The following is a 55,094-nucleotide window of genomic DNA, read 5'->3' as shown; positions in this document are numbered from 1 at the left end:
GAGCCCGGTCTTCGCGCCGACGCGGCGCGCGCCCGCCGCCGTACGGGCCTCGGTCAGGCGGCGCTGCACCGCGTACGCGGCGTCCACGTCGTCCGCGCCCAGCAGGTCCCGTACGGGCGCGCAGGGGGTGCGGGTCCCGGCGGCGGCGGTGAGCCGCGCGGCGGCCTCTCCGATCCGCTCGGTCGACTCGCGGTCAGGGGTGAGGAGTTCGGTCACAGTTGCACGCACACATTCGTCGGCTCGGTGTAGAAGTGCAGGGAGGAGGCGCCGCCCTCGCGGCCGATGCCGGAGAGGCCCGTGCCGCCGAAGGGGGAGCGCAGGTCGCGCAGGAACCAGGTGTTGACCCAGGCCATGCCCACGTCCATGGCCTGCGCCACGCGGTGGCCGCGCCGCAGGTCGGTGGTCCAGACGGAGGCGGCGAGTCCGTAGTCGGTGTCGTTGGCGAGGGCGATCGCCTCGTCCTCGGTGTCGAAGGGGATCAGCGCGGCGACGGGGCCGAAGATCTCCTCGCGTACGGGCCGGTCGGCGTTGGTCAGGCCCGTCCACAGCGTCGGCTCGATCCAGGAGCCGCCGTCCAGCTCCGCGCCCAGCTCGGGGATGCCGCCGCCGGTGAGGACCTTCGCCCCGGCCTGCTCGGCGAGCGCGAAGTAGCCGCGCACCTTGTCGCGGTGGGCCTGCGAGATGAGCGGGCCCGTGGTCGTCGCCTCGTCCAGCGGGCGGCCCAGCCGGAGCGAACGGGCGCGCTCGGCCAGCCCGTCAGCGACATCGGCGAAGACCGAGCGGTGCACGTAGACGCGCTCGGTGCACAGGCACACCTGGCCGGTGTTGGCGAACACCGAGCGGGTCAGCCCGTCGAGCGTCTCGTCGAGGTCGGCGTCGCCGAAGACGAGCGCGGCGTTCTTGCCGCCGAGTTCGAAGGAGACGGGGCGCACGCGCGGCGCGACCGTCCTCATGACGTGGGAGCCGGTGGCCGAGGAGCCGGTGAAGGTGACGCCGTCGATGCCGGGGTGCGAGGTCACGTACGCGCCGGCGGAGTCGGCGCCGAAGCCGTGCACGACGTTGTACGCGCCCGCCGGGAGCCCGGCGTCGCGCAGCACCTCGGCGAGGAGCGTCGCGGTGCCCGGCGTCTCCTCGCTGGGCTTGACGACCACGGCGTTGCCGCAGGCCAGGGCCGGGGCGACCTTCCAGGTGAGGAGGAGCAGCGGAAGGTTCCAGGGGACGATGACGGCGACGACGCCGAGCGGCTTGCGGACCGCGTAGTTGAGCGCCTGGCGGCCGCCCGCGAGGTCGGTGAGGAACGATTCCTGGCCCGCCGCGGCGACGACGTCGGCGAACGTACGGAAGTTCGCGAGGGCGCGGGCCACATCGAGTTCGCGGGCCTGGGTGACGGGCTTGCCGGTGTCGGCGATCTCGGCGGCGACGAACTCCTCGAAGCGCTCCTCGATCAGGTCGGCCGCGCGGCGCAGCACCGCCGTCCGCTCCCGGACGGGGGTGCGGGCCCAGGTGCCGAGGGCGGAGCGGGCCCCTGTCACGGCGCGGTCCACGAGGGCCTCGTCGGCCTCGTGGACGCGGGCGACGACCAGGCCGGTGGCCGGATCAGTCTTCTCGAAGCTGCGGACGCTGTGGTTCTCGTCGGGCTCGACGTACTGCCCGTCGACGAAGTTGCGGATCCACCGCGCTGTGTCTGCCGTCATGGCTCCCACTCTGGGAGTCGCGGCCATGCCGAACAAATCAAGATTTCGCGCGCCGGTATAGCCGTACGGTTATGTCTCGCGCAAGAGGCCGCGCTATAACAAGACGGCTATACCTCATCCCCGATTCGGCATTTGTGTGTCATGTCTCACGGGGTGAGGATCCAGCGGTAACGCGAGGTGCACCGTCGGGCCCGCGTTCGCTCCCCTGAGAGGTCACCCCATGAGCAACCCAGAGAAGACCGAGAGACCCGCCCCCGGAAGGACGGCGGTCGCCACGCTCGCCGGTACCACCCTGGAGTGGTACGACTTCTTCCTCTACGGCACCGCCGCCGCGCTCATCTTCGACAAGCAGTTCTTCCCCTCCCTGAGTCCGGCCGCCGGAACCCTCGCCGCGTTCAGCACGCTGGCCGTCGGCTTCGTCGCCCGGCCCCTCGGCGGGCTCGTCTTCGGACACTTCGGCGACCGCATCGGACGCAAGGCCACCCTCGTGGTCTCGCTCCTCCTCATGGGCATCGGCTCGACCCTCATCGGCCTCATCCCGAACTACGACTCCATCGGCTTCTGGGCCCCCGTCCTCCTCGTCGCCCTGCGCGTCGTCCAGGGCATCGGCCTCGGCGGCGAGGGCGCGGGCGCCACGCTGATGTCCATGGAGCACGCGCCCGAGGGCAAACGGAACCTCTACGCCGGCTTCCCGCAGATGGGCACGCCCGCCGGACTCGTCCTCGCCAACCTCGTCTTCCTGGGCACCAACAAGCTCGTCGGCGACAGCGCGTTCACCGCGTGGGGCTGGCGCATCCCCTTCGTGCTGAGCTTCGTGCTCGTCGCCGTCGGCCTGGTCATCCGGCTCCGCGTCACCGAGTCCCCCTCGTTCCACAAGGTCCTGGAGAAGGACGAGGTGGTCCGCTTCCCGCTCGCCGAGTCCCTCAAGGTCGGCTTCCCCCGCCTCTCCCTGACGCTGCTCGCCGTCGTCGCGAACTCCGCCGTCGCCTACGTCTTCATGGTGTTCACGCTCTCGTACGGCTCCAAGGACCTCGACTACGACAAGCAGTTCCTGATCCTCAGCGTCACCGGCGCCGCCGTCCTCTGGTTCGCCACCATCCCCGTGTGGACGCGCGTCGCCGACCGGCACGGGCGGCGCACGATGTTCATCGGCGGTTCCCTGGCGATCCTCGCCTGGTGTGCCGCGTTCTTCCCGCTGCTCGACACCGGCAGCACCGGGCTCGCCGTCCTCGCGCTCGCCGGGATGGGGCTCATCATCCCCGTCACCCACTGCGTGCAGGGCAGCATCATCGCCGACACCTTCCCCGCCCACGTGCGCTACTCGGGTTCCTCGCTGATCCTGCAAGCGGGGGCGATCCTCGGCGGCGGGCTCGCGCCCATGATCTCCACCGCGCTGCTGAACTCCGGCGGCTCCTCGGCGGGGGTCACCTGGTATCTGGTGGCGATCTGCGCCGTCAGCCTCGTCGGCGCCGTGGCGCTCTTCCGCCTCGTCCCCGACGGCGCACCGGCCGGTGCACCGGGCGCCACGGACGCGGCGGCACCGCTGCCCGAGATCGGAGGTGAGGCATGGACGGCCCCGCGCTGATCCGTACGGGCCCGATCCGCTACGCGACGGCGGAACGCTTCGCGCGGCCCCGCCCGGTCGCACCGGACGACCCCCGCCCGTCGAGCGGCCAGATCTGCCCGCAGCCGCCCTCCCGGCTGGACGCGGTCATGGGTCCGCCCCGCGACCGCCCGCCGCAGGGCGAGGACTGCCTCAACCTGACCGTCACCACCCCGGCGCGCGACGCGGGCGCCCGGCCCGTCCTCGTCTGGTTCCACGGCGGCGGCTTCAGCAGCGGCGGCGGCGTCCTCGACTGGTACGACGGCGGGCCGCTCGCCGCCCAGGGCGACGTGGTCGTCGTCGCCGTCAACTACCGCCTCGGCGCGCTCGGCTATCTCTTCCTCGACGGCGTCAGCGAGGGCAACCTCGGCCTCTACGACCAGCTCGAAGCCCTCCGCTGGGTCCGCGACCACATCGCCGCGTACGGCGGCGACCCCGGCAACGTCACCGTCTTCGGCCAGTCCGCCGGTGCCCTGTCGGCGCGCATGCTCATGGAGATGCCCGAGGCCCGCGGCCTCTTCCGGCGCGCGATCCTGCAGAGCGCGCCCCTGTCGATCGCGGCGCGCTCCCGCGCGGAGGCGCAGGCGCTGGGCCGGATCTTCGCCGACGTCCTCGGCACCGACCCGCGCACCGCGCCCACCGGTGATCTCCTCGCCGCGCAGCGCGAGACCGCCGCCGCGCACGGCCGCCGCTCCGGCAGCACCCTGGAGCCCCCGTTCACGCCCGTCGCGGGCGCCGACCCCGTACGCGTCCCGGGCCTCACCTTCGACGTCAACGTCCGCGGCCTGGACGTCATGTACGGGTGGAACGCCGACGACATGACCGCGTTCCCCGGTGAGCGCGGCGAGCCCGACGAGCTGACCCGGCGGACGTACGAGGCGCCGCTGTGCCGCCTCGGGGACCGGCTGGCGCGCGCGGGCGCCCGCGTCCACGCGTACCGCCTCGACTGGCGTCCGGCGGGCTCCCCGTTCGGCGCCACCCACTGCGTCGAACTGCCCCTGCTCCTCGGCGGGCGCGAGGCGTGGCGGGGCGCCCCGATGCTCGGCGACGTCCCCTGGGAGGAGGTCGAGGCGCTCGGCACGGCCGTGCGCGCCGCCTGGATCTCCTTCGCGCGTACGGGCGTTCCGGGGCCGATGCCGGCCGAGCTGAGCTGCGTCGGCCGGGGCGGCGGCGCCGGAGGAACCGCAGAAGCGGTCAGCCCGGGGCGAGGGCGCGGTACGACGCGCTCGTGACCAGCAGTTCGTCGTGCGAGCCCGCGTGCGTCACCCGCCCGGCGTCCAGCACCACGATCAGGTCGGCCTCCCGCACCGTGGAGATCCGGTGGGCGATCACCAGCAGCGCGCAGCGCCGCGCCGTCTCCCTGATCACGGCCCGCAGCGCGGCCTCGTTCTCCGCGTCGAGATGCGCCGTCGGCTCGTCGAGCAGGAGGAGTTCGGGGCGCGCGAGGAGCGCGCGGGCGATCGCGACGCGCTGGCGCTCGCCGCCGGAGAGCGCCGCGCCCTGCTCCCCGGTGTGGGTCTCCAGCCCGCGCGGCAGCCGGGAGACCACCTCGCCGAGCTGTGCCAGCTCGACCGCGCGGCGCAGCTCCCGCTCGTCCGCCTCGGGCGCCGCGTACAGCAGGTTCTCCCGCAAGGTGCCGTGCAGCACGGGGGAGTGCTGCTCCACGAAGCCGATACGGGCACGGTGCGCGTCCCGCGCCAGGCCGCGCACGTCCTGACCGCCGAAGAGCACGGCGCCGCTGTCCGGGTCGTAGAAGCGCTCGGCGAGGGCGAACACGGTGGACTTCCCCGCGCCCGACCGCCCCACCAGCGCCACCTGCCCGCGCCTCGGCACCGCGAACGAGACGCCGCGCAGCACCGGCTCGTCCGCGCGGTACCCGAAGTGCACGTTCCGGAACTCCAGCAGCGGGGCCGCGCCGTTCACCGACGCCCGGGAGGAGGCACCCGGGGCCGCGCCGTCCCCCTTCCCCTTCTCCTCTCCCTCGCCCGGCAGGTCCAGCACCTCCCTGATGCGCCGCAGCGCGCCCGCGCCCTGCTGCATGCTGCTGAACGCCTGGAAGACGACACCGATCGGTTCCACCAGGTAGAGCATGTAGAGCAGGAACGCGGCCAGGTCCGCCACCGAGCCGCCGGACGCGGCACGCGCCCCGCCGATCAGCAGGACCGCGAGGAACGAGCCGTGGACGGAGAGTTCGACCGCCGGGGCCACCACCGCGTCCAGCTTCCCGACCCGCACCCCCGAGGTGTACGCCGCCCGCGCCTGCCCTCCGATACGAGCCGTCTCCCGGCCCTCGGCCCGGCTCGCCCGTACCGTGCGCAGCGCCACCAGCGCGCGCTCCAGGTCCGCCGTCATGGCGCCGGTGGCGCTCTGGGCCCGGAGCGAGGCGCCCTCGATCCGGCGCAGCACCGTCGCCAGCAGACTCCCGCCGAGCACGACCATGACGAGCACGGCGAGGAAGAGCACCCAGTCCAGCCACAGCATCAGCGCGGCCACCCCGAGCACCCCCAGGCTCCCGGTCACGGCCCCCGTGAACCCCTCAGCGACGAGCAGCCGCAGCGCCGTCGTGTCCGTTCCCGTGCGGGAGATCAGGTCGCCTGTGCGGTGCCGGTCCAGGGTGCGCAGCGGCAGCCGCAGCAGCCGGTCGACGAGCGCGAGCCGTACGCCCAGCACCACGCTCTCCCCGGTGCGCACCATCACGTAGCGGCCCGCCGCCTGGACCGCGGCCTGCGCGAGGAAGAGCGCCACCAGCACCAGGACAGCGCCGCCGAACGGCGAGCCGTCCCCGGCCGCCTGGATGACGTCCTTCACGACCAGCGGCTGCGCCAGCGCGAGCACCAGGGCGAGCAGCGTGAGCCCGATCGCGGCGCTGACGCCGCGCCGGTGCCCGCGCAGGGTGCGCAGCACCTCGCGCGGGCCGTTCCACCCGTCCGTACCGCTCACGGCACCGTGAAGAACGGACGGAAGTAGTCGGGCGGCACGTCCTCGCCCACCGGTACGCCCTCGGCCTCGACCCAGGCGTGCGCCCCGAACGGCGGCAGCCGCCGGGCCCCCACGCACCACACCGGCCACTGGCCGCGCACCCGGCACAGCAGAGCCGTGGCCAGGGACCGGGGCAGACAGCCCTCGGGCCCCGTGCTGGCGAGGCTCACGGCCGTCACCGCGTCCCGCGCCGCCGCGGCGTCCCGGTACGAGGCGGGCCGTGCCCCGCGCCGTACGCGCTCCAGCACGGCGCGGATCCGGCGGGGCGGCAGATGGGCGAGCGCCCGCGCCGCGCCCACCGCGAGGCGCACCAGCAGGCGGCGCGGGAGGGGCACCGAGCGCGGACTGTGCCCGAGGGCCTGCGGAAGGCTCATCCCGGCCGCCCCCCGCCCTCGCTCTCGACGAGGCCCGACGAGCCGAGCTGCTCGACCAGGGCCAGGACGTCGGCGCGGGCGCTCTCGGAGTCCACCGCGTACTCGCCGGTGAGCCGCCGCACGGCCAGCTCCTGCGTGCCGCCGTCCTCCAGCAGGGTGCGCAGGACGAGCGCGCCGGTGCCGTTGAGGTTCCAGTACATGCCGCTGTTCTCGTCCAGCAGGGCGATCCCGGTGTCCGTGTCCGCGCGGGACACGCCGTCGCGCAGTCTCAGCATGGGGGCCTCACTTCGGAGTGTTCGGAGCGTTCGGGGTGTTCAGGGTCGAGGTCGTCGGGGACGTGGCGGCGGCGAGAGGCGCGGCCGTGCCCCGGCGGGTCCCGGGCGAGGCCGCCGCCTCGCGCGCCCGGAGCCACACCTCGCACGCCACCGCCTGGTACAGGGCGCCGTGCAGATCGCCGTCGGCGTAGCCATGGCCGTCCTGGAGCGGGCGCGCGCACAGCGCGCGCAGCGTGGCGGCGTCGACCAGGCCGAGCCGGGCCAGCCGGGAGTCCTCCCACAGCGACAGGAGCGCTGCCCGGTTCTCCCGGAGCGCCGAGTCCAGGTCGCAGGTGCCGGTCGACTTGGTCTGCCGGTCCAGGCTCACCTTCGGGACGACGCCCCGCATCCCCTCCAGCAGCAGCGGCTTGTACCGCCAGGGCGTGCGCTTCTCCTCCGCGCGCACCGCGAGCGCGGCCTCCAGCACGAGATCGTCGTGGAACGGCGCCGCCAGCGCCGTCCCGGCGCGCAGCGCGAGCTGCCCCATCGGACGGAGCGGGCGCGCCGCGTACCGGATGCCCTCCAGGTCGTCGTGGATCCCCCGGTGCGCGGCGAGGAGCCGGGCGCCGGGCGCGGCGTCACGGATGCGCGCGCGGACCGCGTCGACGGCGGGGCCGGTGGCCCAGGGCGGCATCCGGGGCACGGTCCCCCAGTCCAGCGAGGGCGTGTCCGGGGGCGGCGGGGGAGCGGTGAGCAGGTCGGCGGCGGCGCGCAACCATACGGGGTACGGGCGGGCGTCGCCGAGCTGGCGCAGCACCCGGCCCCGGGGCCAGCGGTAGGCGGCGGCGAAGCCGCGCAGCAGCGGCAGGGCCACCGTGGGCCTGCGGCGCAGCAGCAGCCGCAGATGGCTGGTGCCGGCCGTGAGGATCTCGTCGCCGCCGAAGCCCCCGAGGTGCAGTGCCGAGCCGGACGCGGCGCCCCGGCGGGCCAGTTCGGACCAGCGCGCGTGATCGGCGATCACCCCGCAGGGCTCGTCGAACGGGTCGTCCAGCTCCGGCAGTCCCTGGTAGATCGCCGGCATCTCGTCGGCGGGCACGGTGCGGTGCTCGATGCCGGGTACGGCCGCCGCCGTACGGCGGGCCCACGTCACGTCGTCGTCGAGCGGATCGGGGCTGGCGGCGGTGAACGCCAGCACCCTGACGCCGGTGCCGGGCGCCCCCGTGCCGTTCGCCGCGAGGCAGCACAGGGCGGTCGAGTCCAGCCCGCTGAGGTCCCCGCTGACCAGGTCACGGCCCCGCGTCCGGGCCTCCACCCCGGCGGCCAGGGCCTCGCGCAGGGCCCGCGCGCCCTCGGCCAGCGGCACCCGGGGCGCGGGGGGCGTCCAGCGCCGCTCCTGCCGGGACGTACCGTCCGGCCCGAGGACCACGCGGTGGTCGGGCGGCACCGCGGCGACGCCGGACCAGAGCGGACGGTCGGTCAGGGGGTGCAGCGCTGGCGGGTCGAGGAGGTGGAACGCGAGCTGCGTCCCGTCGAGTTCGGGCCCGCAGTCGGCGAGGCAGGCCAGCACGTCGGCCCGGTCGGCGGCGACGGTGACACCGCCGAGCCGCGCGGTGAAGACCCTCCGGAGCCCGCTGAGCGCGCCCTGCGCGCGGACCTCCCCGGCGGCGGAGACCAGCAGATGGAAGCTGCCCGGCGCCCGCTCCACGCGGCGCGCCGCCTCGGCGGCCGTGCCGGAGGCGGCTGTACGTTCGAGTTCCCCGTCGGTCACCGCGTGCTGTCCCGCCACCGCGATCCGGGTGTCCCGGGCCGCGCCCAGGGCCAGTGTCTCCGCGTCGCCGGGGGAGGTGCTCCAGCGGCCCAGGAGCCAGGTCCGTCCCGAGGGGTGCTGCACCGTGTGCGTCGAGTGATCCCGCAGCCGCGCCTCCACGGGGGTGGCCGCGGCGCAGTCGGGGAGTGCCACCCACCAGCACGGGACGCTGCCGAGCCAGCGCGGGCCTTCCCGTCCGTCCCCTTCGCCGACGCGGTGGCGGGCGCTGTCGCCCGCCACCGGCCGGTCTTCCTGCTGTCCGGTCAACTCATTCCCCGTTCCGGTCGGGGGTCAGCGGAGCAAGCTGTGCTGACCGAGGAAGTCGGGGGGCCCGGTCCGCTTGATGAGCTTTCCGGTGACCTTGCGGAAGGTCCCGACCGCCATCAGCGTCGGACGCTCGTACGTGCGCATATCGATACACCTCCTCTCTCCTCACCGCGGTACGCGGTGGAAGGGGTCCGTGCGTGCGGGCGTTTCCCGTCGCGAAACCCGCGGGAGATCCGACAGTCCAGAGATGGGCCCGTCCGATACGGGTCTGCATCACCCGTGAGGTCGTTCACCTTCGCAGGAGCACAATCTCACGGCTCACTGGAGCAACTTCAGGTTAAGCCCGCCGCCCGAGGCGCCGCATCTCAGCCGCGTCTCAGCCGCGTCGGCGGCCGCCGAGCAGTTCCGTGAAGCGGTCCAGGTCGATGTTGCCGCCGCTGATGACGACGCCCACGCGGGCGCCGCGCAGCTCACCCGACGCCGCGTGCGCGCGTGCGGCGGCGAAGCCGAGGCAGCCCGTCGGCTCGACGACGGTCTTCATCCGCGAGGCGAACAGCCGCATGCACGCGACGAGTTCGTCGTCGCTCGCGGTGAGGATGTCCGTGACGCGGTCGCGGATGATGCCGAACGGGTGCTCGCCCACGTGCTGGGTCTGGGCCCCGTCGGCGATGGTGCGCGGCGTGTCGATGTGCACGATCCGCCCCTCGCGCAGCGAGCGCCGCGCGTCGTCGCCCGCCTCGGGCTCGACCCCGTACACCGCGCAGTCCGGCGACAGCGCGCCCGCCGACAGCAGCGAGCCCGACAGCAGGCCGCCGCCGCCCAGCGGCACGTAGAGCGCGTCGAGCGGGCCTACGTCCTCGAACAGCTCCTTCGCGGCCGTGCCCTGACCCGCCATCACGTCCGGGTGGTCGTACGGCGGGATCAGCGTGAGCCCCCGCTCGGCCGCGAGTGCCTGCCCGATCTCCTCGCGGTCCTGCGCGTAACGGTCGTACGTGACGACCTCCGCGCCGTACCCCTTCGTCGCCGCGACCTTCGAGGCGGGGGCGTCCAGCGGCATCACGATCGTCGCGGGGATGCCGAGGATGCGGGCGGAGAGCGCGACGGCCTGGGCGTGATTGCCGGAGGAGTAGGCGACGACGCCCGCGCGGCGCTGCTCCGCGTCGAAGCGCGAGAGCGCGTGGAACGCCCCGCGGAACTTGAACGCGCCCATCCGCTGCGTGTTCTCGGCCTTGAAGAAGAACGAGGCGCCCAGCTCCTCGTCGGTCATCCGCGAGGTGAGGACGGGGGTGCGGTGCGCATGCGGCGCGATCCGCTCGTGGGCCCGTACGACGTCGTCGAACGTGGGGAGGGCGTCCTGGCCCCGACTCCGGTCACTTCGCATCCGCGTACACCGTCGCTCTCGACACTCCGAGGTGGTCCGCGATGGTCTCGGCCGACCTGCGCACCTCCATGAAACCCTGCGTCTTCAACTGCCGTACCAGCGTGCGCCGCTGCTCGGTGCGCAGCGCGCGCGGCGTGGTCGCGTGCCGCGCCGCGAACGCGTCGATCCGGGCGCGGATGCCCTCCGCGTTCGCCGGGTCCAGCGACTCGCCGGGCGCTTCGGCGCCGTCGTGGCGGCCGAACTGCTCCAGGACCTTGCCGATGCCGTCGAAGACGGTCATGTCGACATTGAGGCAGAGGGCCGCCGCGTACCGCCCGTCCTCGTCCTTGATGCCGACCGAGGTGCTCTTGGCGCGGCGGCCGTCCGCGAACCGGTTCGGATAGTTCGCCACGACCTGCGGATAGGCGTCGTCCGCGAGACGCGCCAGGCCCAGTTCGGTGGCGGGGTCGCCGACGGAGCGGCCCGACAGATTGTTCTCGATCGCGACGATGGCGTGCTCCGGGTCGCGCAGATCGTGCACCACGACCTCGCAGAACGGCGCGAAGGTCGCCGCGAGCCCCTGGGCCACCTGCTGGAGCTGGTCCATCAGATGCTGCTGGTTCGACATGCAGACATTTTATAAAGCCCTGGACGAACTGTCCAAGTCTCAGTCCCGGGCGTGCCGCGCGACCGTCCACGCGAAGCCGCGCTCCGCGTCGAACGCGTCCTGCCCGCCCCTGAACAGCAGCCCCGCTGAGGCGAACGCCGGGTCGTCCGCCGTGTGCGGCAGATACGGGACGGCGACGCAGCGCATCCCGGCCCGGCGCGCCGCCTCGGCGCCGGGCGGCGCGTCCTCGACCACCACGCAGTCGGCGGGCGCGGCGCCCAGCCTGCGCGCGGCCTCCAGGAACACGTCCGGTTCCGGCTTGCCGTGCGGCACCTCCTCGGCGGAGACGAGGGTCGTCAGCAGCGCGTCCAGGCCCGTCGTCGCGAGCACGGCGGCGATGGCGGCGCGGGAGGAGCCCGAGGCGACCGCCAGCGGGTGCCCGGCGGCGTGCAGCAGCTCGACGTACTTGCGCATCTCGGGGAAGACCTCGGTGTGCGCGGCGGCCAGCTCCAGATAGAGCCGGTTCTTCTCCGCGAGCAACTGCTCGACCGGGGCTTCGATGCCGTGCTCGGCGCGGAGCGTCTCCAGCGTCTCGCGGGTGCCGATCCCGATGAACCGGCCGTGCTCCTCCCAGGTGAAGCCGGGCACGCCGTGCGCGGCGAGCAGTCGCCGCCCCGCCTCGTAGTAGTTGGGCTCGCTGTCCACGAGGGTGCCGTCCAGGTCGAAGATCACGGGGGTGCTCATGCGCCCCAGGATGCCAACAGGGCACCGAAGGGGGCGCGCGGGTCCGATCGCCGGACGTCCGGGCGACCAGGTAGCCTGGGAGAGCGAAGGCGCTGCGGAGACCCCGCGGCGCTTCTTTCATGCCACGACACCTGAGGGGCGGGAAGGTTTGCGGGAAGGATTGCTGAAGAGGGCGTTCATCGCACCGGATCCGGGGCGCGTCAGGGCTCGCGTCTCGGCACGCGCGGTGCTCGGCATCGGGCTGGCCGTCGCGGCCGCCGGGGCCTGCGGGCTTCCGCTGGAAGCCATGATCACCGGCGGGCTCGTGGCGCTGCTCGCGCTCTTCAACGTCGCCGATCCGACGCGGCGCGGCCAGGCGGTCACCACGGCGCTGTACCCGTTCGTCGGCTTCCCCGTCCTCGCGCTCGCCGCGCTGCTGCACGGCGCGCCGCCCGCCCGCGACGCCGCGTTCCTCGCCGTCGTCTTCTTCGGCGTCCACGCCCGCCGCTGGGGCCCGCGCGGCAACGCGCTCGGCATCTTCGCCTTCATGATGTTCTTCGCCGCGCAGTTCCTGCACACGGGCCCGCGCGAGCTGCCGCTCACGCTCGCCGCCGGAATGCTCGCGCTGGCCGTGGCCGCGCTCACGCGCTTCGTCCTGTGGCCGATCGAGCGCCGTACGCCCCCGCCCGCACAGCCCGCGCCGCTCGGCGGGCGCGGCCTGGGCAGGCCCAGCACCCGGCAGGCGTTCCAGGCGCTCACCGCCTGTGCGCTCGCGCTCGTCGCGGGACAGGCGCTCTCGCTCGACCGCTGGTACTGGGCGGTGGGCGCCGCCTGGTGGATCTTCGTGGCCACGGCCTCGCGCGGCGAGACCCTGGTGCGCGGCTTCCGCCGCGTCCTCGGCACCGTCACCGGGCTGGGCGCCGGGTTCCTGATCGCCGTGCCGGCCGACGGCGCCGTGCTGCCGACCGCGCTGGTCGTCGCCGTCTGCGTCTTCGGGACCTTCTACACCGCGCCCCTGTCGTACTCCTGGATGATGTTCTGGGTCACGCTCATGGTCGGCATGCTCTACGGGCTGCTCGGCGTGCTGCACCCGGGGCTGCTCGCGCTGCGGCTGGAGGAGACCGCCGTCGGCGCGCTGGCCTCCGCCGTCGCCGTCGCGCTCGTCCTCCCCATCACCACGCACGCGGCCACCGACGCGTGGATCCGGCGGGCCGTGGGTTCCGTGCACGCCGCCGCGCGCGACGCCGCGCGGCGGCTGGCCGGCGACGAGGCGGCCGACCCCTCGCCGCACATCGCCGAGCTGGAACTGCTCCTCGGGCGCGTACGGATGGCCGTCGCGCCGCTGGTCCACCCGCTGAGCCCGCTGCGTGCCCGCAAGGCGCGCGCCCGGCAGGCGCTCGCGCTGCTCGACGACTGCGCGCGCCAGGCGCGCGGCCTGGCCGAGGTCGCCGCCGACCCCGACGCCTCGCACGACGCCCGGCTCACCGCCGCCTGCGAGCGCGTCGAGGCCGCGGTCCACGGGCTCGTACGGGGCCGCGCCGACGGCCGCACCGAGGGCCGGGCGGCCCGGGCGGCCCGGGCGCGTACGGCGTCCGCGCCCGGGGCGGAGAACCGTGCGGGCGCCCCTGTCCCGGCCGGGGCCGAGCCGCACCACCCGGCGGCCGAGCGCGCGCTGGCCCACCTGCACGGCCTCGAAGCGGCGCTGGAGGAGCTGGCGCTCCCGCTGCACAGCTCGCCGCGCGCGCCGCTGAGCACCGCGGCCTGAGGGGCTTCGCGGCGCGCGGCCTGAGGCTTCGCGCCGCTTCGTTGAACTTGGAAGGAAACTTTCCTAACCATTCACGTCCCCGTCTATTGACGCGGTCATGGCGAGTCGCCAGGATTCCCGGCGACAGGCCAACCCTCCTGAAGGAGACGGACGTGTCTTCCACCCCCACCTGGAGAAAACGCCGCTACGCCCTGCCCGCCGCCGGAGCCGGCGCCGCCGCGCTCGTCGCGGGGCTGCTCGTCTGGTCGCCCGCGGACAGCGCCGACGCCGGTCAGAGCCCCGCGGGCAAGGACGCCGCCGCGTTCACCGCCGTCGCGGCCGGTGACATCGCCGAGCAGTGCACCGAGAGCGACAGCGGCTGCGAGCACGTGCGCACCGCGGAGCTGACCGAGAAGCTCGACCCCGCGTTCGTACTGACGATGGGGGACAACCAGTACGACGACGCGCGCACCGAGGACTTCGAGAAGTACTACGCGAAGACCTGGGGCCGCTTCAAGGAGAAGACCCGCCCCACCGCGGGCAACCACGAGACCTACGACCCCGAGGGCCCCCTCACCGGCTACAAGAACTACTTCGGGGACATCGCCTACCCCAAGGGCAAGCCCTACTACAGCTTCGACCAGGGCAACTGGCACTTCGTCGCCCTCGACTCCAACGACGTCAGCGACGAGCAGCTCTCCTGGCTCAAGGACGACCTGGCCGCGACTGACAAGAAGTGCGTCGCCGCCGTCTACCACCACCCGCTCTTCTCCTCCGGCGAGCACGGAAACGAGCCGGTCAGCAAGCCGGTCTGGGACATCCTCTACGAGAACGGCGCCGAGCTGGTCCTCAACGGGCACGACCACCACTACGAGCGCTTCGCGCCCCAGACCCCGGACGCCGAGGCCGACAAGGACAAGGGCATCGTCGAGGTCGTCGGCGGCGTCGGCGGCGCCAACCCGTACGACATCCAGGACGAGCAGCCCAACAGCGAGAAGCGGATCAGCGGCTCCTTCGGCGTCCTCAAGTTCGACTTCGGGGACAGCTCCTTCTCCTGGGATTTCGTGAACGCGGACGGCGGCACCGAGGACAGCAGCCCCGAGTACCAGTGCCACTGACCCGTACCCGGAGAGCTGCCCAGGAGCCCTGATGTACCTCGCCTCCAGCCGGGAGACGGGGGCACCGGCGGCCGACGGCACGGCCACGCGCGGCGGCACCCTCCAGGGTGCGCCCGGCGCGCGCGGCCGCGTCGCCGGTCCCGTCCTCGCCCTCGGCGCGGTCAGCCTCGTCACCGACATCTCCTCGGAGATGGTCACGGCGGTGCTGCCGCTCTACTTCGTCGTCGGACTGGGCCTCAACCCCCTCCAGTTCGGCGTCCTCGACGGCCTCTACAACGGCGTCACCGCCCTCGTCCGCCTTGTCGGGGGCCACGCGGCCGACCGCCGCCGCTGCCACAAGCTCGTCGCCGGATCCGGCTACGCGCTCTCCGCGCTCTCCCGGATCGGGCTGCTCCTCGCCGGCAGCTCCACGGGCGGGATCGGCGCCGCCCTCGCCGCCGACCGCGTCGGCAAGGGCGTCCGCACCGCGCCCCGCGACGCGCTGATCTCGCTGAGCAGCCCGCCCGACTCCCTCGGCAGGGCCTTCGGCGTCCACCGCGCGATGGACACGACCGGCGCGCTGCTCGGCCCCCTCGCCGCGTTCGCGCTGCTGTGGGCGACAGCCGACGCGTACGACGCCGTCTTCGTCGTCAGCTTCTGCGTCGGGCTGCTCGGCGTGCTGATGCTGCTCGCGCTCGTCCCCGGACGCGACAGCCCCGCACTGCGCCCAGCCCTGCGCCCCGACGCCGCGAACGCGCAGCCGCCACCGCTCCGCGCCGTGCTCGGGCTGCTCGGCGACCGCCGCTTCCAGCGCGTCCTGCTCGCCGCCTCGCTGCTCGGCGCCGTCAGCATCGGCGACGCCTTCGTCTATCTGCTGCTCCAGCGGCGGCTGGAGTTCGCCACGAGCTGGTTCCCGCTGCTGCCGCTCGGGACGGCGGCCGTCTTCCTGCTGCTGGCCGTCCCGTTCGGCAGGCTCGCCGACCGTACGGGCCGCAGGCTGCCGTTCCTGTGGGGCCACGGCGCGCTGCTCGCCGTCTACCTGCTGCTGCTCGGGCCCGTCGGGGGCTGGCCCCTGCTGTGCGCGGCACTGCTGCTGCACGGCGTGTTCTACGCGGCGACCGACGGCGTCCTGATGGCGCTCGCCGCCCCCGTGCTGCCCGCCCGCCAACAGGCCGGGGGCATGGCCCTGCTGCAGACCGGCCAGGCGCTGGGGCGGCTGCTGGCCGCCGTGGCCTTCGGCGCGGCCTGGACCCTGTGGGGCTCGCGCCCCGCGCTCGCGCTGGCGTCCGCGGCGCTGGCCGCCGGACTCGCCCTGGGCGCGCTGCTGCTGCGCGGCCAGGACGGCGGGTCCGCCGGCACCGAGGCCCGTACGGCGGCTCGTACGGAGGAGGAGACATGTCCGGAGGACTGAACGGGCTCAGCCTGCGTGCCCGTGTCGCCGCGCTCGGCGCCGCGGCCGTGGTACTCGCCGCCGTCGCCGTCGGCTACACGGTCCGCGCCGCCGACGGGCGCGCCGAAGCGACCACCGTCTCCTCCGCGTTCGGGCTCGGGGCCGAGGAGCCGCGCCTGCTCTTCCGCAGCACGCGCGACGGCTCCGGCAAGGGGCGCGTGGCCTGGATCCCCGAGCGCGGCGGCGCCCCGCGCACCACCGGCGGACCTGCGTGCGACCGCTTCCACGCCGCGGCGGGCACCGGACTGTGCGTCCAGCGGCGTCCGGGCCTGCCCCTGCGCTCGTACGCGATCGTCCTCGACCGGAAAATGGAGGAGAAGCGACGGATTCCGCTCGACGGCATCCCCAACCGTGCCCGCGTCTCGGCCTCCGGACGGATGCTCTCCTGGACGAACTTCGCCTCCGGCGACTCCTACAACGAGTCGTCCTTCTCGACGCGCACCGGCATCCTCGACACCCGGACGGGCTACCTCGTCAAGAACATCGAGAACATCCCCCTCACCGTCGACGGCCGCCGCTACCACTCACCGGACGTCAACTTCTGGGGCGTCACCTTCGCCGCCGACGACAACCGCTTCTACGCCACCGTCTCGACCAAGGGCAAGACGTACCTGGTCGAGGGGGACAGGAAGAAGTGGACCGCGCGTGCCCTGCGCGAGAACGCCGAGTGCCCGTCCCTCTCGCCGGACGGCCGCCACCTCGCGTTCAAGAAGAAGGTCTCCGGCGGCGGCAGCGCGCCCTGGCGGCTGCACGTGCTCGATCTGCGCACCATGCGCGAACGCCCGCTAGCCGAGCGGCGCGGCGTCGACGACCAGGCGCTCTGGCTGGGGAAGTCGGAGGTGGCGTACGCGCTGCGCGGCTCCGGGGGCGGCTCGGACATCTGGAGCGTACGGGCCGACGGCAAGGGCGAGCCCCGCCTGCGGGTACGGGACGGCTCCTCGCCCGCGCTGCTGCGCTGAGCCCGTCGGTGCGCGGGGCATGAGGAGAGGTCCAGACCTCCTGTTACCGTCAGGACCCCTGACGGCACATCCCCGACGGCACGGCGAAAGGACGGCGCGGTGAGCGGCACGGACGGCGAGCAGCGGGCGTTTCTCGGCTCCTTCACCTCGGCGGGAGGCCACGGCATCACCGCCGTGCGCGTCGACACGGAGACCGGCGCGCTCTCCGCGCCACGGCACACGGACGCGGTGCCCGACCCCTCGTACCTCACGCTCGCGCCCGGCGGCGCGTACCTCTACGCGGTCAGCGAGACCGAGCCCGGCGCCGCGGCGGCGCTCGCGACGCGCGGCACGGAAGCGCCGGGACCGCCCGAACCGCTCGGCGCCCCGGTGCCCGTGGACGGCGACGGACCCACCCATCTCGCCCTCGCCGCCGGGCGGCTCTTCACCGCGAACTACGTCTCCGGCACGGTCAGCGCCCTCCGCGTCCGCGCCGACGGCGCCCTCGACGCGGGCCCGTACACCCACGCCCACAAGGGCTCGGGCCCCAACGCCGAACGCCAGGAGGGCCCGCACGCCCACGCCGTCGTCCCCGACCCGTCCGGACAGTGGCTGCTCTCCGTGGACCTGGGCACCGACTCGGTGTGGACCTACGACCTGCGGGACACCGAGGCGGGCCCGCGCCCGCACGGCGAGACGGCCCTGCGCCCCGGAAGCGGCCCGCGCCACCTGGCGTTCCGCCCCGGCGTCCCGCACCGTGCGTACGTCATCAACGAGCTGGACTCGACGGTCACCACGTGCCGCTGGGACGCGGACGCGGGCGTCCTCGAACCGCGCGGCGAGACCCGCACGCTCCCGCTGGAGGCGGCCGGGGAGGGCAACTTCCCGTCCGCGCTGGCCCTTTCCCCCGACGGCCGCTTCGCCTGGGCGGCCAACCGGGGCGACGACAGCGTCGCCGTGCTCGCGCTGGAGGACGGCGAAGGGCTGCCGGAGTTCGTCACCACCGTGCCCTGCGGCGGCCACTGGCCGCGCGACCTGGCCGTCCACCCCTCGGGCCGCTGGCTCTACGCGGCCAACGAGCGCTCGGGCGACGTCACCTGGTTCACCGTCGATCCCGAGACGGGCGTACCGCGCGCCACGGGCAGGCTCGACGCCCCGGCGGTCAGCAACGTGGTCTTCGGCTGAGCATTCCGGGCCCGGACGCGGGCGCCCCCTCGCACCCCGGGGAACAAGAACCCGAAAGGGGGAGTGCGAGGGGGCGGTGACACCTGCGCGGCGAGGCCCGGTACCGGGGGGTCAGCGCGCGGGCATGCCCTGGGGCGCCTGCTGCTGGGCGATACCGATCTTGGCCGCGTACGTCGACGCCACCAGCTTGCCCACCGCCGGGTAGGCGCCGAGCGGCTCGGCCGTCGAGCAGCCCGCCTCCTTGGCCGCCGCCTCCAGCAGGCCCTCCGGGATCTCGGGACCGATCAGGCACGGCGCCACCGCGAGCTGCTGCGAGCCCGAGCCGTGGAGCTGCTCGGCGGTACGCGCGACCGCGCCCTCCTCGTCGAGTCCTGCGGCGAGCACCGGGACGGCCAGCCGCGCGGCCAGCAGCATGCCGGTGATCCCGGCCGCCTGCACCGCGTCCTCGCCGCCCACGGTGGCGAGCACGATGCCGTCGGCGGCGGTCGCGACGGTGAACAGCCGCGCCCGGTCGGCGCGCGCGAGACCCGCCTCGGAGAGCTTGACGTGCACGCCCTCGGCCAGCAGCGGGTGCGGGCCGAGCACGTCGGTCAGCTCGGCGCCGGTGGCGCTGTTGAGCACCTCCTGCCGTATGCGGCGCATCAGCGCGGGGTTCGGCCCGGCGAGGAGCGGCACCACGACGGCGGGCAGGGAGTCGTCCTCGGCCGCCTCGGCGGGGGCCTCCCCGTCCGGCGTGACGTCCGGCGCGACGGGACCGCGGCGCCGTGCGGCGCGGTCGGCGACCGCCTGGGTGAGCGCCGACCCCAGCGACGGGAACTCCTCGTCGTCGCCGTCCGCGAAACCGATGCGCGCGTCCAGGCCGGGCAGCTCCGAGCGGGCGATGCTCAGAGTCTCCTCGGCCAGGCCGCGGGTGGCACTGGACGGCGTACCGGGAACCGCCAGCACCAGCGCGGGCGCGTTCTCGGGGGCAACGACGGGCTCCGGTCGGCGGTGCCGTCCGGGCTGGCGTGGACGCGGCATTCGTACGGGCAGACCATTGTCCGGCCCTGTGGGGGAGCTCATGCGCCCGCATGCTAATGCCTTGATGGGCTTGGCTGTTCGGCCGGGGGAGACCAGGCGCATATGTCCTGATTCGCACCGGCCGAAGTGTGACCGATTTTGGCTGATTCTGTTAAACGGCGTTCACGAGGTGCAGCAGCCTCGGTTCGGACGGCAGTACGAGATCGTCCGAGGCCAGACGTGCCGCGATCACCACGGCGCCGTCCAGCGGGTCGCCCGCGGGCTCCACGACGGGCACGTCCGGCAGCCGCGCCGCCAGCGCCTCACGCACGGGCCCCGTCAACGGCTCCCCCAGCCGGAACAGCCCACCGGTCAGCGCGAGTCCCGGCACCGTCCCCTCCAGGCGCCCGCCGGGCGCGGGACAGACCGCCGCGGCGCTCCGCGCGATCTCCCGCGCCGCCTCGCGCAGGATGCCCTCCGCCACCGGGTCCTCGGCCGCGGAGAGGGCCACCTCGGGCGCGAAGGAGGCGAGCACGGCGGGACGGTCCGTGCGCGGATAGAGCTGCCCGGGCAGGCCGCCGAGCGCGCCGCCGAACGCCTCCTCCGCGCACTTGCGCAGCACCTCCGAGCCGCCCTCGCGGCCGTCGAACGCGCGCATCGCGGCCTCCAGTCCCGCCCGGCCGATCCAGGCCCCGCCGCCGCAGTCGCCCAGCAGATGCCCCCAGCCGTCGGCGCGGTCCCAGGAGCGCAGGTCGGTGCCCATCGCGATCAGCCCGGTGCCCGCCACCACGACGGCCCCGGGCCGTTCGCCCAGGGCGCCCGCGTACGCCGTCACGCCGTCGGCGGCCAGCGCGAGCCGCCGTACGCCGAATGTCCCGCGCAGGAACGACGGCAGACCCGCCCGCAGGTCGTCGCCGAGCGAGGCCATCCCCGTCGCGCCCACGCAGACCGCCCCGAGGCCTCCGCCGGCCCCGGCCCGGTCCAGTAGCTCCCGGACGGCGGGCTCCAGCAGCTCCGCCATGTGCGCCGCGTCGATCCCCGACGGGCCCGTACGCACCGGCTCCGCGGACGTGACGACGCCCGCCCGCCCGGCGGGCCCGGGGCCGCCCGCGCGCGCGAGCGCCACCCGGAGCCCGGAGCCGCCCGAATCGACCCCGAGCACCCAGCGCGCGTCGCGCCCGGCGCTCACGGAAGGCGCCAGTCCACGGGCTCGGCGCCCTGCCGCGCCAGCAGCTCGTTCGTACGGCTGAAGGGGCGCGAGCCGAAGAAGCCCCGGTCCGCCGACATGGGGGAGGGGTGCGAGGACTCCACCGAGGGCAGCTCGCCCAGCAGCGGGCGCAGATTGCGCGCGTCCCGCCCCCACAGGATCGAGACCAGCGGCTTGCCGCGCGCCGCGAGCGCCCGGATCGCCTGCTCGGTGACCTCTTCCCAGCCCTTGCCCCGGTGCGCCGCGGGCTTGCGGGGCGCGGTGGTCAGCGCCCTGTTGAGCAGCAGCACGCCCTGGCGCGTCCAGGGCGTCAGATCCCCGTTGGAGGGACGGGGGAGACCCAGGTCGTTGTGCATCTCCCGGTAGATGTTCTCCAGGCTGCCCGGCAGCGGGCGCACCTCGGGCGCCACGGAGAAGGACAGCCCCACGGCATGGCCGGGCGTCGGATAGGGGTCCTGCCCCACGATGAGGACGCGCACCTCATCGAAGGGCTGCTGGAACGCCCGCAGCACGTTCGCCCCCGAGGGCAGATACGTTCTGCCCTCGGCGATCTCCGCGCGGAGGAAGTCGCCCATCGCGGCGACGCGTTCAGCGACCGGCTCCAGTGCCTTGGCCCAGCCCGGTTCGACGATTTCGTTCAACGGTCGTGCAGCCACGAGCCGTCACTCTACTGGCTCAACCGGGCTCGCGCGGTCAGTCGATCACCGCCGCCCGCACGCAGAGCACATCGGGCAGATGCGAGGCCAACTGCCGCCACGACTCGCCCTCGTCGGCGCTGGCGAACACCTCCCCGTTCCGATTCCCGAAATAGATGCCCGCGGGGTCCGCGTCGTCCGTCCACAGGGCGTCGCGGAGCACCGGGCCGTAGTGCGCCTCCTGCGGCAGGCCGGTCTCCAGCGGCTGCCACGTCCGGCCCGCGTCCTCCGTCCGGTGCACCCGGCAGTGCCGGCCCGCGGGCACCCGGTCCGCGTCCGCGTTGAGCGGGAAGAGATACGCGACGCCGCCGCGCCGGGGGTGGGCCGCGACGGGGAAGCCGAAGTCCGAGGGCAGGCTGTCGCCGATCGAGGTCCAGCTCGCCGCGTTGTCGTCGCTGCGGAAGACGCCCCAGTGGTTCTGGAGATAGAACCGGTCGGGGTCCTCCGCGTCCCGCGCGACCTTGTGCACGCACTGGCCGTACTCCGGATACTGCTGGCCCTCCGGGAGGAAGACCGCGGAGACGCCCCGGTTGGCCGGGTCCCAGCTCTTGCCGCCGTCCGCCGTGCGGTACACGCCGCCCGTCGAGACCGCGACCGTCACCACCCGGGCGTCGCGCGGGTCCACCAGCACCGTGTGCAGCCCGAGCCCGCCGCCGCCCGGTGCCCACTCCGCGCGGGTGGGGTGCTCCCACAGGGAGCGGACCAGCTCGAAGGACTCCCCGCCGTCCTCCGACCGGAAGAGACCGCCGGGCTCCGTGCCCGCGTACACCACACCGGGCTCGGACTCGCCGCCCGGCTGCAACTGCCAGACGCGCTCCAGCGAGGTGCCCGTGTCCTCGGGATACCTGACCGGCGCCTTCGTGGGCTCGGTCCAGGTCTCGCCCAGATCGTCCGAGTGGAAGACCGAGGGGCCCCAGTGGGCGCTGTCCCCGCCCGCCAGGATCCTGGGAGCGCCCGTGCCGCGCCGGTCGATCCCGATCGCGTAGATGGCCTGTGCGTTGAAGTGCGGGCCCGTGAACTCCCAGCCCCCTTCGTGCCGCCGCTCCACCGGCCGCCGCGCGAGGAACAGGCCCTTTCTCGTGCCTACAGCGAGCAGTACGTCCGCCATGCAGATCACCGTCTCAAGACGTCGTTGTCCGAAGTACCGCTCAGTCTGCACCCCGCCACTGACAGTCGCCCCCGCGACGCGCGTCACCGCAGCTCAGACCCCTTGTCGGCGGACACCTCGCGGAGGCCGTGACGCCGCGTGGACGCCCCCGGGCGGCTCAGTCCGGCAGGTCCGCGGCCGTGAGCAGGCCGTCCCAGTCCGGGATCTTGACCGTCGGCCGCTCCAGCCGCCGCCCGAGGTCGGCCTCGGCCGCCTCGATGCCGAGCCAGCCGCCCCACTCCACCGGGCGCAGTCCGGCGGCGCGCAGCACGTCGAGCGGGTCGTCCGCCAGCGGTCCCCGGGCGCCCAGCAGCGCGTCCGCGTCCTCCAGCAGCGAGCCCACCGTCTCCTTCGCGCACGGCCTGTTGGTGCCGATCACTCCCGTGGGCCCGCGCTTGATCCACCCCGCGACGTACTCCCCGGGCGAGCGTGCGCCGTCCCGCAGGACCCGGCCCGCCGTGTGCGGCACCGTGCCCGAGCGGGCGTCGAACGGGAGCCCCTCCAGGGGCACTCCGTGGTATCCGACCGAGCGCAGCACGAGCTGCGCCTCGATCTCCTCGTACGTGCCCGTGCCGGTCACGCCGCCCTCGCCGTCGGGTGCCGTCCGCTCGAAGCGCACGCCGCGCACGGCGCCCGCGCCGTCGTCCAGGATCTCCACGGGGCGCAGGTAGAAGCGGAGCGTGAGCGCGCGGGTCCGCGCCGCGCGACCGGCCCCGCCCGCCGCCTGTGTCTCCGCCTGGGCCGCCGCCTGCGCCTCCGCCCACCCCCGCAGCACGGTCACGTTGCGCCGTACCGCCGAGGGCAGCCCGTCCGGGTCGCGGTAGCCGGGGTCGAGGCTCAGCTCGTCCTCCCGTACGCGCGTCTCCGCGTCCGGCAGCGTGCCCAGCTCCCGCAGCTCCTTGGTGGTGAACTTCGCCTGCGAGGGCCCCCGCCGCCCCACCATCGTCACGCCGGTGACGGTGGAGCGGGCCAGGCTCTCCAGCGCGGGCTGCGGCATGTCCGTCGGGCGCAGCTCTTCGGCGCCGCGCGCCAGCACCCGCGCGACGTCCACCGCGACGTTGCCGACTCCGATCACGACGGCCGCGCGCACGCCGAGCGTGAAGCCGTCGGCCGCCGCGTCCGGATGCGCGCTGTACCAGGACACGAAGTCCGTCGCCGAGTGGCTGCCGCGCAGGTCCTCGCCGGGGATCCCGAGCCGTCGGTCGGTGGCGGCGCCCACGCAGTAGACCACCGCGTGGTACGCCCGCAGGAGCGCGTCGGGCGGCACTCCGCCCGCGCCCACCTCCACGTTCCCCAGGAAGCGGATCCGGGGGTGCTCCAGCACCGAACGCAGGGTGTTCTGCAGAGACTTGATCTTCTCGTGGTCCGGCGCCACGCCGTACCGCACCAGGCCGTAGGGACAGGGCAGCCGGTCCAGGACGTCCACGTCCACGGCCGGGCCGGTCCCGTCGCGGACCAGGCCCTGCGCCGCGTACACACCGCTCGGTCCGGCGCCGACCACGGCCACGCGGAGGCGGTCCTGCTGATGTCGGTGGGCTGGCACGGAGGCGCTCCTTCCCGCCGGGAGTTCCAGGATCGCACCGGAGCGCGGGCGCCGGGAGGGTGGCGCCCGCACGAACTCCTCGCGCCTCACGGGCCCCTGGGCGCCCCTCCGGCCGGAGCCCGCGCCGTACGGACGGGGAGGCGGGCTCGTACGCGTGGCAACACGGCGTTCCGCGCGGCCCGCTATCGGGGTGCGTTGTTCCCCCACCGGTGTGTGTCACGCGGAGCGGCGCGGAAGCGGCGGTACGGTGCCGCCGTGTCGGAAAGTTCCCTTTACTCCTCGAACTACCTGAATCCTCCGAATGGATCTGTATCGGTGTGGCCCCTGTGGGAACTCCAGGGATACGGCACGGCCACCCCCGACCCCGACTGGGCGGGCCGCCCCGGCGGCGCGCCCGACCTCCTGCCCCCGTGGTTCAACGTCCGGCTGACCTTCTCCGACGGCTCCCGGATCGACATCCTGGCCGCCGTCGCCGACGGCCAGGTCACCATCGAGGACATGCGCGCCGAGCCCGCCCTGCCCCTGCACGGCTTCGCGACCCTCGCGGGCTGGATCTCCGAGCCGCTGGAGGACGCCTGCCGTGTGGTGCTCGACCAGCACGCAGCGGGCGGCACCGGATACGGGGGCACCGATCCGCGCTCGTTCCGCCACCGCCCGGAGCCCGGGCCCGAGGAGCCCGCCAAGCGCCGGGCCCGCCCCGCCTGGCCTCGGGGCACGGCGGGGCGCCGCGTCGCCGCCGAGGCGTACCTCGCGGCCCAGGAGGAGGGCCAGGACCCGGTGCTCGCGGTGATGTGCGCGACGGGCATGAGCCGCCGCAAGTCCCTGAGGATCATCGCCAGCGCCCGCGACGAGGGCTACCTCGCGCCCCGCCACGCGCGCCGCTGACGCGCCCGTGAGCCCGGCCGGACGCGCGCCGGCCCGCCGCTACCGCCCGGCCGGGCGGCCGCTCAGATGGAGCGGCGCGAGCGACCGCGTCCCGTCCGGGGGCGGGGCGTCGCCGGGCGGGGCGCCCAGTTCCCACGCGAGCCCGTAGCGGGCGAACAGCTCGGCGCGCAGCCGCTCCAGCGGCATCGGGATGCCCGGCAGCAGCACGGCGACGACGGCGCCCATCAGCAGGGCACGCAGCAGGGGGTAGTCGGTGTCCGGGTCGGGCGAGCCGTAGCGCGTGACGGCGCCGCGCAGCAGGGCGGCGAGCCGCTGCTGCTCGTCGCACTGCACGAACCCCTCCTGCTGGAGGATTCCGGCCATGTGGGCGCGCATCAGCACGGGGTGGTCGCGGGCCAGGCCCAGGATCGCGTCGATGGCGCGGGCCAGCGTCTCCTGCCCGCCGAGCTGCCCCTCCGGCACGGGGCCGCCGCGCTCCAGGCCCTCGGCGAGCGTCAGATGCATCAGCCGGTGGACGGCCGACTGGAACAACTGCCGCTTGCCCGGGAAGTAGTACGAGATCAGGCCGCGCGCGGAGCCCGCGCGGTCGGCGATATCACCCAGCGTCGTCGCGTCGTAGCCGCGTTCGGCCACCAGCTCGACGGTCGCCTGGAGGAGCCGTTCGCGCGAGCGTCGGCGCAACTCTTCATTGACCGATGCGCTCCGGGGGGACATGCTGTAACTCCTGCGTTGACTGGCTGGCAGCCAATATACTCAGCACCGGCTTCGGGCGGGCCTCACCGTGTGAGTGCGTGCGTCCGGCAAGACGGCCGATATCGGGGCGACGCGGGGGATCGTCCCGGTATCGGCGCAGTACGGAGACGGCTCAGGCTATCCCACCTGTTCGAGCCCGCCCGAGCACCGGACGGAGCCCGTCGGGCCGCTCGGCGAGGGGCAGGTGGGCCACCTGGAGGAAGCCGCAGCCCAGCGCCACCGCGCCCCCGTCGGCCCGCGCGTCGTCGCCGACCATCAGCACCTCCTCCGGCGCCAGCCCCAGCTTCTCGCAGCCGAGAGCGAAGAGCCGGGGATCGGGCTTCTGCACGCCGTGCTCGTACGAGAGCACGTACGCACCGACCAGCGGGTCCAGCCCGTGGGCGCGGAAGACCGGGCGCAGGTCCCAGCCGATGTTGCTCACCACGGCCACAGGGACACCCCGCTCCGCGAGCGCGCCCAGCACCTCGGCCGTGTCCGGATACGGCCGCCAGGCCTCGGGCGTCGTGTGCCGCTCGTACAGCGCCTCGTGGAGGCCGGGGCGGGGGAGCGGAACCTGGCGGGCGAGCCCGGTGTAGGCCGCGCGGTGCTCCTCGGCGCTGCGGTCGCGGTGCGCCCACAGCTCGCGCAGCTCGCCGGGGACGGAGCGGGGCGACGGCCCGCCCGGGAGCGCGCCCGCCTCCTCCAGCCGCCGCACGGTCGCGGCGAGCTCCTCCGGCGGCAGCGCGACGCCCGCCTCGTCGAGCACCGCGCCCAGCCAGCTCTCGGCCGGCTCGATGCGCAGCAGGGTGCCCGAGAAGTCGAACAGGACCCCGGCGTACGTCCCCGCGCCGTCCGGCGCACCGGTCCCGTCTGCCGCAACGTTCATGATCAAAGTATTCCACGCCCGAACTGCGCCCTCGCCACCGGGTGTTCGGCAGCCGGATCCGGCCACCGCGCCGTCCCCCTCCGCCCGTGCGGGCGCTACGTTGTGGGACGACAGCGGCACGGCCGCCGCGGGAGCGACACAGGGCAGGGGAGCGCATGAGCGACGAGCTGGGACCGCCGGGAATCGACACCTCCGTGCCGCACTCGGCACGGATCTGGAACTACCTGCTGGGCGGCAAGGACAACTACGCCGTCGACCGCGCCGCGGGCGACAACGTGCTGGCCGTCTTCCCCGGCATGGTCGACATCACCCGGCACTCGCGGGTCTTCATCGGCCGTGTGGTCCGCCACCTCGCCGAGCGCGAGGGCATACGGCAGTTCCTCGACATCGGCACCGGACTGCCCACCCACGACAACACCCACGAGATCGCCCAGCGCGTCTCCCCGGACTGCCGCGTCGTCTACGTCGACAACGACCCGCTCGTCCTCGCGCACGCCCACGCCCTGCTCACCAGCACGCCCGAGGGCGCGACCGCGTACATCGACGCCGACGTCCGCGACCCCGGCCGGATCCTGCGCGAGGCGGCCAGAACGCTCGACCTGGACAGGCCCGTCGGGCTGATGCTCATGGGCATCCTCGGCCTGGTCGCCGACGACGACGAGTGCCACGCGATCATCCGCACGCTGATGGACGCCCTCCCGCCGGGCAGCTTCCTCGGGCTCAACGACGGCTCGGACACCGACCCCGCGTACGTGAAGGCCATCGAGGGCTTCAACGCGAAGTCGGGCGCCGTGCCGTACACGCCGCGCGGCCCCGAGCGGATCGCGCGCTTCTTCGACGGCTACGAGCTGCTGGAGCCCGGCGTCGTGTCCTGCCCCCGCTGGCGGCCCGAGGCGCTGCTCGACGAGCCGGACGAGGTGGCCGTCTTCGGGGGCCTGGCCCGCAAGTCGTAGTGCGCGGACCCGGCGGCGAGGGCGGCCAGGGGCAGCGCGAGGCCCAGGAGGCCGCCCACGAGGGTGTCGGTCAGCCAGTGCACGCCCGTCCAGACGCGGGTGAAGGCGACACCGGCGACCGACACCGCCGCGACGGCGAGCGCGGCCCGCCAGGGGGCGCCCCGCACGCCGTACCCGTGCGCCAGCCACAGCAGCAGGACGCAGGTCGCGGCGGCCGTCATGACGTGGCCGGACGGCATCGCGGCGTACTCCGCCGAGTCCACGGGGCGTTCCCACACCGGGCGGTCGCGGCCGACCGCGGCCTTGAGGCCCTGCTGCACGGCCGTCGTGACGGCGGCCGTGGCGGCGATCCAGAGCGCGACGATCCGGTCGCCGCGCCACAGCAGCCACAGGACCACCAGCGCGAGCAGCAGGCGCATGGTCCAGGGGTCCCACACCCAGTCCGTCAGGATCCTGTTCACGTGCGTCCAGAACGGATGGTCCAGCGCCGCGCGGTGCAGCCCCCTGGCCACACTCCGGTCGAGCGAGATCAGGGGCCTCCAGTCCGCCGTGACGAGGAACAGGAGGACGACGGCGAGGGCCCCGAGGGCCGTCGCGGCCCGGAGCGGGGGAGAGCCGGGCGGGGGCAGACGGTGCATGCCCCGATCATCACCCGGAGCGGGGGCCGGGGCACAGACCCGGGCCGGACGCGGCGCTTCCGGCCGGTCGGCCGGTGCGGTGCGGCCACACCTCAGTGCAGCACGGAGGGCCCTCAGTGCAGCGCGGACAGCCCGGGGCCGAAGGCCACCAGCAGGGGAACGAGCGGCACCAGCGCGGCGATCGCCGTCAGCCGCAGCCTGCGGCCCACGGTGAAGCGCGGACCCGGCGAGAGCAGCCGGTGCACGCGCTGCGGCACCTGCGCCAGCGGGGTCGGGCAGGGGCCGAACACGCCCCGGTCCTCGTTGAGTTCGACCAGCGCGAGGGCGATCGTCAGCCGCCCGTAGCGCCGCGAGGCGACGTCGTCGGCGGCCAGTTCGACCAGCCGGTGCACCTGGTCGTGGAAGGCCGCGAAGACCGGGATCCGGGGGAAGCCGCCCGCGAGGGCCCCCGAGCAGTGCAGCAGCCAGTCGTGCCGGGCCCGCGCGTGGCCCTGCTCGTGCTCCAGGACCGCGTCGAGCTGACGGCCCTTGAGCCGCCGCAGCGCGGCCGTCGTGATGACGAGCTGCGGCGCGGCGCCCGGCAGCCACCAGGCGTCCGGCTTCTCGCCCTCCAGCACCACCAGCCGGTCGCCGGACGAGGGCTCCTCGCCGGGCAGCCGGGGCGCGCGCTCGCGCAGGTCGGCGCGGCGCCTGCGGCGTCGCGCCCGCGCGTCGCGCACCTCGCGCAGCAGCATCGCGCCCGTCCACGCGCCACCGCACGCGAGCAGCAGGGCCAGCGCGGCGGCCCAGGAGGAGTCGGCGCCGAGCCCGTACGCCTCGACGACGCCGCGCGGGGCCGGGGCGAAGACGTGGTTGCGCACCACCTGGAAGGCCGCGGCGCCGGAGAGCGCCATCGCGAGGAGGCAGCAGAGCAGCACGGCACCGACCACGCACTGCCAGACCCAGAGCGCGAGCACGGGCTCCCGGTCGGGCCACGAACTGCGGGTCAGTACGCGTGGTGCCAGACCCGCGGCCAGCAGGGCAAGCAGCATCAGCGCGAGCGGCACCATCATGGCCACAGCCTAGAAGTCCACGGGGACGGCGCGGTACGCCCCTTGACACAGAAGTGACGCGGCTCACTGCCGTGCCGCCCGCGCCGGGGCCCTACAGGGTCAGCAGCATCGCGAACATCCCCGTGCCCATGGCCAGCCGGACGCCCGCCACCACTCCGGGCTGCCGCAGCACCCCGGCCCCGGCCCCGCCGCCCTCGCCCGGCGCGCCGCCGCCCCCGGGCATGAGGCGGGCGCCGGAACGCAGGACGTAGAACGCGAAGTACACGAGCAGCGCCCCCGTCAGCAGCGGGAGCCCCGCCGCCGCGCTGCTGTGCACGCCCCCGTGTACGCCCCCGTGCGCGTGTCCGGGGGCGGCGGCCATCGCCGCCGCCATGTAGACCATCGCCAACGCGCCCACGGCGTGGTGCAGATGGGCGGCGTGCGCCCCCTCGTGGCCGCGGTGCGCGCGGAGCAGACGCAGCTCCCACGCCGCCACCGCGCCGAAGACCGTCACGTACAGCCCCGTGGGAACGGGGGAGGACGGGGACCAGAACGGGGAGTCGGGCAGCGCCATCACCGTCATGCCGAGGCACATCAGGGCCTCGCTGACGGCCTCTTCCCGCCGCGTGCCGGTCGTGCCCCTCGCCCGCAGCGCGCAGCAGGCGCCCGTCGCCGCGCAGAGCGCCACGAGCAGCCAGCCGACCGTGGCAGGGCCGTGCATCGCCCACCTCCCCGCTCGTCCCACGGGAAGGGTGCCCCCGGGTACCCCGGGCACGCGCGCATACGGGAGCGCACGGGAGCGGCGGGGGAGCACCGCGCCGCCGGGCGGTGGCTCAGATTCCGGGCCGGTAGCGCAGGGGGTGGTCGTCGGGAACCTGTACGACGCAGATGCGCACCCCGTCCGGGTCCGCGATCCACATCTCGACCAGCCCCCAGGGCTCCTTGACCGGAGGGCGCAGCACCGTGACCCCGGCCGCCGCCAGTTCCTCGTGCGCCGCCGCGGCGTCGGCGACCTGGAACCAGAGCTGGAGCCCCGGGGCCGGGGGCCGCTCGGAGCGGCCCGAGACCTCCAGGAAGCCGCCGCCCAGGAAGTAGACGGTCCCCCGCTCGGGCCCCGTGCCGAACTCGCGGGCGATCTGGAGACCGAGCGCCTCCCCGTAGAAGGCGCGGGTCCGCTCGGGGTCGGTGGGCCGCAGCAGTGTCCGGCTGCTCAGTACGTGCACCATCCTCCGGACTGTAGTGCCGGACACCGGCGCTAGGCTCGGTGAGCATGACCGACACCACGCGGGAGCACCCGCACGACAGGCACGACAGCACCCGCCTCACCTTCAGGACAGCCGTGGAGAGCGACATCCCCGCGCTGACGGCCCTGGTCGAGTCGGCCTACCGGGGCGATTCGAGCCGCGCGGGCTGGACCACCGAGGCCGACCTGCTGGAGGGGCAGCGGACCGACCCCGAGGGGGTGGCCGCCGTGGTCAAGGACCCCAAGAGCCTCATGCTCGTGGTCGAGCGCGACGGCGGCACGGTCGCCTGCTGCCAGCTCGAACACAAGGGCGCGCACGCGTACTTCGGCATGTTCGCCGTCAAGCCCGGTCTCCAGGGCGGCGGCCTGGGGCGCGCGGTGCTGGAGGAGGCCGAGCGGACGGCGCGCGAGCAGTGGGGCGCGACCGAGATGCAGATGCAGGTCATCAAGCAGCGCGAGGACCTGATCGCCTGGTACGTGCGCCGCGGCTACACCCGTACGGGACAGCTCAGCCCCTTCCCGTACGGCGACGAGCGCTTCGGCATCCCGCAGCGCGCCGACCTGGCCTTCGAACTGCTGGTCAAGCCGCTGAGCTGACCGCCCGGCGGATGCCCGGCATGTCGGTCACGACTCCGTCGAGGTTCAGCTCGCGCACGCGGGCGAGGTCCTCGTCGGTGTTGACCGTCCAGGTGATGACCTTGATCCCGGCCTTGTGGCAGCGGGCGACGATGTCCTCGTCGATGTGGCACAGCTCCAGCGAGACCATGCCCGCGCCCAGCTCCTGAGCGCGCTCCGGCGCCGTCGGCGAGGACTTGCCCGCGACGAGCACCAGCGGGAGGCCGGGCAGCAGCGAGCGGGTCTCGCGCAGCGCCTCGACGTGGAAGGAGATCACGGTGACGCGGTCGTGGAGGCCGCGCTTCTCGATCACCCCGGCGAGGACGCGCGCCGCCGCGCGGTCCTTGATCTCGGCCTGGAGCGGCTTGGACACCGCGTCCACGACCTCCTCGAAGACGGGGATCCGCTCGCCCTCGCCCGCGTCCAGCTCGCGCAGCTCGGCGAGGGTGAACTCGCCGATCGGACCGGTGCCGTCGGTCGTCCGCGCGACGTCGGCGTCGTGCATCACCACCAGCTCGCCGTCCTTGCTGAGGTGCAGGTCGAGCTCGATGACGTCGAGCCCTTCGCGTTCGGCGCGGACGAAGGAGCGGAGGGTGTTCTCGGGCTCGACGCCCATGACCCCGCGGTGTCCGACGGTGAGCAGTGGCACGGTGCGCTCTCGCTTTCCTGCGGTGACGGTCCTGAGGCACCGCAAGGGTAGCGGCGCCGGGCGCGGCCCCCGTACGCCCGGCTGCCGCGCCCGCATGCCCGGGCGAGCGAGCACGGGCCGTCCGCATCCGCGGCGGCTGCGGATGCGGACGGCGCGGGCCCGGGGGACGGTGGGGCCATGGCCGCGATCATCGTGTACCCGACCGACGACGAGGGCGGACGCCGCGTACGCCTGGACGGAACGGACCTCGGCCGTGCCTTCGGCCTGTACGAGGTGATGGACCTGCTCGAACGGGCCGGGCTCGGCGCCGCCGCCGGGGCCTTCGAGGACACCGACGTCTTCGAGTGGCGCGGCGGCGGCCCCTACTCCTGGGGCACGGCTCCCGGCGGCGAGTCCTGACCGCGGTCCCGGGCGGGCTCAGCGGAACGCGTCGGCGTTACGGGCGGCCCAGTCGGCGAACGGGCGCGGGGCGCGGCCCAGGACCCGCTGGACGTCCGGGCTGACGCGCTGCTCGGCCGGGCGGGGGGCGCCGAGGATGTCCAGGGTGTCGTCGGCCAGCTCGGCCGGCATGCTCCGGGCCATGGCGTCCCTGGCCTCGTCGCGGGTCAGCTCGTGGAAGTCCACCGGCGAGCCCAGCGCGGCGGCGAGGGCCTCCGTCTGCCCGCGCGGGGTGATCACCTCCGGGCCGGTCAGCTCGTACGCGACGCCGGTGTGGCCGTCCTCCAGCAGGCAGGCCGCCGCGACCTCGGCGATGTCCGCCGGGTCGATGACGGGCACCCCCGTGTCGCCGAACGGCGCGGCGACGGTCCGCCGCGCGCGGACGGACTCGGCCCACCACAGGGCGTTGGAGGCGAAGCCGCCCGGCCGCAGGACGGCCCACTCCGGCGCGGTCTCCCGCACCGTGTCCTCCAGCGCGCGCATCGCGACCCGCGTCGTACCGAAGGGCCTGGTCACCACGCCCAGCGTGGAGAGCAGGACGATCCGGCGGACCCCGCCGTCCACGGCCTCGCGGACGAGGGCGGCGGGGTCGGCCCCGGCCGCGTGCAGGTCCCCGGAGAGCAGCAGGAACAGCGCATCGGCCCCGTCCAGGGCGGGCTTGAGGCCCGTCGGTCCGGCCAGGTCGGCCACCACGTGGCGGACGCCGTCCGGCACCGCCGCCGTGTGCCGTGACACCGTCGTCACCCGCTCGCCCGCCTCGGTCAGCGCCCGTGTCAGCGGGTGTCCGATGTTCCCGGTGGCCCCGGTCACCACGATCATGGTCAGCTCCTTGTCGCTCGTCCTGTGGAGGCACTCACGCTAGGAGCGGAGCTAACTCTTGGTAAGGACATACCTTGAGGTAAGCTCCTGCCATGACGGAAGGCGTGCAGCGCAGGAGGACCCAGCCGGGGGAGCGGTATGACGTGTTTCACACCGACTGCCCCGCGCGCGACGTGGTCGACCATGTGACCAGCCGGTGGGGCATCTGGGTGCTGATCTCCCTGCGGGGCGGCGACCTCCGGTTCTACGAGCTGCGCGAGAGCATCCGGGGCGTCAGCGAGAAGATGCTCGCCCAGACCCTGCGCGCGCTCGTCCAGGACGGCCTGGTCCACCGCGAGGTCGAGCCGACTACGCCGCCTCAGGTCACCTACGGGCTCACCGAGTTCGGCCGGGACCTCGGCGAACCGCTGGAGGACCTCTTCGACCGGATCACGCGGCGGCTGACCTAGGCGTTTCCGGCGGCTCATGGCCGCCCTCCGCTGTGGCCACCGGGCAGGCCGGAGAGCGCCCCGCGAAAGCCGCGACGGCGGGGGCAATCATGATCCGCCGGGCACGCCCGGGTTCCCGCCGTGCATCCCTTGCCTTCTTCATCCCTGACTACTAGTCATATTTCGAATAGGCATAGTCGGGATCGGGAGGACGGCAGGCATGAAGTTTTCGCTCATCTTCGAGGCCCAGCTCGCGGACCCCACCGTCGCGCGCGAGCACCAGCTCTTCCACGACAGCGTCGAACAGGCCGTGCTCGCCGAGCGGATGGGCTTCGACCGGATCTGGGCCGTCGAGCACCACGCGCTCAAGTGGTACGCGCACATGAGCGCGCCGGAGATCTTCCTGACCTGGGTCGCGGCCAGGACCAGCACCATCCGCGTCGGGCACGGCGTCGTGTGCATGCCCTTCAACTTCAACCACCCGGCGCGTGTCGCCGAGCGCGCCGCCACCCTCGATCTGCTCTCCGGCGGCCGGCTCGACCTCGGCGCCGGGCGCGGCGGCACGCTCCAGGAGACCTCGCTGTGCGGGGTGGACAAGGAGCGCACCACGCAGGAGGTCGAGGAGGCGCTGCGGATCATCGGTGCCGCCTGGCAGAAGGACGAGCTGGAGCACCACGGCACGCTGCTCGACATCGGCCCGCACCCGATCCTGCCGCGCCCCGCGCAGGCCCCGCACCCGCCGCTCTTCCTGGCGTGCAGCCGCGCCGAGACCCTCGCCCAGGCCGCCGAACTCGGCGTCGGCGCCCTGGTGATGGGCTTCGCCGGGCCCGGCTCCGTCCAGGAGATGCGCGCGGCCTACGACGCCGCCCGCGCGGCACGCGACGGCTCCCGTCTCGTCTCCACGGAGGTCAACGACCACTTCTCCGTGCTCTGCCCGACCATCGTCCTCGACGACGCCGAGCGCGCCCGCGCCGTCGGCATCCGGGGCCAGCGCTTCTTCGCGCAGGCCATCAGCCACTGGTACGGGGGCGGCGGCGTGCCCGACGAGGCCGTGGTGGAGGGCGCGGACGGGGAGGCCGAGGCGGCCGAGCTGCGCCGGGCCGCCGAGCAGGTCGTCGCCACGCTCCACGAGCAGGACATCCCCGTACGCCCCAGCTCCACCGCCACCTTCCACGCCGACCACGCCTACGGCGGTGCCGGGGACGCGATCGCCTACGTGGAGCGGCTCCGCGAGGCCGGGGCCGACGAGGTCATGTGCCTGGTCCAGATGGGCACCGTCCCCCAGGAAGCGTGCCTGGAGACCATCCGGCAGTGGGGCGAGAAGGTGATCCCGCACTTCCGCGCGGGCGCGGCGGACGCCCGGTGAGCGCCGACCGGCTCGCGCCCGCCGCGCGCCCGCTCGTACGCGCCCTGAGCGAGGCCTTCCCCGACGTCGGCGGCACGGTCACCGACGCCGCCGAGGCGCGCCGGATCCTGGACGCCGCGCCCGCCCGTCCGGGGCCGCCGCCTCCGGTGCGCGAGACGCTCGACCGGACGATCCCCGGCCCCGAGGGCGCCCCGCCGCTCCCCGTGCGGATCTACCGCCCGTACGGGGACGCGGGGCCGCGCCCCACCGTCGTCTACCTCCACGGCGGCGGCTGGGTCCTGTGCGGCCTCGACAGCCACGACCGCACGGTCCGCACCCTGTGCCGTACGTCCGGTGCCGTCGTCGTCTCCGTCGCCCACCGGCTCGCGCCCGAGGCGCGCTTCCCCGAGCCCGTGCGCGACGCGTACGCGGCCGTGTGCTGGGCCGCCGCGCGCCTCGGCGCCCTGGGCGGGGCGCCCGGCGCGCTGGTCGTCGCGGGCGACAGCTCGGGCGGGGGACTGGCCGCTGCCGCCGCGCTCATGGCCCGCGACCTCGGCGGCCCCCGGATCGCGCTCCAGGCGCTGGTCTACCCGGTGACCGACTCCCGCGCGGTGACCGATTCGTACCGCCGCAACGCGGAGGGCTACTACCTCACGCGGCGGGCCATGCGCTGGTTCGCCGAGCAGTACTTCGGCCCGGACGGCGACCGCGATCACCCGTACGCGGCGCCCGTACGGGCCGATCTTTCGGGGATGCCGCCCGCCCATGTCGTCACGGCGGGGTGCGACCCCCTGTGCGACGAGGGCCGGACGTACGCGGAACGGCTGAGGCGGGCCGGAGGCCGTGCGACGGAGGGGCACTACCCGGCGATGTTCCACGGCTTCCTGGGCTTCGGCGACCTGCTCCCGGATGCCGCGGAGGCCATGGGGGGTCTGGGCAGAGCTATCGTGGAGACAGTGCCTGACAGGAAGATCGGCGGTGGTGACCCCGGTCTCACCGCATAATCTCCTGTCACTTCCCCTTGAGCGGGGGTGCCCTGCACGGATACGGTTTCTTGACGCCAGTTTCTTCTGTGGAGGGGTCATCATGACGGAAATTCTTTCGCCATCGACTGCCGGTGGCGGCGTTCTGCCGTCCGAGCGCGTGGTCGACCACCCCGCCTGGACCGTGCTCAAGGACGCCGTCGAGGCCGTGCGCCCATGGCAGTCCAAGGACGGTTCGATCGACTTCGAGGCCGAGGAGGCGCCCGCGCGCGAGGCCGTGCGCGAGCGGATCGGGACGATCACGGACGCCGTCGAGGAGCTGGCGCCGCTGCTGCCGCACGACGAGGCGTACCACCGCGCGCTCGTCGCCGACCTGCGCCGGTGGGCGGACGAGGGCTTCGGCGTGCCCGACTTCCTGGACTCCCTGCTGGCCTTCCACCCCGCGCAGAACCGCGAGGACGGCCTCCAGCACCTCGTCGTCTTCCCGATGTACACCCAGAACGGCAATCCGGACCGGAACCTGGAGGCCCTCGTCCTGCGCATGGTCTGGCCCGACTGGCTGGCCGAGCTGGAGCGCACCCGTTACGACAACCCGCTGTTCTGCGGCATCACCTTCGAGGACTTCACCGGCGGGTACGACACGCACTCCGCAGTGCTCTTCCCCGAGACGATCGCCGTGCGCGAGGCCCCCGAGCGCTTCACCTGGGGCGGCATCTTCTGCGACCGCGAGGCGGCCCGCTTCCGCCGCGTCGTCGAGGCCGCCTGCGACGTCACCAAGCTCGAACTGCCGGACGAGGCGCGCGAGATGCTCGCCGACCAGGAGCGCTGCCAGCAGACCTTCGTGCTCTGGGACATGGTCCACGACCGCACCCACAGCCACGGCGACCTGCCCTTCGACCCCTTCATGATCAAGCAGCGCCAGCCGTTCTGGATGTACGGCCTGGAGGAGCTGCGCTGCGACCTCACCGCCTTCCACGAGGCCGTGAAGCTGGAGGCCGACGGCTACTCGCAGGGCCGCGACGTGCAGTTCGCGGTGATCCTGGAGCGTCTCTTCCGCTTCCCCGTCACCGGCGAGCGCAAGCGCAACTACGACGGCCTCGGCGGCCAGTTGCTCTTCGCCTACCTCCACCAGCACGACGCCCTGCGCTGGACCGACAACCGGCTCAGCATCGACTGGGACCGCGCGCGCGAGGTGACTGTACGGCTGCGCGAGGAGATCGAGGAGCTGTACCGCGCGGGCATCGACCGGCCCAAGCTCGTCCACTGGTTCAAGGCGTACGAGCTGGTCTCGCGCTATCTCGCGCCGCACCCGGGCTCGACGTGGGCCAAGGGCCCGGACGCGCTCGACCTCAGCCTGCCGCCGCGCAAGCTCGTGGACGAGGTGCTCCCGGACGAGTTTCCGCTCAGCATGTTCTATGAGGCGCTCGCCAAGAAGCTCCGGCGTGTGATCGCATCGACCGAGGGGATCACCGCCCGGACCCCGGCCGCCGCGGCGGCGTGAGCGGGCGGGCGGAGGCGGACAGGGCAGTGCCAGGAGCGAGGAGGCGACGAGAATGACGGATTCGACGGAGACGACAGCGAAGGGTTACGAGGGGAACGGGAAGGGGCGGCTGGAGGGTTCCGTCATCGCCGTGGCGGGCGCCGCGGGCCCGGCGGGGCAGGCCACGCTGCTGCGCCTCGCCGAGGAGGGCGCCACGGTCGTCGCCGCCGACGCGGACGCCGAGCGCCTCGCGACGGCGGTGGACGCCGCCCGGTTCGCGCACGGCGGCGCGACCGTCACGGGGGACACCGTCGACCTCCTCAGCCTGGACGCCACCCGGGCGTGGGTGGACAGGACCGAGAAGGAGTTCGGCCGTATCGACGGGCTCGTCCACCTCGTGGGCGGCTGGCGCGGCTCGGCCTCCTTCGCGGAGACCGACCTCGCCGACTGGGACACCCTGCACAATCTGCTGCTGCGCACCCTCCAGCACACCTCGCTCGCCTTCGAGGCCCCGCTGGAGCGCAGCGGCAACGGCCGCTTCGTCCTGGTGAGCGCCGCGGGCGCCGCCAAGCCCACGGCGGGGAACGCGGCGTACGCGGCCTCCAAGGCCGCCGCCGAGGCATGGACCCTGGCCCTCGGCGACGCCTTCCGCAAGGCGGGGGGCGAGGACGGTCCCGCCGCCGCCGCTGTCATCCTGGTGGTCAAGGCGCTGGTGCACGACCAGATGAGGGCGGACCGGCCGAACGCCAAGTTCGCCGGATTCACGGACGTCAAGGACCTGGCCGAGGCCATCGCCACGACCTGGACCAAGCCCGCCGAAGAGCTGAACGGAACCCGCCTGTGGCTGACGCCGAAGCCCTGACCGACACCGAGGCCCCCAAGACGGACGCCAGGCGCCGCCACGACCCGGGGGTCCGCGGCTTCGCCAGCGACAACTACGCGGGCGTGCACCCGGAGATCCTGGCGGCGCTCGCCCTCGCCAACGGAGGGCACCAGTCCGCCTACGGCGCGGACGAGTACACCGACCACCTCCAGTCCGTGGTGCGCGGCCACTTCGGGCCGCGCGCCGAGGCGTACCCGGTCTTCAACGGCACGGGGGCCAACGTCGTCGCGCTCCAGGCCCTCACTGACCGCTGGGGCGCGGTGATCTGCGCCGACACCGCGCACATCCACGTCGACGAGTGCGGGGCGCCCGAGCGGGTGGGCGGGCTGAAGCTGCTCACCGTGCCCACCGAGGACGGCAAGCTCACGCCCGAGCTGATCGACCGCGAGGCCTTCGGCTGGGACGACGAGCACCGTGCCATGCCGCAGGTCGTCTCGCTCGCCCAGAACACCGAACTCGGCACGCTGTACACGGTCGAGGAGATACGCGCGATCGTCGACCACGCCCACGAGCGGGGCATGAAGGTCCACCTCGACGGCGCCCGTATCGCCAACGCCGCCGCGGCGCTGGACGTCCCGATGCGGACGTTCACCAACGTGGCCGGGGTGGACGTCCTCTCGCTGGGCGGCACCAAGAACGGGATGATGTTCGGCGAGGCCGTCGTCGTGCTGAACCCGGACGCGGTCGGCGCGATGAAGCATCTGCGGAAGCTGTCGATGCAGCTCACCTCCAAGATGCGGTTCGTCTCCGCGCAGTTCGACGCGCTGCTCTCCGGCGACCTGTGGCTGCGCAACGCCCGGCACGCCAACGCGATGGCCCAGCGCCTCGCGGAGGGCGTCAAGACCGTCGACGGCGTGGAGATCCTCCACCCGGTCGAGGCCAACGCGGTCTTCGCCCGGCTGCCGCACGACGTCAGCGAGCGCCTCCAGAAGCGGTACCGCTTCTACTTCTGGGACGAGGCGGCGGGCGACGTCCGGTGGATGTGCTCGTTCGACACGACGGAGCAGGACGTGGACGGCTTCGTCACGGCGCTCCGCGAGGAGATGGCCCGCTAGGCCCTGTCGTCAAACTCCCGTCTGCCCCGCGACGCCATGCACGCACTCTCGCCGCACCGGGCGAAAGCCCGAGTACGCCCAGTACGAGGACTTCCGTCCGGCACGCCGAGAGCACGCGCCTGACGCCGCGGGGCCGCCCTCCGGGCGACGACGGGAGTTTGACGACAGGACCTAGCCGTACCTCGCCTACGTATGCGTATGTCGTGACTTATCGCGCGTGTGCCAGTAGAACATGTCCTCATTCGCCCAGTGGGAGGAAGAGGACATGGGCGACAAGGCACTGTGTGACAAGGGCACTACGGGCATCTCGCGGCGCGCGGTCGTCGCGGGAACCGGTTCTCTTCTGGGGGCGGCGGCGCTCGCCGGGACGGGCGTCGCCGTCCGGGCGGGCGCCGCGGCCGCGCGCGGGCCGATCGCCTCGGGCGCGCGGGTCCAGGCGCTGGTGATCGGCAGCGGTTACGGCGGCTCCGTCGCCGCGCTGCGGCTCGCGGAGGCGGGCGTCGAGGTGCACCTGGTCGAGATGGGCATGGCCTGGGACACTCCGGACGCGGACGGCACGATCTTCGCCAACACCACGCGCCCGGACAGACGTTCCTACTGGCTGCGGACCAGGACCAAGCAGCCCCTGAGCAACTTCCTCGGCTTCCCGCTCGACAAGGACGTGCCCCGCTACACCGGGATCCTGGACGCCGAGGACTTCAGCGGCATCACCGTCTACCAGGGCCGCGGCGTCGGCGGCGGCTCCCTCGTCAACGGCGGGATGGCCGTCACCCCGCGCCGCGAGCACTTCGGCGCCGTCCTGCCCACGGTGGACGCGGGGGAGATGTACGACCGCTACTACCCGCGCGCCCGCGCCGGGCTCGGGGTCAACGAGGTCGATCCGGACTGGTGGGAGGCGGCGGACTGCTACCGGTACGCCCGGGTGGGCCGCAAGCACGCCGAGCGCTCCGGCTTCCCGCACCTCCTGGTGCCGAACGTCTACGACTTCGCGTACATGGAACGGGAAGCGGCAGGGGACGTGCCCAGGTCGGCCCTGGACGGCGAGATCCTCTACGGCAACAACCACGGCAAGCGGTCGCTCCAGAAGACCTACCTGGCCCGCGCCCGGGAGACGGGCAGGGTCACCGTCTCCCCGCTGCACAGGGTCGCCTCGGTCGCCCCGGCGGCCGACGGCGGGTACACCGTCGTCATCGAGCAGCTCGACACGGGCGGGCAGCGCACCGCGACCAAGACCGTGACCGCGCGCCGGGTGTTCTTCGCCGCGGGCAGCGTCGGCACGAGCAAGCTGCTGACCAAGCTGCGCGCCACCGGCGCGCTGCCCGCGCTGAGCGCCGAGGCCGGCAAGGGCTGGGGCGACAACGGCAACGTCATGTGCGGCCGCGCCAACCACCTGTGGGACCCCACGGGCAGCCTCCAGTCGGCGATGCCCACCCTCGGCATCGACAACTGGGGCGCGGGCGGCGCGTTCGCCGAGGTGGCGCCGCTGCCCACCGGCATCGAGACGTACGCCTCGTTCTACCTCTCCATCACCGACAACCCGCACCGCGCCGAGTTCACCTGGAACGCGGCGACGGAGACCGTCGAGCTGAGCTGGCAGCGGGCCTGGAAGCAGCGGTCCGTCGAGATGGCCAAGTCCCTCTTCGACCGGATCAACAAGAAGGAGGGGACGATCTACCGCACCGATCTGTTCGGCACCTACAAGATCTGGGGCGACCATCTCACCTACCACCCTCTGGGCGGCGCCGTGCTGGACCGGGCGACGGACAACGTCGGCCGTCTGCGCGGCTACGAGGGCCTCTACGCCATCGACGGCTCGCTGATCCCCGGGAACACCACGGTGAACCCGTTCGTGACCATCACGGCGCTCGCCGAGCGCAACATCGAGAAGATCGTCGCCACGGACCTGCGGATGTCAGTGGCCCGGTAGCACGCAGACCGTGTCCAGGCCCAGCACCCGGTTGAGCCTGCCGAACGCCAGCCAGGAGCCGAGGCACATGGTCAGCTCCACGATCTCCGGCGGGCCGTAGCGCGCGGTCATCCGGGCCCAGAAGTCCGCGTCGAGGTTGTGGTGATCCAGGGCGTACCGCTCCGCGTACTCGGCCGCCAGCCGCGTACGGGCGTTGAGCCCGTCGGCGGTACGCCACCGGGTCACCGCCTCGGCGAAGCCCTCCTCGACCTTCTCCCCGTCGCGTTCGGTGCGCCAGTCCAGGCAGAACGCGCACCCGTTGAGCTGCGCGATCCGCAGCCGCGCGGCCTCGAACTCGCGCAGCCCGAGCGTCGAGTGCTCGTACACGGCCAGGGAGAAGTGCGAGGCGGCCGGGCCGATGCCGGGGACCAGCTCGCCCCACACGTACGCGATCGGGTCCTTGCCCTCGGGCACGTCGATGATCACGACCGCTTCCTCCCCAGCTTGCCGACGGCCGGGCGCACCGGGATGTCCAGCGCGTCGTACAGCCCGGGTTCCGCCGCGGCGAGCCAGTCGATGGCGCCCACGAGGCGGCCCACCGCCGTGGCGTTGCCCCCGGCCGAGCGGTTGCCGCCCTCGTCGGTGGCCTCCACGGTGACCTGGATGCGGGGGCGGCCCTCCACGATCACCCGGTGCGCCCCGTCCCCGCCGTCCGGCGGCAGGGGCCAGTCGGGCGCGCAGGACGGGTGGATACGGGTGACGTGCTCGACCACCAGGAGGGGCTCGCCCCCGATGATCCCCTGCACCTCGAAGCGCACGGCGCCCTGGGTGCCCGCCTCGAACGTGCCCATGGAGCGGGTGCTGACCGTGGACTCCAGCGGGCGCCGGTCCGAGGTCTCGCGTACCTCGTCCAGCTCCGCGCCGAGGGCCCGCGCCATCAGCCGGACCTGCCCGCCCCAGAGCGTCATGGGGACCGTCGCGGCCAGCATCGGCGGCTCGTAGTCCATGGGGTGCCCCATGCCGACCAGGTCGCGGACGGCCTCGGGCTGGTCGTAGGTGGAGTAGTCGAAGATCTCCTGGCAGCGGATCGCGTCCACCGTGGTGCCGAGCCCGCTGACGAGCAGCGGCAGCACGTCGTTGGCCCAGCCCGGGTCGACGCCGGAGACGAAGAGCGAGCCGCCGCCCTCCGCGATCGCGGCCAGCACCGGGTCGCGCAGCTCGGACGGGGCGCTGCGCGGGTCGTAGAGTGTGTGGAGCGAGGGTGTGACGACCACCGCGCCGGTCCGCAGCACCCTGACGATGTCGGCGAGCGCCTCGGCGGGGCGGAGATCGCCGGAGGACGCGTACACCACGGCGCGCGGGCGGGCCGCCAGCACCGCGCCCACATCGTCCGTGGCGGCCACCCCCAGATCGCGGCCGAGGCCGGCGAGGCGGCCCGCGTCGGTGCCCACCTTCCCGGCGTCGTGGACGAGGACGGCCGCGAGGCTCAGCCCCGGATCCGCCTCCACGGCACGGAGGGCGGCACGCCCGACATTCCCGGTACCCCAGACAACCGTCGGAATCATGCGGCGGAGAGTAGCGACGGGAGGCGAAGGTTCCCAGAGGCGTGCGCGTCCGGCTCGCGCCACCCACAGGATTGCATAGATATGCACGATTAGGTAAATATATTGATCTCCGGTCCGGTGCTCCGTACGCTCCCCGGCATGCAGCTCACACCTGTCACCGCCGACGAGTCGGCCTACCTCGTCGCCGACGCCGCCGTCGACCACACCCATCCGCTCGTACGGGCGACCGCGGCGCGGCTGAGCGCCGGGGCCGACGATCTCACCGCGTACGCGCGTGCCGCCTTCGAGTTCGTGCGCGACACCGTCACGCACTCCGCCGACGTGGACGACCCGCGCGTCACCTGGCGGGCCTCGGACGTGCTGGAGCAGGGGACCGGGATCTGTCACGCCAAGGCGCACGCGCTGGCGGCCCTGCTGCGCGCCGAGGGCGTGCCCGCAGGGTTCTGCTACCAGAAGCTCGACGTGCTGCACGGCCTCATCGCGCTCAAGCTCCCGGGCGGCCGCTGGATCCGCCAGGATCCCCGCGGCAACAAGCCGGGAGTGAACGCCCAGTTCCGCCTCGACCGCGAGCAGCTCGCCTGGCCCGTGCGCCCCGAGAAGGGGGAGTGCGACTACCCGGTGCTCTACGCGGAGCCGCATCCCGTCGTCCTGCGCGCTCTTCAGAGGGCCGAGGACAGGGTGCATCTGTGGCGGCTTCTGGATGCCGCGCTGTAGGTGCGGCGTGGCCTGATCCGTACGGCGGTGCGGCCGCCGGTGTTTGCCCCCGGGGTTCCGTGAGAAAGATGGCCAATACATAGATGGCACATACACGTAACTCCGGAGGGCGACATGTGCGGAATCACCGGGTGGGTCTCCTACGAGCGCGACCTGGTGGCGGAGCGGGCGACCGTCGACGCGATGACCGCGACCATGTCCTGCCGCGGACCCGACGACTCCGGCACCTGGATCTCCGGGCCCGCCGCGCTGGGCCACCGCAGGCTGGCGATCATCGACCTGCCGGGCGGCACCCAGCCCATGACCGTCGAGACCGGCGAGGGCCCCGTCGCGCTGGTCTACTCGGGGGAGACCTACAACTACACCGAGCTGCGCCGCGAACTCGCCGCGCGCGGCCACCGGTTCACCACCGACTCCGACACCGAGGTCGTGCTGCACGCCTACCTGGAGTGGGGCACGGCCCTCGCGGAGCGGCTCAACGGGATGTACGCGTTCGCCCTCTGGGACGGGCGCACCCATCGGCTCGTCATGGTCCGCGACCGGATGGGCATCAAACCCTTCTTCTACGCCGAGACGCCCGACGGCGTCCTCTTCGGCTCCGAGCCCAAGGCGATCCTCGCCAACCCGCACGCCCGCCGCGAGGTCACCCTCGACGGGCTGCGCGAGCTGATGGCGTTCGTCAAGACGCCCGGACACGCCGTGTGGGAGGGCATGCGCGAGGTCGAGCCCGGCACGGTCGTCACCGTGAGCCCCGAGGGCGTCCGCACCGACGTCTACTGGCGGCTGGAGACCCGCCCGCACCCCGACGGCAAGGACGTGACGATCGCGCGCGTACGGGAGCTGATGGACGACATCGTGCGCCGCCAGCTCGTCTCCGACGTGCCCCGCTGCACCCTGCTCTCCGGCGGCCTGGACTCCTCGGCCATGACCGCGCTGGCGGCGCGGCAGCTCGCCGAGAGCGGCGAGACCGTGCGCAGCTTCGCGGTGGACTTCGTCGGCCAGACCGAGAACTTCGTCGCCGACGCGCTGCGCGCCACCCCCGACACGCCCTACGTCCACGACGTGGCCCGCGCCTCCGGCACCGAGCACCAGGACATCGTCCTCGACTCGGGCCAGCTCGCCGACCCCGAGGTGCGCTCCCGGGTGATCAGGGCCCGGGACGTGCCCGCCGGGTTCGGGGACATGGACGCCTCGCTGTATCTGCTCTTCAAGGCGATACGGGAGCACTCGACCGTCGCGCTCTCCGGCGAGTCGGCCGACGAGGTCTTCGGCGGCTACAAGCAGTTCTTCGACCCCGAGGCCTGCCGTGCCCGTACCTTCCCGTGGCTCGTACGGATGGGCGAAGAGCTCGGCGACGACGGGGACATCCTCACCGAGCCCCTCTCACACGCCCTCGACCTGCCCGGCTACGTCGCGGACGGCTACGCCTCGGCCGTCTCCGGCGTCGAGCGCCTCGACGGCGAGAGCGACGAGGAGTACCGGATGCGGCGCGTCAGCCATCTGCACCTCACCCGGTTCGTGCGCATCCTGCTCGACCGCAAGGACCGCGCCAGCATGGCCGTCGGCCTGGAGGTCCGGGTCCCCTTCTGCGACCACCGGCTCGTCGAGTACGTCTACAACGCGCCCTGGGCACTGAAGTCCTTCGACGGGCGCGAGAAGAGCCTGCTGCGCGAGGCCACCGCCGACGTCCTCCCGCGCTCCGTCTACGAGCGCGTCAAGAGCCCGTACCCCTCCACCCAGGACCCGCGCTACCACAAGGCGCTGCAGGAGAGCGTCAGGGACCTGCTGGCCAAGCCCTCCCACCAGGTCTTCGACCTCGTCAGCAGGGCGTGGCTGGAGCGCGCGGTCCAGGACGGGACGCCGCAGAGGGCCCAGTCCGCGCGGCGCGGGCTGGAGCGCGCGCTCGACCTCGCGCTGTGGATCGACATCTACGCGCCGACGCTCACGCTCGACTGAGCGGCTCCTGGACCGGGAGGCTCAGAGGGCCTGCGCCTGGGCGGGCGTCGGCGCCGTCCCGCCCAGGTGCGCGGGCATCCACCAGGAGTCCGCCGGGCCCTTGGGGCTCGCCGGGTACGCGCGCTGGGCCGCCTCCAGCAGCTCCTGGATCCGCTCGCGCAGCCGCTCGGTCACCGTCACCGCCGACTCGTCGGCGCCCGGGTGGAGCGGCTCGCCCACGCGGATGCCGATCGGCACGTGGTTGCGCCCGAAGTCCCGCTTGCGCCCCTTGGTCCACAGCCGCTGAGTGCCCCACAGTGCCACCGGCACCAGCGGCACCCGGGCCTCCTGCGCGAGGCGCGCGGCGCCCGACTTGAAGTCCTTGAGCGTGAAGGAGCGGGAGATGGTCGCCTCGGGGAAGACGCCGATGATCTCGCCGGAGCGCAGGGCCTTCAGCGCGTGCGCGTACGCGTTCTCGCCGCGGGAGCGGTCCACCGGGATGTGCTTCATCGCCCGCATCAGCGGCCCCGACACCTTGTGCCGGAAGACCGACTCCTTCGCCATGAACCGCACCAGCCGCTTGGCGGGGCGGGCGGCGAGGCCGGCGAAGATGAAGTCGAGGTAGCTGATGTGGTTGCTGACCAGCACGGCGCCGCCGCGCTGCGGCACGTGCTCCGTGCCCTGCATGTCGAAGCGGAGGTCGAGCGCCTTGAACCAGGTCCGTGCCGCACCGATCACCGGCGGGTAGAGGAGATCTGCCACGTGGGGGACCCTTCGTCTCGGGGCTGGACTGCTGGAGTGCAAGCCTGCGGGGACGTGTACCCGCTGGAACTTACGGACGCGTAACTTCGGACTCCACCAGATCGTTCCCTATGCCCTTGCTCATGGCTACCCCATGGGCAGGTCAAGAGGGAGATCCTTGTCACGCGCCCGCAGGCCCCCCGGGGGATCGCGGCGGCCCCGGAGGCAGACTGGAGCCATGGAGGACGTGAGGGCCCGGGACGCGGCGGCGGTGAAGTGGATCGACGGCGGGGCGCTGGGGGAGCGGGCGACGCTGGTGCAGTTCTCCAGCGCGTTCTGCCAGCCGTGCCGGGCGACCCGGCGCACGCTGGGCGAGGTCAGCGCGATGGTCGAGGGCGTCGCGCACATCGAGATCGACGCCGAGGAGCACCTCGCCCTCGTCCGCGAGCTGGACGTCCGGGCCACGCCGACCGTCTTCGTGCTCGACGCGCGCGGCCGTATCGTCCGGCGCGCCACCGGGCAGCCGCGCCGCGCGGACGTGATCGCCGCGCTGGGAGAGGCCGTTGACGCCTCGCCCGGCCCCTCGGCGTGATCCAGATCCCGCTCCCATTCCCTCGCTTCGCACGGTCCCGCGTGATGGAGTTGGGCTCGTCACTCTCCTCGTTGGCAAGGTCACAGTTCCGTGGTCTTGAGAACGGGGAATGTGCCGAGTGTACTGACGAGTAATATTGTGGACGGAACATCGGTCCACCGGACCGGGACCCGTAAGTCGAAGCAGTAGGAGAGCCGGCGTGAGCTTGAGGATCGTTGTCTGTGTGAAGTACGTGCCTGACGCCACCGGTGACCGGCACTTCGCGGAGGACCTGACCACCGATCGCGAGTCGGTCGACGGCCTGCTCTCCGAGCTGGACGAGTACGCGGTGGAGCAGGCGCTCCAGATCGCCGACGAGGCCGACGACGCCGAGATCACGGTGCTGACCGTCGGCCCCGAGGACGCCAAGGACGCGCTGCGCAAGGCGCTTTCGATGGGTGCCGACAAGGCCGTGCACGTGGAGGACGACGACCTCCACGGCACCGACGCGCTCGGCACCTCGCTGGTCCTCGCCAAGGCCGTCGAGAAGACCGGGTACGACCTGGTGGTCTGCGGCATGGCCTCCACCGACGGCACCATGGGCGTGCTGCCCGCGATGCTCGCCGAGCGCCTCGGTGTGCCGCAGGTGACGCTGCTGTCCGAGGTCTCCGTCGAGGACGGCGTCGTCAAGGGCCGCCGCGACGGCGACGCGGCCACCGAGCAGTTGGAGGCGTCGCTCCCCGCGGTCGTCTCGGTCACCGACCAGTCGGGCGAGGCCCGTTACCCCTCCTTCAAGGGGATCATGGCCGCGAAGAAGAAGCCGGTCGAGTCGCTGGACCTCGACGACCTCGACATCGAGGCCGAGGAGGTCGGCCTGGAGGGCGCCTGGACCACGGTCGACGAGGCGAACGAGCGCCCGGCGCGCACCGCGGGCACCGTCGTCAAGGACGAGGGCGAGGGCGGCAAGCAGCTCGCCGAGTACCTCGCGGGCCAGAAGTTCATCTGAGCCGCAGCGCCCGCCCCATCGCCCCCTCTTTCCTGGCAGGAGAACAAGAACCATGGCTGAAGTCCTTGTCTACGTCGACCACGTGGACGGCGCCGTCCGCAAGCCCACCCTCGAACTGCTGACCCTCGCCCGCGGCATCGGCGAGCCGGTCGCCGTGCACCTCGGCCCGAACGCCGAGGAGGCCGCCAAGGTCCTCGGCGAGTACGGCGCGACCCGCGTCCTGGCCGCCGACGCGCCCGAGTTCGGCGACTACCTCGTCGTCCCGAAGACCGACGCGCTCCAGGCCGCCTACGACGCCGTGTCCCCGGCCGCCGTGCTGGTCCCCTCGTCCGCCGAGGGCAAGGAGATCGCGGCCCGCCTCGCGGTCCGTATCGGCTCCGGCATCATCACCGACGCCGTGGACCTGGAGGCCGGTGACGAGGGCCCGGTGGCGACGCAGTCCGTCTTCGCGGCGGCGTTCACCACCAAGTCCCGCATCACCAAGGGCACCCCGGTCATCACCGTGAAGCCGAACTCGGCCGCGCCCGAGGCCGCCCCGGCGGCGGGCGCCGTCGAGCAGCTCTCCGTGAGCTTCGGCGAGACGGCCACCGGCACCAAGGTCACCTCGCGCACCCCGCGCGAGTCGACCGGGCGTCCGGAGCTGACCGAGGCCGCGATCGTGGTCTCCGGCGGCCGCGGCGTCAACGGCGCCGAGAACTTCCCGGTGATCGAGGCGCTCGCCGACTCGCTCGGCGCGGCCGTCGGCGCCTCCCGCGCCGCGGTGGACGCGGGCTGGTACCCGCACAGCCACCAGGTCGGCCAGACCGGCAAGTCGGTCTCCCCGCAGCTCTACATCGCCGCGGGCATCTCCGGCGCGATCCAGCACCGGGCCGGCATGCAGACCTCGAAGACCATCGTGGCCATCAACAAGGACGCCGAGGCCCCGATCTTCGACCTGGTCGACTACGGCATCGTCGGCGACCTCTTCGAGGTCGTCCCGCAGCTCACCGAGGAGGTCAAGACCCGCAAGGGCTGACCCCGCCTCCCGGCTCGTGAGCGGCCCCCGTACGCACCGCGTACGGGGGCCGCTCACGTGTCCGGACCCTTGACGCCCAGGTCAGGCGGGCATTAGCTTCGCGGCACGGGTTCAACAAAATGTTGAGGAGTGGAGTGGGAGTGTCGATGACGCACGGCGGGACGGTCAGCACCACCTTCGCGAAGTCCGTGACGGACGGCGTCGCCGGTTCGCTCGCGGGCGTGGACGCCGAGCTGGCGCGCCGCTTCCCCGGCGACCCCGGCACCCGCCAGCCCGTGCACACCGTCTACGTCCCCGGCGACGCCCTCGCCCCCGGCACCCCGCGCGAGTGGGGCGCGGAGGCCCTCGCGCTGCTCGACGCGCACGCGCCCGACGCGGGCGCGCTCGCGGACGTCCTCGGCATCGACGCCGCGCTCGCCGAGCCCGTGTACGCACGGGTCCGCGCCAAGCTGGAGAGCGAGCCCGTCGAGGACCTCCGCATCGACTTCGAGGACGGGTACGGGGTCCGCGCGGACGCCGAGGAGGACGCGCACGCGGCACGGGCGGCGAGGCTCGTCGCGGACTGGTGCGGGAAGGACAGCGCGGGCTCCCCGGCGTACGCGGGCATCCGCATGAAGTGCATGGAGGCCGCCGTGCGCGAGCGCGGCATCCGCACCCTCGACGTCTTCCTCACCGGCCTGACGGAGACGGGCGGCCTGCCCGACGGGCTCGTGCTCACGCTGCCCAAGGTCACCTACGCCGAGCAGGTCGCCGCCATGGCGCGGCTGTGCGAGGAGTTCGAGAAGGCGCACGGGCTCGCGCCCGGCCGTATCGGCTTCGAGATCCAGATCGAGACCACCCAGTCCATCCTCGGCCCCGACGGGCGCGCCACCGTCGCCCCCATGATCGACGCCGCCGACGGCCGCGCCACCTCGCTGCACTACGGCACCTTCGACTACAGCGCCTCCTGCGGCGTCAGCGCCGCGCACCAGGCCCCCGACCACCCCGCCGCCGACCACGCGAAGGCCGTCATGCAGGTCGCCGCCGCGGGGACGGGCGTACGGCTGTCGGACGGCTCCACCAACGTGCTGCCCGTCGGCTCCCGGGACGCCGTGCACGACGCGTGGCGGCTCCACCACCGGCTCGTACGGCGGGCGTTGGCCCGCGCGTACTACCAGGGCTGGGACATGCACCCGGGCCACCTCGTGACCCGCTACGCCGCCGTGTACGCCTTCTACCGCGAGGGCATGGCGCGCGCCGCCGAGCGCCTCGCCGCCTACGTGGCACGCTCCGGCGGCGACGTGCTGGACGAGCCCGCCACGGCCCGGGCCCTCGGCGACTATCTGCTGCGCGGACTGGACTGCGGAGCGCTCTCCTCCGCCGAGGTCACCGACGCGTCCGGCCTGGACCGCGCCCGCCTCGAACAGCTCGCGGGGCGCAGGGCTCCGGCCTCATAGGCCACTCCGGGACCGTAGGCTGTTCCCCTCATCACGTGATCGACCGACCACGGCGGGACAAGGGGGACGGAGAGCGGTGCGGAATCCGGGGGATGCGGGGCCGGACGGCGGGGGCCGGGACGGCGGGGGAAGGCTGCTGGCGGGGCGCTACCGCGTGGCGTCCCAGCTCGGCCGCGGCGGCATGGGCGTGGTCTGGCGCGCCGTCGACGAGGTGCTCGGGCGCGAGGTCGCCGTCAAGGAACTGCGGACGTACACCGACGCGGGCGAGCACGAACTCGCCGAGCTGCACACGCGGATGCAGCGCGAGGCCCGCGCCGCCGCGCGCGTGCGGCACTCCGGCGTCATCGCCGTGCACGACGTCGCCCAGCACGAGGGGCGCCCGCTCATCGTCATGGAGCTGGTCGAGGGGCCCTCGCTGGCCGACGTGCTCGACGAGCGCGGCACCCTCGACCCGGTGGAGGCCGCGCGGATCGGCGCCGCCGTCCTCGACGCGCTCGCCGCCGCGCACGCGGTGGGCGTGCTGCACCGCGACGTCAAGCCCGGCAACATCCTGCTGGACCGGCGGGCCGACGGGGGAGAGGGCCGCGTCGTCCTCACCGACTTCGGCATCGCCGCGATGGACGACCCGGGCGACGGCAAGTCCACGCGCCTCACCTCCAGCGGCGAACTCGTCGGCTCCCTCGACTACCTCGCGCCCGAGCGCGCCAGCGGCGCCGAGCCGGGCCCGCCCTCGGACGTATGGGCGCTGGGCGCGACGCTGTACGCGGCGGTGGAGGGCGTCTCCCCGTTCCGCCGTACGTCCACGTGGTCGACGCTCGCGGCGATCGTCACCGAGCCGCTGCCCGAGCCGCGCAACGCGGGCGTCCTGGCGCCCGCGCTCGCCGAACTGCTGCACAAGGACCCGGCGTCGCGCGCCGACGCGTCGCGTGCCGCCACGCTTTTGAAGGCCGTCGCCTCGGGTGCCGCCCTGCCCCCGCCGCCCGCCTCCGGGGGCGCGCCCTGGACGCCGTACACGCCGACCTCGCGCGACGCGGCGGCCCAGGGAGCGGGACCGGGACAGGGCCCGGGACCGGGCGGGTTCGGACCACCGCCCGCGCCGGAGCCCGCGCCCCATCCGTCTCCGTCTCCGCCCGTGAGCGCGCCCCGGGGAAAGCAGCGGCTCAAGGTCGTCGCGGCCGCCGTCGCGACCGTGCTGGCGGCCGGGGGCGGCGTCACGTACGCGCTCGTCAGCCAGCACGGGGACGACGAGCGGTCCTCGCGCGCCTCCGACACGCGGGGCCCCGGCGGCGAGGGCGGCGAGGCCGCGCCCGGCGACGAGGACGCGCGGAACGGGCGTATCGACAAGGGGGAGAGGGACAAGGGCGACGGCAGGGAGAAGAAGACCTCCCGGCCGTCCCCGGGCCGTTCCGCCTCCGCGAGCGGCAAGCCCGGAGCGGCGGCGGGCGGCGGCCCGGGCGGCAAGGACGACGGCGGCAGCAAGGACTCCGGCAAGGGGGACGGCGGCGGCGCGGACGGGGGCGGCTCCGGCGGGAAGGACGACGGGGGCAAGGGCTCCGGCGGCGGCGACGGCGGAGGCTCCGGGGGCGGAGGCGGAGGCCCGGCGCCCGCTCCCGTCTGCCACGGCATCGGCGGCGGCAAGTTCAACTGCGAGGTGTGGCGCGGCGCCACGTCCTACGACGGCGGCCACAAGCCCGTCGGGAAGCTCAACGCGGGCACCAACTATTTCTACTGCCAGGTGAAGAAGCCCCAGCGCGAGACCTACGGCAAGTGGACCAACGTGTGGTGGGCACGCACGGACGACGACAGCGGCAACGTCAACGTGTACGTCAGCGACGTCTACATCAAGGGCGGCGACAACGACAAGCCGCTGCCGGGCCTCCCCGTCTGCTGAACCCCCGCCCCGGCCGGGCTCCCTCAGCCCGCGAGCAGCCGTCCCGCGCCCGGCACCACCGGGGGCAGGCCCAGTTCGGTGAGGACGCGGCGCGTCGTCGCGGTCGCCGCCGTCAGCACCGGCAGGCCCGAGGCGTCCTCGACGGGCTGGACCGCCGACAGCGAGGGCATCTGCACGCAGGCCGACAGCACGAGCGCGTCGGCGCGCGCGAGGTCCAGGCGGCGCCAGTGCTCGCGCAGGCCGTCGGGGTCGAGGCGGGCGACGGCGAGGTTGTCGGGGACCTCCAGGCTCAGCGCGTCCACCACCTCGGTCCCGGCGTCCTCGATGTAGGCGACGACGGTCTTCGTCAGCGCCTCCATGTACGGCGTGACCACCGCGACCCGCTTCGCGCCCAGCGCCGCGATGCCGTCGAGCAGCGCGCCGGCGCTGGAGACCACGGGCGCTTCGGAACCCTCGTCGCGCAGCGCGGTCCGGATCTCCTCCTCCGCCACGCAGTGGTGCCCGGGGCCCTGCGCCATGATCGCGACGAGGCAGGCCGAGGCCACCACGTCGGGCCGGGCGTCGGCGAGTTCGCGCGAGGCCCGGTCGGTCTGCGCGTTCATCGCCCGCAACTGCTCGGGCGTCACGTGCTTCATCCGCATCCTGCTGCTGTGGAACAGGAAGCGGTCCCCGGGCAGCGCCTCCTCGCGGGCGCGCAGCATCCGGGGCAGCTCGGTCTCCATCGTCAGGTTCGAGCTGGGCACGATCATGCCGATGTGGTGGTCCGTCACGGGTCCTCCGGAGGAAGGGTGGGTGGTCAGGTGTCCCCGCCCAGCGACTCCCAGTGGTCGGCGAGGGCGGTCAGCTCCCGCAGGAGCTCGTCGCGGCGCTCGGGCGGGTACGGGTCGAGCAGGCGCTCGTCCAGCTCCCGGGCGCGGCCGTTCGCCTCACGCAGGGCGTGCTCGCCCTGCTCGGTGAGGTAGAGCAGTTTCCGGCGGCCGTCGGCCGCCGCGGTGCGGCGCTCCAGCAGCCCGCGCTTCTCCAGCCGCCGGGCGACGTCCGCCATGGTCGAGGTGTCCAGGGCGACGGCGGACGCCATCGAGCTCTGGTCGCTGCCGGGCGCCGCGTTCACCGCCGTCAGGACCGCGAACTGCGGCCCCGTCAGCGTCGGGTCGACCGCCCGGACCCAGACGGCCAGATAGGCCTGGTAGAGGCGTCTGACCTGATAGCCGGGGGCGGCCGTGAGGGCTTCGGGTGCCGTCGTGTGGAGGGTGGTCTTGTCAGCCATGCGCCCACTTAAGCACGGCAGTTGACGGATCGGCCGAGCAGCCCGCGCACCGCGGCGCGCAGCCGGTCGAGGGCCCCGTCCGGGTTGTCCCAGAAGACCATGTGCCCCGCGTCCGGAATCTCCGTCAGCCGTGCGTCCGGCAGCGTACGGGCGGCCTCGGCGGCGCCCTCCGCCGTGACGACGGGGCTGTCCGCGCCGTACAGCAGCTCCACCGGGACGGGCACCGACGGCCACCAGTCGAAGAAGTCCTCCTCCTCGAAGCCCCGATGGGTGCCGCGGACGGCCTCCTCGCCGCAGCTCGCGAGCCAGCGGGCGCGCAGCGCGCGCTCCCGCAGCGGCCAGCGCGGCCACGAGCGGCCGACCTCCTCCGCGTCCGTGCCGCGCCGGGCCTCGGCGAGCTGGCCCAGGAACGCGTCGAGCGTCGTCGGGTACGGGCCGCGCCCGGGCCCGCTCATCGGCGGATCGACCAGCACGGCGCCGCGCAGGGGAGCCTTGCCGCGGACGGCCGTGGCGGCGGCGATACGGGCACCCATCGAGTGCCCGAACAGCAGCGGCCGTTCGAGCCCGAGGCCCTCGACGACGGCCTCGGTGTCCTCCGCGTACGCCTCCAGGCCGTACGCGGCACCGTCGCCGGAGAAGCCGCGCCCGCGCACGTCCAGCACCAGCGGGCGGACCAGGTCCGTCAGCTCGCGGGCCACGAAGTCCATGGTCACGGCGGGACTGGTGATGCCGGGGAGGATCAGCAGAGGGACGCCGTCGTCGCCGTAGTCGAGGACGTGGAGGCGCGGCCCGCCGGAGGAGACCCAGCGGCTGACGGCCGGGACATCGGCGAGGTCGGCGGCGGCCTCGGGGGTGAGGAAGCGTGCGGGGAGGGACAAGAGGGGACTCCTGGGGTCGTCAGAGGGAACGGAGATAGCCGAGCGCATCGTCCTGCTCGATCACGTCCCCGTACTTGGCCTGGATATCGAAGAGCGCGGCGTCGTGCGGGCCGGCGGCGCGGTCGCCGACCGCCTCTCGGGGGACGAGGACGGGGAAGCCCGACTGGACCGCGTCCACGGCGGTCGCGCGGACGCAGCCGCTGGTCGTCGCCCCGCACACCAGCACCGTGTCGGCGCCGAGCGCCGTCAGCGACGCGGCGAGCGAGGTGCCGAAGAACGCGGACGCGCCCTTCTTCACCACGACCGGGTCCCCGGGCGCGCGCGGCAGCCGCGGATCGAGGGCCACGGCCTCGCCGCCCTCGACCAGGGCGCGCATTCCCTGTGCCTTGTCCAGCCAGGTGATGGAGCGGCCCTCGGCCTCGGCCGGGGTGTAGGAGATCACGGTCCAGAGGACCGGGACCCCGGCGGGACGCGCGGCCTCGACCAGCTCGGAGGTGGCGTCCACGACGCCGGTCAGATCGGCGCCCGTGGCGAACGAGGGCTCCGTGAAGCCCCGCGTCAGGTCCACGACGACGAGCGCGGGACGGCTGCCGCGCCGTACGGGCGCCCCGAACCCGGCGCGTTCGTAGGTCTCCTCGACCGTCCCCGTCCCCGTCCCCTCGGCTCCGGCGGTCACCGCTTCCTCCTCGGGAACGCGCGGGCCAGCAGCCAGCCCTCGAACAGGCCGAAGGCGAAGGCGCCGACGACGGGCCCGTACTTGGTGAGGGCCGGACCGACGAACATCGCGAGGCCGTCCAGTTCGCTGTCGGCGGGCAGCGGAGCAGCAGGAGGCGGGGCGGCCGACGAGGTGGACCTCGGCGTGGAGGCGTGCGGCGCCGTCGCGGGACGCTGGGCCTCCTGCCCGGTCAGCAGCGCGCCCAGGTTGCGGGCGAACTGCTGGAGGATCTTGTCCGAGACGGTCGCCACCGCGCCCTTGCCGAACTGGGCGATCTTGCCGCGGATCACCAGGTCCGTCTCCAGCCGCAGCTCGGAGGAGCCGTCCGGCGCCTCCGCGACCTCCAGCCGGACGGCGGCCTCCGCGTCGCCGCTGCCGTGCGCGTCGGCGCCGCGCGCCTGGACGCGCAGCGTACGGGCCTGCTCGTCGACCTCCAGGAAGCGGACCGTACCGGCGTACGCCGCCGTGATCGGGCCGACCTTGACCTTGACGCGGCCACGCCAGCCGTCGTCGCCCTCGCGGCCGTCGAGCGAGGCCCCCGGCATGCAGGAGACGACGCGTTCGACGTCGTTGACCAGGGCGAAGACCTCCCCGGGCGGGGCGCTCACCGGGACGGCGTTGCTGAGCTGCATGACATCTCCTCGTCCTCCTCGTCACGGGCCGCCCTGCGGCGTGCCGCGCAGTCGTCGATCGCCTCGACGATCGTCTGGTAGCCGGT

General features: G+C 73.9%; 57 protein-coding genes (2 of these 57 cut by a window edge). 25 read left to right on the top strand and 32 right to left on the bottom strand.

What is annotated here, in order from left to right; all coding sequences use genetic code 11:
• Together ABD343_RS05905 and ABD343_RS05900 are read right to left on the bottom strand one after the other, a co-directional pair.
• A protein-coding gene (locus tag ABD343_RS05905) for a 2-keto-4-pentenoate hydratase (protein ID WP_344524777.1) crosses the window boundary here: on the bottom strand, positions 1–216 show its start. The gene continues 612 nt to the left of window position 1, outside the view; only the first 216 of its 828 coding nucleotides appear in the window; its start codon is at positions 214–216; the stop codon falls past the left edge of the window.
• On the bottom strand, positions 213–1,694 hold the full coding sequence (locus ABD343_RS05900; protein ID WP_344524775.1) for a 2-hydroxymuconic semialdehyde dehydrogenase: 1,482 nt from the start codon (positions 1,692–1,694) through the stop codon (positions 213–215). The genes ABD343_RS05905 and ABD343_RS05900 overlap by 4 nt, the downstream gene beginning before the upstream one ends.
• Before the next feature lie 220 nt (positions 1,695–1,914).
• Here ABD343_RS05900 and ABD343_RS05895 point away from each other — a divergent pair, with 220 nt between their 5' ends.
• Complete coding sequence (locus tag ABD343_RS05895; RefSeq protein WP_344524773.1) at positions 1,915–3,279, top strand: MFS transporter; 1,365 nt, start codon at positions 1,915–1,917, stop codon at positions 3,277–3,279.
• Complete coding sequence (locus ABD343_RS05890) at positions 3,261–4,529, top strand: carboxylesterase family protein (RefSeq protein WP_344524771.1); 1,269 nt, start codon at positions 3,261–3,263, stop codon at positions 4,527–4,529. Before ABD343_RS05895 ends, ABD343_RS05890 begins: the two co-directional genes overlap by 19 nt.
• Here the strand turns inward: ABD343_RS05890 and ABD343_RS05885 are convergent.
• From ABD343_RS05885 to ABD343_RS05850, 8 genes are all read right to left on the bottom strand, one after another.
• Positions 4,492–6,237: an ABC transporter ATP-binding protein gene (locus ABD343_RS05885; RefSeq protein WP_344524769.1), complete on the bottom strand. Its 1,746-nt coding sequence runs from the start codon at positions 6,235–6,237 to the stop codon at positions 4,492–4,494. The genes ABD343_RS05890 and ABD343_RS05885 overlap by 38 nt on opposite strands.
• A complete protein-coding gene (locus ABD343_RS05880) occupies positions 6,234–6,650 on the bottom strand; it encodes a lasso peptide biosynthesis B2 protein (RefSeq protein WP_344524767.1) in 417 nt (138 codons plus the stop codon). The genes ABD343_RS05885 and ABD343_RS05880 overlap by 4 nt, the downstream gene beginning before the upstream one ends.
• The gene (locus ABD343_RS05875; RefSeq protein ID WP_344524766.1) at positions 6,647–6,925 is read right to left on the bottom strand and encodes a lasso peptide biosynthesis PqqD family chaperone; all 279 of its coding nucleotides are present in this window, start codon (positions 6,923–6,925) and stop codon (positions 6,647–6,649) included. The genes ABD343_RS05880 and ABD343_RS05875 overlap by 4 nt, the downstream gene beginning before the upstream one ends.
• Before the next feature lie 7 nt (positions 6,926–6,932).
• The gene (locus ABD343_RS05870) at positions 6,933–8,978 is read right to left on the bottom strand and encodes an asparagine synthase-related protein (RefSeq protein WP_344524764.1); all 2,046 of its coding nucleotides are present in this window, start codon (positions 8,976–8,978) and stop codon (positions 6,933–6,935) included.
• Between the two features lie 24 nt (positions 8,979–9,002).
• Complete coding sequence (locus ABD343_RS05865; protein WP_344524762.1) at positions 9,003–9,122, bottom strand: keywimysin-related RiPP; 120 nt, start codon at positions 9,120–9,122, stop codon at positions 9,003–9,005.
• 232 nt (positions 9,123–9,354) lie between these two features.
• The gene (locus ABD343_RS05860; RefSeq protein ID WP_344524760.1) at positions 9,355–10,359 is read right to left on the bottom strand and encodes a threo-3-hydroxy-L-aspartate ammonia-lyase; all 1,005 of its coding nucleotides are present in this window, start codon (positions 10,357–10,359) and stop codon (positions 9,355–9,357) included.
• Positions 10,349–10,945, bottom strand: coding sequence for a helix-turn-helix transcriptional regulator (locus tag ABD343_RS05855; protein ID WP_425578117.1), 597 nt, complete (start codon positions 10,943–10,945; stop codon positions 10,349–10,351). The genes ABD343_RS05860 and ABD343_RS05855 overlap by 11 nt, the downstream gene beginning before the upstream one ends.
• A 60-nt stretch (positions 10,946–11,005) precedes the next feature.
• Positions 11,006–11,689 (bottom strand): HAD family hydrolase, encoded by a 684-nt coding sequence (locus ABD343_RS05850; RefSeq protein ID WP_344524756.1) that lies wholly within the window; start codon positions 11,687–11,689, stop codon positions 11,006–11,008.
• A 160-nt stretch (positions 11,690–11,849) separates the two neighbouring features.
• Here ABD343_RS05850 and ABD343_RS05845 point away from each other — a divergent pair, with 160 nt between their 5' ends.
• The 5 genes from ABD343_RS05845 (at position 11,850) to ABD343_RS05825 (ending at position 18,082) form a co-directional block, all read left to right on the top strand.
• Positions 11,850–13,433 (top strand): FUSC family protein, encoded by a 1,584-nt coding sequence (locus ABD343_RS05845; RefSeq protein ID WP_344524754.1) that lies wholly within the window; start codon positions 11,850–11,852, stop codon positions 13,431–13,433.
• A gap of 152 nt (positions 13,434–13,585) precedes the next feature.
• Positions 13,586–14,530 carry a metallophosphoesterase family protein gene (locus ABD343_RS05840; protein WP_344524753.1) on the top strand — a complete coding sequence of 315 codons (945 nt, stop codon included), beginning with the start codon at positions 13,586–13,588 and terminating at the stop codon, positions 14,528–14,530.
• A 31-nt stretch (positions 14,531–14,561) separates the two neighbouring features.
• A complete protein-coding gene (locus ABD343_RS05835) occupies positions 14,562–15,920 on the top strand; it encodes an MFS transporter (protein WP_344524751.1) in 1,359 nt (452 codons plus the stop codon).
• A complete protein-coding gene (locus ABD343_RS05830) occupies positions 15,905–16,918 on the top strand; it encodes a TolB family protein (RefSeq protein WP_344524750.1) in 1,014 nt (337 codons plus the stop codon). Before ABD343_RS05835 ends, ABD343_RS05830 begins: the two co-directional genes overlap by 16 nt.
• Before the next feature lie 99 nt (positions 16,919–17,017).
• On the top strand, positions 17,018–18,082 hold the full coding sequence (locus ABD343_RS05825) for a lactonase family protein (RefSeq protein ID WP_344524748.1): 1,065 nt from the start codon (positions 17,018–17,020) through the stop codon (positions 18,080–18,082).
• Positions 18,083–18,193: 111 nt separating this feature from the next.
• Here ABD343_RS05825 and ABD343_RS05820 read toward each other — a convergent pair whose 3' ends face one another.
• The 5 genes from ABD343_RS05820 to ABD343_RS05800 all read right to left on the bottom strand — a co-directional run bounded on the left by ABD343_RS05820 (position 18,194) and on the right by ABD343_RS05800 (position 23,673).
• Positions 18,194–19,144 (bottom strand): sirohydrochlorin chelatase, encoded by a 951-nt coding sequence (locus tag ABD343_RS05820; RefSeq protein WP_344524746.1) that lies wholly within the window; start codon positions 19,142–19,144, stop codon positions 18,194–18,196.
• A 109-nt stretch (positions 19,145–19,253) separates the two neighbouring features.
• Positions 19,254–20,270, bottom strand: coding sequence for an N-acetylglucosamine kinase (locus ABD343_RS05815; RefSeq protein WP_344524744.1), 1,017 nt, complete (start codon positions 20,268–20,270; stop codon positions 19,254–19,256).
• Positions 20,267–20,944, bottom strand: a complete 678-nt coding sequence (locus ABD343_RS05810; protein ID WP_344524742.1) for a uracil-DNA glycosylase — start codon at positions 20,942–20,944, stop codon at positions 20,267–20,269. The genes ABD343_RS05815 and ABD343_RS05810 overlap by 4 nt, the downstream gene beginning before the upstream one ends.
• A 37-nt stretch (positions 20,945–20,981) precedes the next feature.
• Positions 20,982–22,091, bottom strand: coding sequence for a WD40/YVTN/BNR-like repeat-containing protein (locus ABD343_RS05805; protein ID WP_344524740.1), 1,110 nt, complete (start codon positions 22,089–22,091; stop codon positions 20,982–20,984).
• Between the two features lie 157 nt (positions 22,092–22,248).
• Entirely contained in the window at positions 22,249–23,673 is a 1,425-nt protein-coding gene (locus ABD343_RS05800; RefSeq protein WP_344524738.1) for an FAD-dependent oxidoreductase, read from the bottom strand.
• A gap of 315 nt (positions 23,674–23,988) precedes the next feature.
• Between ABD343_RS05800 and ABD343_RS05795 the strand changes: the two genes are divergently transcribed.
• Entirely contained in the window at positions 23,989–24,558 is a 570-nt protein-coding gene (locus ABD343_RS05795; protein WP_344524736.1) for a DUF6214 family protein, read from the top strand.
• Positions 24,559–24,597: 39 nt separating this feature from the next.
• Here ABD343_RS05795 and ABD343_RS05790 read toward each other — a convergent pair whose 3' ends face one another.
• Complete coding sequence (locus ABD343_RS05790) at positions 24,598–25,272, bottom strand: TetR/AcrR family transcriptional regulator (protein WP_344524734.1); 675 nt, start codon at positions 25,270–25,272, stop codon at positions 24,598–24,600.
• Positions 25,273–25,423: 151 nt separating this feature from the next.
• A complete protein-coding gene (locus ABD343_RS05785) occupies positions 25,424–26,176 on the bottom strand; it encodes an HAD family hydrolase (RefSeq protein WP_344524733.1) in 753 nt (250 codons plus the stop codon).
• A 155-nt stretch (positions 26,177–26,331) separates the two neighbouring features.
• Between ABD343_RS05785 and ABD343_RS05780 the strand changes: the two genes are divergently transcribed.
• Positions 26,332–27,129: an SAM-dependent methyltransferase gene (locus ABD343_RS05780; RefSeq protein ID WP_344524732.1), complete on the top strand. Its 798-nt coding sequence runs from the start codon at positions 26,332–26,334 to the stop codon at positions 27,127–27,129.
• Here the strand turns inward: ABD343_RS05780 and ABD343_RS05775 are convergent.
• From ABD343_RS05775 to ABD343_RS05760, 4 genes are all read right to left on the bottom strand, one after another.
• The gene (locus ABD343_RS05775) at positions 27,018–27,767 is read right to left on the bottom strand and encodes a phosphatase PAP2 family protein (protein WP_344524730.1); all 750 of its coding nucleotides are present in this window, start codon (positions 27,765–27,767) and stop codon (positions 27,018–27,020) included. The genes ABD343_RS05780 and ABD343_RS05775 overlap by 112 nt on opposite strands.
• A gap of 113 nt (positions 27,768–27,880) precedes the next feature.
• The gene (locus ABD343_RS05770) at positions 27,881–28,819 is read right to left on the bottom strand and encodes a M56 family metallopeptidase (protein WP_344524728.1); all 939 of its coding nucleotides are present in this window, start codon (positions 28,817–28,819) and stop codon (positions 27,881–27,883) included.
• Positions 28,820–28,910: 91 nt separating this feature from the next.
• Positions 28,911–29,519, bottom strand: coding sequence for a DUF5134 domain-containing protein (locus tag ABD343_RS05765; RefSeq protein WP_344524726.1), 609 nt, complete (start codon positions 29,517–29,519; stop codon positions 28,911–28,913).
• Positions 29,520–29,631: 112 nt separating this feature from the next.
• Positions 29,632–30,024 (bottom strand): VOC family protein, encoded by a 393-nt coding sequence (locus tag ABD343_RS05760; protein ID WP_344524724.1) that lies wholly within the window; start codon positions 30,022–30,024, stop codon positions 29,632–29,634.
• Between the two features lie 44 nt (positions 30,025–30,068).
• Between ABD343_RS05760 and ABD343_RS05755 the strand changes: the two genes are divergently transcribed.
• Positions 30,069–30,638: a GNAT family N-acetyltransferase gene (locus ABD343_RS05755; RefSeq protein ID WP_344524722.1), complete on the top strand. Its 570-nt coding sequence runs from the start codon at positions 30,069–30,071 to the stop codon at positions 30,636–30,638.
• Here ABD343_RS05755 and ABD343_RS05750 read toward each other — a convergent pair.
• Positions 30,622–31,305 (bottom strand): glycerophosphodiester phosphodiesterase, encoded by a 684-nt coding sequence (locus tag ABD343_RS05750; protein WP_344524720.1) that lies wholly within the window; start codon positions 31,303–31,305, stop codon positions 30,622–30,624. The two genes, ABD343_RS05755 and ABD343_RS05750, sit on opposite strands and share 17 nt — an antisense overlap.
• A gap of 177 nt (positions 31,306–31,482) precedes the next feature.
• On the opposite strand from ABD343_RS05750, the gene ABD343_RS05745 reads away from it, so the two are divergent.
• Positions 31,483–31,704 carry a hypothetical protein gene (locus ABD343_RS05745; protein ID WP_344524718.1) on the top strand — a complete coding sequence of 74 codons (222 nt, stop codon included), beginning with the start codon at positions 31,483–31,485 and terminating at the stop codon, positions 31,702–31,704.
• A gap of 18 nt (positions 31,705–31,722) precedes the next feature.
• Here ABD343_RS05745 and ABD343_RS05740 read toward each other — a convergent pair whose 3' ends face one another.
• On the bottom strand, positions 31,723–32,562 hold the full coding sequence (locus ABD343_RS05740) for an SDR family oxidoreductase (RefSeq protein ID WP_344524716.1): 840 nt from the start codon (positions 32,560–32,562) through the stop codon (positions 31,723–31,725).
• A 92-nt stretch (positions 32,563–32,654) separates the two neighbouring features.
• Here ABD343_RS05740 and ABD343_RS05735 point away from each other — a divergent pair, with 92 nt between their 5' ends.
• From ABD343_RS05735 to ABD343_RS05705, 7 genes are all read left to right on the top strand, one after another.
• Entirely contained in the window at positions 32,655–33,011 is a 357-nt protein-coding gene (locus ABD343_RS05735) for a winged helix-turn-helix transcriptional regulator (RefSeq protein WP_344524714.1), read from the top strand.
• A 199-nt stretch (positions 33,012–33,210) separates the two neighbouring features.
• Positions 33,211–34,356: an LLM class flavin-dependent oxidoreductase gene (locus ABD343_RS05730; RefSeq protein WP_344524712.1), complete on the top strand. Its 1,146-nt coding sequence runs from the start codon at positions 33,211–33,213 to the stop codon at positions 34,354–34,356.
• Complete coding sequence (locus ABD343_RS05725; RefSeq protein ID WP_344524710.1) at positions 34,353–35,339, top strand: alpha/beta hydrolase; 987 nt, start codon at positions 34,353–34,355, stop codon at positions 35,337–35,339. Before ABD343_RS05730 ends, ABD343_RS05725 begins: the two co-directional genes overlap by 4 nt.
• 82 nt (positions 35,340–35,421) lie before the next feature.
• On the top strand, positions 35,422–36,819 hold the full coding sequence (locus tag ABD343_RS05720) for a DUF6421 family protein (RefSeq protein WP_344524708.1): 1,398 nt from the start codon (positions 35,422–35,424) through the stop codon (positions 36,817–36,819).
• 52 nt (positions 36,820–36,871) lie between these two features.
• On the top strand, positions 36,872–37,660 hold the full coding sequence (locus tag ABD343_RS05715; RefSeq protein WP_344524706.1) for an SDR family NAD(P)-dependent oxidoreductase: 789 nt from the start codon (positions 36,872–36,874) through the stop codon (positions 37,658–37,660).
• Positions 37,639–38,736 (top strand): threonine aldolase family protein, encoded by a 1,098-nt coding sequence (locus ABD343_RS05710; RefSeq protein WP_344524704.1) that lies wholly within the window; start codon positions 37,639–37,641, stop codon positions 38,734–38,736. The genes ABD343_RS05715 and ABD343_RS05710 overlap by 22 nt, the downstream gene beginning before the upstream one ends.
• 265 nt (positions 38,737–39,001) lie before the next feature.
• Positions 39,002–40,663, top strand: a complete 1,662-nt coding sequence (locus tag ABD343_RS05705; RefSeq protein ID WP_344524702.1) for an FAD-binding protein — start codon at positions 39,002–39,004, stop codon at positions 40,661–40,663.
• Here the strand turns inward: ABD343_RS05705 and ABD343_RS05700 are convergent.
• Positions 40,649–41,128: a carboxymuconolactone decarboxylase family protein gene (locus tag ABD343_RS05700; protein WP_344524700.1), complete on the bottom strand. Its 480-nt coding sequence runs from the start codon at positions 41,126–41,128 to the stop codon at positions 40,649–40,651. The genes ABD343_RS05705 and ABD343_RS05700 overlap by 15 nt on opposite strands.
• Entirely contained in the window at positions 41,125–42,207 is a 1,083-nt protein-coding gene (locus ABD343_RS05695; protein WP_344524698.1) for an NAD(P)H-dependent amine dehydrogenase family protein, read from the bottom strand. The genes ABD343_RS05700 and ABD343_RS05695 overlap by 4 nt, the downstream gene beginning before the upstream one ends.
• A gap of 138 nt (positions 42,208–42,345) precedes the next feature.
• Between ABD343_RS05695 and ABD343_RS05690 the strand changes: the two genes are divergently transcribed.
• Both ABD343_RS05690 and asnB read left to right on the top strand, forming a co-directional pair.
• Positions 42,346–42,921, top strand: coding sequence for a transglutaminase domain-containing protein (locus tag ABD343_RS05690; protein ID WP_344524696.1), 576 nt, complete (start codon positions 42,346–42,348; stop codon positions 42,919–42,921).
• A gap of 114 nt (positions 42,922–43,035) precedes the next feature.
• On the top strand, positions 43,036–44,877 hold the full coding sequence (gene asnB, locus ABD343_RS05685; protein WP_344524694.1) for an asparagine synthase (glutamine-hydrolyzing): 1,842 nt from the start codon (positions 43,036–43,038) through the stop codon (positions 44,875–44,877).
• A 21-nt stretch (positions 44,878–44,898) separates the two neighbouring features.
• Here asnB and ABD343_RS05680 read toward each other — a convergent pair whose 3' ends face one another.
• Positions 44,899–45,618, bottom strand: coding sequence for a lysophospholipid acyltransferase family protein (locus tag ABD343_RS05680; RefSeq protein ID WP_344524692.1), 720 nt, complete (start codon positions 45,616–45,618; stop codon positions 44,899–44,901).
• A 217-nt stretch (positions 45,619–45,835) separates the two neighbouring features.
• Here ABD343_RS05680 and ABD343_RS05675 point away from each other — a divergent pair, with 217 nt between their 5' ends.
• The 5 genes from ABD343_RS05675 (at position 45,836) to ABD343_RS05655 (ending at position 51,516) form a co-directional block, all read left to right on the top strand.
• Positions 45,836–46,189 (top strand): TlpA family protein disulfide reductase, encoded by a 354-nt coding sequence (locus ABD343_RS05675; RefSeq protein ID WP_344524690.1) that lies wholly within the window; start codon positions 45,836–45,838, stop codon positions 46,187–46,189.
• Between the two features lie 199 nt (positions 46,190–46,388).
• Positions 46,389–47,174, top strand: a complete 786-nt coding sequence (locus tag ABD343_RS05670; protein WP_344524688.1) for an electron transfer flavoprotein subunit beta/FixA family protein — start codon at positions 46,389–46,391, stop codon at positions 47,172–47,174.
• Between the two features lie 52 nt (positions 47,175–47,226).
• Complete coding sequence (locus ABD343_RS05665) at positions 47,227–48,189, top strand: electron transfer flavoprotein subunit alpha/FixB family protein (RefSeq protein ID WP_344524686.1); 963 nt, start codon at positions 47,227–47,229, stop codon at positions 48,187–48,189.
• A gap of 146 nt (positions 48,190–48,335) precedes the next feature.
• Entirely contained in the window at positions 48,336–49,625 is a 1,290-nt protein-coding gene (locus ABD343_RS05660) for a DUF6986 family protein (RefSeq protein ID WP_344525559.1), read from the top strand.
• Between the two features lie 76 nt (positions 49,626–49,701).
• Positions 49,702–51,516, top strand: coding sequence for a serine/threonine-protein kinase (locus ABD343_RS05655; RefSeq protein ID WP_344524684.1), 1,815 nt, complete (start codon positions 49,702–49,704; stop codon positions 51,514–51,516).
• A 23-nt stretch (positions 51,517–51,539) separates the two neighbouring features.
• On the opposite strand, the gene ABD343_RS05650 is transcribed toward ABD343_RS05655, so the two are convergent.
• The 6 genes in view from ABD343_RS05650 to ABD343_RS05625 are tightly spaced (at most 26 nt apart) and all read right to left on the bottom strand, a layout consistent with a single transcriptional unit that may run on beyond the window.
• Entirely contained in the window at positions 51,540–52,286 is a 747-nt protein-coding gene (locus ABD343_RS05650; protein WP_344524682.1) for a maleate cis-trans isomerase family protein, read from the bottom strand.
• 26 nt (positions 52,287–52,312) lie between these two features.
• Positions 52,313–52,783 carry a MarR family winged helix-turn-helix transcriptional regulator gene (locus ABD343_RS05645; RefSeq protein WP_344524680.1) on the bottom strand — a complete coding sequence of 157 codons (471 nt, stop codon included), beginning with the start codon at positions 52,781–52,783 and terminating at the stop codon, positions 52,313–52,315.
• Between the two features lie 8 nt (positions 52,784–52,791).
• Positions 52,792–53,709 (bottom strand): alpha/beta fold hydrolase, encoded by a 918-nt coding sequence (locus ABD343_RS05640; RefSeq protein WP_425578103.1) that lies wholly within the window; start codon positions 53,707–53,709, stop codon positions 52,792–52,794.
• On the bottom strand, positions 53,681–54,337 hold the full coding sequence (locus tag ABD343_RS05635; protein ID WP_344524676.1) for an isochorismatase family protein: 657 nt from the start codon (positions 54,335–54,337) through the stop codon (positions 53,681–53,683). Before ABD343_RS05635 ends, ABD343_RS05640 begins: the two co-directional genes overlap by 29 nt.
• Positions 54,334–55,008, bottom strand: a complete 675-nt coding sequence (locus ABD343_RS05630) for an SRPBCC family protein (RefSeq protein WP_344524674.1) — start codon at positions 55,006–55,008, stop codon at positions 54,334–54,336. Before ABD343_RS05630 ends, ABD343_RS05635 begins: the two co-directional genes overlap by 4 nt.
• Positions 54,981–55,094 carry the final stretch of a (2Fe-2S)-binding protein gene (locus tag ABD343_RS05625; RefSeq protein ID WP_344524672.1) on the bottom strand. The gene runs 447 nt beyond the window's last position, so 114 of the gene's 561 nt are visible here — the last part of the coding sequence; its start codon lies beyond the right edge, outside the window — the gene reads right to left on this strand; it ends in the stop codon at positions 54,981–54,983. The genes ABD343_RS05630 and ABD343_RS05625 overlap by 28 nt, the downstream gene beginning before the upstream one ends.

Origin of the sequence: Streptomyces albiaxialis (assembly GCF_039530985.1) — a bacterium.
Lineage (GTDB): Bacteria > Actinomycetota > Actinomycetes > Streptomycetales > Streptomycetaceae > Streptomyces > Streptomyces albiaxialis.
The sequence above is the reverse complement of the archived record's forward strand: the minus strand, read 5'-3'. Positions and strand labels throughout refer to the sequence as shown.

Excerpts from the sequence above, each read along its gene's own strand:
- ABD343_RS05640 (WP_425578103.1), bottom strand. The coding sequence starts at position 53,709 with ATGCGCTCGGCTATCTCCGTTCCCTCTGACGACCCCAGGAGTCCCCTC.
- ABD343_RS05895 (WP_344524773.1), top strand. The coding sequence starts at position 1,915 with ATGAGCAACCCAGAGAAGACCGAGAGACCCGCCCCCGGAAGGACGGCG.
- ABD343_RS05830 (WP_344524750.1), top strand. The coding sequence starts at position 15,905 with ATGTCCGGAGGACTGAACGGGCTCAGCCTGCGTGCCCGTGTCGCCGCG.
- ABD343_RS05900 (WP_344524775.1), bottom strand. The coding sequence starts at position 1,694 with ATGACGGCAGACACAGCGCGGTGGATCCGCAACTTCGTCGACGGGCAG.
- ABD343_RS05645 (WP_344524680.1), bottom strand. The coding sequence starts at position 52,783 with ATGGCTGACAAGACCACCCTCCACACGACGGCACCCGAAGCCCTCACG.
- ABD343_RS05720 (WP_344524708.1), top strand. The coding sequence starts at position 35,422 with ATGACGGAAATTCTTTCGCCATCGACTGCCGGTGGCGGCGTTCTGCCG.
- ABD343_RS05665 (WP_344524686.1), top strand. The coding sequence starts at position 47,227 with ATGGCTGAAGTCCTTGTCTACGTCGACCACGTGGACGGCGCCGTCCGC.
- ABD343_RS05740 (WP_344524716.1), bottom strand. The coding sequence starts at position 32,562 with ATGATCGTGGTGACCGGGGCCACCGGGAACATCGGACACCCGCTGACA.
- ABD343_RS05660 (WP_344525559.1), top strand. The coding sequence starts at position 48,336 with ATGACGCACGGCGGGACGGTCAGCACCACCTTCGCGAAGTCCGTGACG.
- ABD343_RS05835 (WP_344524751.1), top strand. The coding sequence starts at position 14,562 with ATGTACCTCGCCTCCAGCCGGGAGACGGGGGCACCGGCGGCCGACGGC.
- ABD343_RS05715 (WP_344524706.1), top strand. The coding sequence starts at position 36,872 with ATGACGGATTCGACGGAGACGACAGCGAAGGGTTACGAGGGGAACGGG.
- ABD343_RS05865 (WP_344524762.1), bottom strand. The coding sequence starts at position 9,122 with ATGCGCACGTACGAGCGTCCGACGCTGATGGCGGTCGGGACCTTCCGC.
- ABD343_RS05630 (WP_344524674.1), bottom strand. The coding sequence starts at position 55,008 with ATGCAGCTCAGCAACGCCGTCCCGGTGAGCGCCCCGCCCGGGGAGGTC.
- ABD343_RS05690 (WP_344524696.1), top strand. The coding sequence starts at position 42,346 with ATGCAGCTCACACCTGTCACCGCCGACGAGTCGGCCTACCTCGTCGCC.
- ABD343_RS05785 (WP_344524733.1), bottom strand. The coding sequence starts at position 26,176 with ATGAACGTTGCGGCAGACGGGACCGGTGCGCCGGACGGCGCGGGGACG.
- ABD343_RS05890 (WP_344524771.1), top strand. The coding sequence starts at position 3,261 with ATGGACGGCCCCGCGCTGATCCGTACGGGCCCGATCCGCTACGCGACG.
- ABD343_RS05780 (WP_344524732.1), top strand. The coding sequence starts at position 26,332 with ATGAGCGACGAGCTGGGACCGCCGGGAATCGACACCTCCGTGCCGCAC.
- ABD343_RS05765 (WP_344524726.1), bottom strand. The coding sequence starts at position 29,519 with ATGCACGGCCCTGCCACGGTCGGCTGGCTGCTCGTGGCGCTCTGCGCG.
- ABD343_RS05755 (WP_344524722.1), top strand. The coding sequence starts at position 30,069 with ATGACCGACACCACGCGGGAGCACCCGCACGACAGGCACGACAGCACC.
- ABD343_RS05675 (WP_344524690.1), top strand. The coding sequence starts at position 45,836 with ATGGAGGACGTGAGGGCCCGGGACGCGGCGGCGGTGAAGTGGATCGAC.
- ABD343_RS05880 (WP_344524767.1), bottom strand. The coding sequence starts at position 6,650 with ATGAGCCTTCCGCAGGCCCTCGGGCACAGTCCGCGCTCGGTGCCCCTC.
- ABD343_RS05790 (WP_344524734.1), bottom strand. The coding sequence starts at position 25,272 with ATGTCCCCCCGGAGCGCATCGGTCAATGAAGAGTTGCGCCGACGCTCG.
- ABD343_RS05760 (WP_344524724.1), bottom strand. The coding sequence starts at position 30,024 with ATGGTGCACGTACTGAGCAGCCGGACACTGCTGCGGCCCACCGACCCC.
- ABD343_RS05770 (WP_344524728.1), bottom strand. The coding sequence starts at position 28,819 with ATGATGGTGCCGCTCGCGCTGATGCTGCTTGCCCTGCTGGCCGCGGGT.
- ABD343_RS05820 (WP_344524746.1), bottom strand. The coding sequence starts at position 19,144 with ATGAGCTCCCCCACAGGGCCGGACAATGGTCTGCCCGTACGAATGCCG.
- ABD343_RS05775 (WP_344524730.1), bottom strand. The coding sequence starts at position 27,767 with ATGCACCGTCTGCCCCCGCCCGGCTCTCCCCCGCTCCGGGCCGCGACG.
- ABD343_RS05850 (WP_344524756.1), bottom strand. The coding sequence starts at position 11,689 with ATGAGCACCCCCGTGATCTTCGACCTGGACGGCACCCTCGTGGACAGC.
- asnB (WP_344524694.1), top strand. The coding sequence starts at position 43,036 with ATGTGCGGAATCACCGGGTGGGTCTCCTACGAGCGCGACCTGGTGGCG.
- ABD343_RS05735 (WP_344524714.1), top strand. The coding sequence starts at position 32,655 with ATGACGGAAGGCGTGCAGCGCAGGAGGACCCAGCCGGGGGAGCGGTAT.
- ABD343_RS05805 (WP_344524740.1), bottom strand. The coding sequence starts at position 22,091 with ATGGCGGACGTACTGCTCGCTGTAGGCACGAGAAAGGGCCTGTTCCTC.
- ABD343_RS05705 (WP_344524702.1), top strand. The coding sequence starts at position 39,002 with ATGGGCGACAAGGCACTGTGTGACAAGGGCACTACGGGCATCTCGCGG.
- ABD343_RS05730 (WP_344524712.1), top strand. The coding sequence starts at position 33,211 with ATGAAGTTTTCGCTCATCTTCGAGGCCCAGCTCGCGGACCCCACCGTC.
- ABD343_RS05860 (WP_344524760.1), bottom strand. The coding sequence starts at position 10,359 with ATGCGAAGTGACCGGAGTCGGGGCCAGGACGCCCTCCCCACGTTCGAC.
- ABD343_RS05875 (WP_344524766.1), bottom strand. The coding sequence starts at position 6,925 with ATGCTGAGACTGCGCGACGGCGTGTCCCGCGCGGACACGGACACCGGG.
- ABD343_RS05855 (WP_425578117.1), bottom strand. The coding sequence starts at position 10,945 with ATGGACCAGCTCCAGCAGGTGGCCCAGGGGCTCGCGGCGACCTTCGCG.
- ABD343_RS05745 (WP_344524718.1), top strand. The coding sequence starts at position 31,483 with ATGGCCGCGATCATCGTGTACCCGACCGACGACGAGGGCGGACGCCGC.
- ABD343_RS05695 (WP_344524698.1), bottom strand. The coding sequence starts at position 42,207 with ATGATTCCGACGGTTGTCTGGGGTACCGGGAATGTCGGGCGTGCCGCC.